46 protein-coding genes and 1 pseudogene (2 of these 47 only partly in view) are annotated in these 57,671 nt (G+C 36.5%); 37 read left to right on the plus strand and 10 right to left on the minus strand.

Translation table 11 applies throughout. The features are described 5' to 3' along the window. Positions 1-912: the 3' portion of a sodium/pantothenate symporter gene (panF, locus tag OE105_RS13475; protein ID WP_275420646.1), read on the plus strand. Its footprint begins 540 nt before the window's first position; 912 of the gene's 1,452 nt are visible here — the last part of the coding sequence; its start codon lies beyond the left edge, outside the window; its stop codon occupies positions 910-912. Positions 913-1,234: 322 nt separating this feature from the next. Here the strand turns inward: panF and murB are convergent, their stop codons facing one another. Further along, complete coding sequence (murB, locus tag OE105_RS13480) at positions 1,235-2,155, minus strand: UDP-N-acetylmuramate dehydrogenase (RefSeq protein ID WP_275420647.1); 921 nt, start codon at positions 2,153-2,155, stop codon at positions 1,235-1,237. Positions 2,156-2,539: 384 nt separating this feature from the next. Here murB and pgmB point away from each other — a divergent pair, with 384 nt between their 5' ends. After that, positions 2,540-3,208, plus strand: coding sequence for a beta-phosphoglucomutase (gene pgmB / locus OE105_RS13485; protein WP_275420648.1), 669 nt, complete (start codon positions 2,540-2,542; stop codon positions 3,206-3,208). A 278-nt stretch (positions 3,209-3,486) separates the two neighbouring features. Here the strand turns inward: pgmB and OE105_RS13490 are convergent, their stop codons facing one another. Together OE105_RS13490 and OE105_RS13495 are read right to left on the minus strand one after the other, a co-directional pair. Continuing rightward, positions 3,487-4,473, minus strand: a complete 987-nt coding sequence (locus OE105_RS13490) for a Gfo/Idh/MocA family protein (protein WP_275420649.1) — start codon at positions 4,471-4,473, stop codon at positions 3,487-3,489. A gap of 34 nt (positions 4,474-4,507) precedes the next feature. After that, entirely contained in the window at positions 4,508-5,173 is a 666-nt protein-coding gene (locus tag OE105_RS13495) for an HAD-IA family hydrolase (protein WP_275420650.1), read from the minus strand. Between the two features lie 302 nt (positions 5,174-5,475). On the opposite strand from OE105_RS13495, the gene OE105_RS13500 reads away from it, so the two are divergent. Beyond that, positions 5,476-7,218, plus strand: coding sequence for a phospho-sugar mutase (locus OE105_RS13500; protein WP_275420651.1), 1,743 nt, complete (start codon positions 5,476-5,478; stop codon positions 7,216-7,218). A gap of 309 nt (positions 7,219-7,527) precedes the next feature. Here the strand turns inward: OE105_RS13500 and OE105_RS13505 are convergent, their stop codons facing one another. The 3 genes from OE105_RS13505 to OE105_RS13515 all read right to left on the minus strand — a co-directional run bounded on the left by OE105_RS13505 (position 7,528) and on the right by OE105_RS13515 (position 10,536). Continuing rightward, a complete protein-coding gene (locus OE105_RS13505; protein WP_275420652.1) occupies positions 7,528-9,024 on the minus strand; it encodes an amidase in 1,497 nt (498 codons plus the stop codon). A gap of 244 nt (positions 9,025-9,268) precedes the next feature. Beyond that, on the minus strand, positions 9,269-9,580 hold the full coding sequence (locus OE105_RS13510; RefSeq protein ID WP_275420653.1) for a hypothetical protein: 312 nt from the start codon (positions 9,578-9,580) through the stop codon (positions 9,269-9,271). Then, positions 9,577-10,536, minus strand: coding sequence for an HD domain-containing phosphohydrolase (locus OE105_RS13515; RefSeq protein WP_275420654.1), 960 nt, complete (start codon positions 10,534-10,536; stop codon positions 9,577-9,579). Before OE105_RS13515 ends, OE105_RS13510 begins: the two co-directional genes overlap by 4 nt. A gap of 551 nt (positions 10,537-11,087) precedes the next feature. Between OE105_RS13515 and manA the strand changes: the two genes are divergently transcribed. From manA to OE105_RS13615, 20 genes are all read left to right on the plus strand, one after another. Further along, complete coding sequence (gene manA, locus OE105_RS13520; protein ID WP_275420655.1) at positions 11,088-12,035, plus strand: mannose-6-phosphate isomerase, class I; 948 nt, start codon at positions 11,088-11,090, stop codon at positions 12,033-12,035. An 80-nt stretch (positions 12,036-12,115) separates the two neighbouring features. Then, positions 12,116-13,000, plus strand: a complete 885-nt coding sequence (locus OE105_RS13525) for an ROK family protein (protein ID WP_420842547.1) — start codon at positions 12,116-12,118, stop codon at positions 12,998-13,000. Between the two features lie 307 nt (positions 13,001-13,307). Next, positions 13,308-14,003 carry an ABC transporter ATP-binding protein gene (locus OE105_RS13530; protein ID WP_275420656.1) on the plus strand — a complete coding sequence of 232 codons (696 nt, stop codon included), beginning with the start codon at positions 13,308-13,310 and terminating at the stop codon, positions 14,001-14,003. Next, positions 14,000-14,476: a hypothetical protein gene (locus OE105_RS13535; RefSeq protein WP_275420657.1), complete on the plus strand. Its 477-nt coding sequence runs from the start codon at positions 14,000-14,002 to the stop codon at positions 14,474-14,476. Before OE105_RS13530 ends, OE105_RS13535 begins: the two co-directional genes overlap by 4 nt. A 42-nt stretch (positions 14,477-14,518) precedes the next feature. Further along, positions 14,519-16,729, plus strand: coding sequence for an ABC transporter permease (locus OE105_RS13540; RefSeq protein WP_275420658.1), 2,211 nt, complete (start codon positions 14,519-14,521; stop codon positions 16,727-16,729). 286 nt (positions 16,730-17,015) lie between these two features. Further along, a complete protein-coding gene (locus tag OE105_RS13545; protein WP_275420659.1) occupies positions 17,016-17,675 on the plus strand; it encodes an ATP-binding cassette domain-containing protein in 660 nt (219 codons plus the stop codon). Then, complete coding sequence (locus tag OE105_RS13550; RefSeq protein ID WP_275420660.1) at positions 17,662-18,612, plus strand: ABC-2 transporter permease; 951 nt, start codon at positions 17,662-17,664, stop codon at positions 18,610-18,612. Before OE105_RS13545 ends, OE105_RS13550 begins: the two co-directional genes overlap by 14 nt. 63 nt (positions 18,613-18,675) lie before the next feature. Continuing rightward, entirely contained in the window at positions 18,676-18,870 is a 195-nt protein-coding gene (locus OE105_RS13555; RefSeq protein WP_275420661.1) for an ROK family protein, read from the plus strand. Between the two features lie 432 nt (positions 18,871-19,302). Next, a complete protein-coding gene (locus OE105_RS13560; RefSeq protein WP_275420662.1) occupies positions 19,303-20,298 on the plus strand; it encodes a sugar-binding protein in 996 nt (331 codons plus the stop codon). Beyond that, positions 20,279-21,724 (plus strand): sensor histidine kinase, encoded by a 1,446-nt coding sequence (locus OE105_RS13565; RefSeq protein ID WP_275420663.1) that lies wholly within the window; start codon positions 20,279-20,281, stop codon positions 21,722-21,724. The genes OE105_RS13560 and OE105_RS13565 overlap by 20 nt, the downstream gene beginning before the upstream one ends. A 42-nt stretch (positions 21,725-21,766) precedes the next feature. Further along, positions 21,767-23,200, plus strand: a complete 1,434-nt coding sequence (locus OE105_RS13570) for a response regulator (RefSeq protein WP_275420664.1) — start codon at positions 21,767-21,769, stop codon at positions 23,198-23,200. A gap of 101 nt (positions 23,201-23,301) precedes the next feature. Then, on the plus strand, positions 23,302-24,585 hold the full coding sequence (locus tag OE105_RS13575) for an ABC transporter substrate-binding protein (RefSeq protein WP_275420665.1): 1,284 nt from the start codon (positions 23,302-23,304) through the stop codon (positions 24,583-24,585). A 203-nt stretch (positions 24,586-24,788) separates the two neighbouring features. Beyond that, positions 24,789-25,760: a carbohydrate ABC transporter permease gene (locus tag OE105_RS13580; protein ID WP_275420666.1), complete on the plus strand. Its 972-nt coding sequence runs from the start codon at positions 24,789-24,791 to the stop codon at positions 25,758-25,760. Continuing rightward, complete coding sequence (locus tag OE105_RS13585) at positions 25,760-26,581, plus strand: carbohydrate ABC transporter permease (protein WP_275420667.1); 822 nt, start codon at positions 25,760-25,762, stop codon at positions 26,579-26,581. The genes OE105_RS13580 and OE105_RS13585 overlap by 1 nt, the downstream gene beginning before the upstream one ends. A gap of 238 nt (positions 26,582-26,819) precedes the next feature. Next, positions 26,820-28,007, plus strand: coding sequence for a galactokinase (locus OE105_RS13590; RefSeq protein ID WP_275420668.1), 1,188 nt, complete (start codon positions 26,820-26,822; stop codon positions 28,005-28,007). A 78-nt stretch (positions 28,008-28,085) separates the two neighbouring features. Further along, a complete protein-coding gene (gene galE / locus OE105_RS13595; protein ID WP_275420669.1) occupies positions 28,086-29,075 on the plus strand; it encodes a UDP-glucose 4-epimerase GalE in 990 nt (329 codons plus the stop codon). Between the two features lie 9 nt (positions 29,076-29,084). Next, the gene (gene galT, locus OE105_RS13600) at positions 29,085-30,608 is read left to right on the plus strand and encodes a UDP-glucose--hexose-1-phosphate uridylyltransferase (protein ID WP_275420670.1); all 1,524 of its coding nucleotides are present in this window, start codon (positions 29,085-29,087) and stop codon (positions 30,606-30,608) included. 263 nt (positions 30,609-30,871) lie between these two features. Next, the gene (locus OE105_RS13605) at positions 30,872-31,918 is read left to right on the plus strand and encodes an aldose epimerase family protein (protein ID WP_275420671.1); all 1,047 of its coding nucleotides are present in this window, start codon (positions 30,872-30,874) and stop codon (positions 31,916-31,918) included. Positions 31,919-32,001: 83 nt separating this feature from the next. Next, positions 32,002-32,997, plus strand: a complete 996-nt coding sequence (locus OE105_RS13610) for a LacI family DNA-binding transcriptional regulator (RefSeq protein ID WP_275420672.1) — start codon at positions 32,002-32,004, stop codon at positions 32,995-32,997. Between the two features lie 165 nt (positions 32,998-33,162). Further along, on the plus strand, positions 33,163-34,188 hold the full coding sequence (locus tag OE105_RS13615; protein WP_275422209.1) for a DUF1646 family protein: 1,026 nt from the start codon (positions 33,163-33,165) through the stop codon (positions 34,186-34,188). 407 nt (positions 34,189-34,595) lie between these two features. Here OE105_RS13615 and OE105_RS13975 read toward each other — a convergent pair. Continuing rightward, positions 34,596-35,789: pseudogene (locus OE105_RS13975) on the minus strand (ISL3 family transposase). A gap of 262 nt (positions 35,790-36,051) precedes the next feature. Here OE105_RS13975 and OE105_RS13630 point away from each other — a divergent pair. The 10 genes from OE105_RS13630 (at position 36,052) to OE105_RS13675 (ending at position 48,050) form a co-directional block, all read left to right on the plus strand. After that, positions 36,052-37,020 (plus strand): LacI family DNA-binding transcriptional regulator, encoded by a 969-nt coding sequence (locus tag OE105_RS13630; RefSeq protein ID WP_275420674.1) that lies wholly within the window; start codon positions 36,052-36,054, stop codon positions 37,018-37,020. Between the two features lie 30 nt (positions 37,021-37,050). Then, a complete protein-coding gene (gene rbsK / locus OE105_RS13635) occupies positions 37,051-37,929 on the plus strand; it encodes a ribokinase (protein ID WP_275420675.1) in 879 nt (292 codons plus the stop codon). A 26-nt stretch (positions 37,930-37,955) separates the two neighbouring features. After that, complete coding sequence (gene rbsD / locus OE105_RS13640) at positions 37,956-38,345, plus strand: D-ribose pyranase (protein ID WP_275420676.1); 390 nt, start codon at positions 37,956-37,958, stop codon at positions 38,343-38,345. 101 nt (positions 38,346-38,446) lie between these two features. Continuing rightward, entirely contained in the window at positions 38,447-39,949 is a 1,503-nt protein-coding gene (locus OE105_RS13645) for a sugar ABC transporter ATP-binding protein (protein WP_275420677.1), read from the plus strand. A gap of 4 nt (positions 39,950-39,953) precedes the next feature. After that, positions 39,954-40,886: an ABC transporter permease gene (locus tag OE105_RS13650; protein ID WP_275420678.1), complete on the plus strand. Its 933-nt coding sequence runs from the start codon at positions 39,954-39,956 to the stop codon at positions 40,884-40,886. 32 nt (positions 40,887-40,918) lie between these two features. Next, the gene (gene rbsB / locus OE105_RS13655; RefSeq protein ID WP_275420679.1) at positions 40,919-41,863 is read left to right on the plus strand and encodes a ribose ABC transporter substrate-binding protein RbsB; all 945 of its coding nucleotides are present in this window, start codon (positions 40,919-40,921) and stop codon (positions 41,861-41,863) included. A 749-nt stretch (positions 41,864-42,612) separates the two neighbouring features. Next, positions 42,613-45,210 carry an FtsX-like permease family protein gene (locus OE105_RS13660; RefSeq protein WP_275420680.1) on the plus strand — a complete coding sequence of 866 codons (2,598 nt, stop codon included), beginning with the start codon at positions 42,613-42,615 and terminating at the stop codon, positions 45,208-45,210. A 7-nt stretch (positions 45,211-45,217) separates the two neighbouring features. After that, positions 45,218-45,910, plus strand: coding sequence for an ABC transporter ATP-binding protein (locus OE105_RS13665; protein WP_275420681.1), 693 nt, complete (start codon positions 45,218-45,220; stop codon positions 45,908-45,910). Between the two features lie 326 nt (positions 45,911-46,236). After that, positions 46,237-46,890 carry a 5-bromo-4-chloroindolyl phosphate hydrolysis family protein gene (locus OE105_RS13670; RefSeq protein ID WP_275420682.1) on the plus strand — a complete coding sequence of 218 codons (654 nt, stop codon included), beginning with the start codon at positions 46,237-46,239 and terminating at the stop codon, positions 46,888-46,890. After that, a complete protein-coding gene (locus tag OE105_RS13675) occupies positions 46,887-48,050 on the plus strand; it encodes a toxic anion resistance protein (protein ID WP_275420683.1) in 1,164 nt (387 codons plus the stop codon). Before OE105_RS13670 ends, OE105_RS13675 begins: the two co-directional genes overlap by 4 nt. A gap of 451 nt (positions 48,051-48,501) precedes the next feature. Here OE105_RS13675 and OE105_RS13680 read toward each other — a convergent pair whose 3' ends face one another. The 3 genes from OE105_RS13680 to mgtE form a co-directional block, all read right to left on the minus strand. Next, on the minus strand, positions 48,502-49,683 hold the full coding sequence (locus OE105_RS13680) for an FtsW/RodA/SpoVE family cell cycle protein (protein WP_275420684.1): 1,182 nt from the start codon (positions 49,681-49,683) through the stop codon (positions 48,502-48,504). A gap of 192 nt (positions 49,684-49,875) precedes the next feature. After that, positions 49,876-51,228: a hemolysin family protein gene (locus OE105_RS13685; RefSeq protein WP_275420685.1), complete on the minus strand. Its 1,353-nt coding sequence runs from the start codon at positions 51,226-51,228 to the stop codon at positions 49,876-49,878. A gap of 428 nt (positions 51,229-51,656) precedes the next feature. Then, on the minus strand, positions 51,657-53,018 hold the full coding sequence (gene mgtE / locus OE105_RS13690) for a magnesium transporter (protein ID WP_275420686.1): 1,362 nt from the start codon (positions 53,016-53,018) through the stop codon (positions 51,657-51,659). Positions 53,019-53,443: 425 nt separating this feature from the next. Between mgtE and OE105_RS13695 the strand changes: the two genes are divergently transcribed. The 4 genes from OE105_RS13695 to OE105_RS13710 all read left to right on the plus strand — a co-directional run. Next, complete coding sequence (locus OE105_RS13695; RefSeq protein ID WP_275420687.1) at positions 53,444-54,214, plus strand: hypothetical protein; 771 nt, start codon at positions 53,444-53,446, stop codon at positions 54,212-54,214. Positions 54,215-54,422: 208 nt separating this feature from the next. Next, positions 54,423-55,502, plus strand: a complete 1,080-nt coding sequence (locus OE105_RS13700) for a D-alanine--D-alanine ligase (RefSeq protein WP_275420688.1) — start codon at positions 54,423-54,425, stop codon at positions 55,500-55,502. A 151-nt stretch (positions 55,503-55,653) separates the two neighbouring features. Beyond that, positions 55,654-57,042, plus strand: coding sequence for a UDP-N-acetylmuramoyl-tripeptide--D-alanyl-D-alanine ligase (locus OE105_RS13705; protein WP_275420689.1), 1,389 nt, complete (start codon positions 55,654-55,656; stop codon positions 57,040-57,042). 135 nt (positions 57,043-57,177) lie between these two features. After that, on the plus strand, positions 57,178-57,671 hold the 5' portion of the coding sequence (locus OE105_RS13710; RefSeq protein WP_275420690.1) for an alpha/beta hydrolase. 205 nt of this gene lie beyond the right edge of the window; the window shows 494 of its 699 coding nt (coding positions 1-494); it begins with the start codon at positions 57,178-57,180; the stop codon falls past the right edge of the window.

Here is a 57,671-nt window from a genome sequence, read left to right on the forward strand (position 1 = left end):
CGTGCCGTTGCAGTAACGGATGCGATTCAAGGAAGTATTATGTTTGTTGGTACGATACTTTTGCTAATTGCTACCATTATTGCCGGTGGTGGCATTGGTAATATTATGGCAGATTTAACTGCGGAAAACCCGAATTTAGTTAGTCCTTTCGGTGCAGAAGGAGACCTCACACCTCTTTACGTTTCTTCCTTCTGGATTTTAGTCGGAGTCGGTGTTGTCGGATTACCTCAAGTAACTGTTCGTGCCATGTCGTATAAAAATGCGAAGGCGATGCATCGGGCCATCATTTATAGTACGATCTTCGTCGGCTTTATTATGCTCGGTATGCATTTGATTGGTGCTTTTGCTCGATCAATTATTCCAGGAATTGAAGTCGGAGATACAGTTATGCCGACCATTGCTATGGAAGTATTGCCGCCAGTTTTAGCGGGACTTGTATTAACAGCACCGATGGCAGCGATTATGTCAACTGTGGATTCGTTGCTTATTTTGGTTAGTTCGGCAGTAGTGAAAGATGTATATATTAGTTTTATCAATCCCAATGCTTCAGAAAAGAAAATGAAGAATGTTAGTTTTTTCGTCACAGCAATTTTGGGAATCATCGTTTTCTTAATCAGTTTAAGTCCACCGAATTTTTTAATCTGGTTAAATTTATTTGCCTTTGGTGGATTGGAGTCAGCCTTTATTTGGCCGGTCATTTTCGGTCTGTATTGGAAGGGCGGAAACAAATATGGTGCGATCGCTTCTATGATCGTTGGGGTTGGATCGTATATTATGTTCCACACCTTTTATCCGAACGCTTTTGGCATGCATACCGTCGTTATACCGATTGTTTTGTCCCTCGTTTTCTATGTTTTCGTTAGCTTAATATCAGGTAAATACGAGAGTAAAGCCCGATTACATTTGGAGTGAATTTCTTTTTAGTTAATCGATAAAAAAGAGTTTACAAATATTTTTCAGTAAGTTTGAGGGAACGAGCTAAGCATATCTGGTAAGTATATTCATTATTAATTGGACGTTTCAAAAAGAATAATGTTTTTTTAGTGTGCTAACTGAATACGTAGAGTGAAAAGGGATAAGGTTTTCATAAGATAAAATGATCAATCCGTATATACTTACGTGCATATTCGGATTGATCATTTTTTGTTGAAAATATTTTGTGTAAATTTTTTCATTTTTTGGGGTGAATGAATTTCTCCGTGTACTGGGAAGTTGTCATATCAATACGGTCAGATTACTTTTCTGGATCTTCTCCGATAATTCGAACTTCCCTTTCCAATTGGACGTTGAACTTTTCTTTCACCGTTTTTTGGACGTGTTCAATTAGTGCGATATATTCGGATGCGGTAGCATGATCAATATTGACGATAAATCCTGCATGTTTTTTTGATACTTCTGCGCCACCGATACGGACTCCTTGGAGATTACTGTCTTGAATTAATTTTCCAGCAAAATAACCTGGAGGTCTTTTAAACACACTACCACAAGATGGATATTCCAATGGCTGTTTAGATTCTCTACGGTATGTTAAATCATCCATAACCGCTTTAATTTCCGAATAGTTTCCTTTTTTTAATTGAAAAGTAGCTTCCAATACGATATCTCCCCGTTCACCGATATTGCTATGGCGATAGCCTAAGTCCAATTCGGAAGCTTCTCTTTTTACAAGTTGGCCGTTTTTGTCAACGACGATACAATAATCAAGTACATCTTTTATTTCCCCACCATAGGCACCCGCATTCATGAAAAGGGCTCCACCGACTGTTCCGGGAATACCACAGGCGAATTCGAGACCGGTTAAGCTTGCATCCAATGCTTTTCTGGATGTGTCGATGATTGCTGCACCACTTTGTGCGGTAATCGATGTACGAGTTACGGTAATTTTGTTTAAATGTTTTAATGACAATACGACTCCACGAATTCCCCCGTCCCGAATAATTAAATTCGATCCGTTTCCTAATAAAGTTAGTGGTACTTTATTTTTTTTGCAATATGAGACTAAACGTTGAACTTCTTCATATTTCGTTGGTGTGACGAAAAAATCTGCTTTGCCACCAAGCCTTGTATACGTATGATTTTTTAAAATTTCATTTATGGCAATTTGGTCTTTATCGATTATTTCCAGTAAGTCTTCATATATCCGTTTGTTATCCATTCTTGTCATTCCTTTATTTAAAGTTGATGAAAGAACACTCACCATCTTTATATTAAAGTGAATCAGTACTATTGGCAACAGCATGGGCCCATTTCTTTATTATCATATTTTGTATTGAAAAAATGGTTCATAAGTGCTTTCCTATTTTCACAAAAATGTAATGCAACGTACGGTCAATCTTAAGCAAGGTTATCTAGACAAATCAAATAAAAATAAGTAATATGAGAAAAGAGTGAATTTTGCCCGCTCTATGATCCCACGATTATAAGAAGAAAAACGTTTGCACTTTTACATGCTTGTATTTCCATAGCAAAGAAAAATGATACCCAAATTCTTGTGAAAACTACCGAAAAGAATAATCCGATTTGGAAAAGGAGCAGAGGCATGAAAGAAATAAAAGCGATAATTTTCGATTTGGATGGCGTAATTACCGATACAGCTGAATACCATTATTTGGCATGGAAACAGTTGGGTGAAGAGTTAGGCATTCCCTTCGATCGGACATTTAATGAACAATTAAAAGGTGTTAGTCGGATGGAATCATTGGAAAGAATTTTAGCTTACGGAAACAAGTCGAACGTCTATACAATGGAAGAAAAGGAACAGTTTGCTGAAAAGAAGAATGAAATGTATAAACAACTGATTCAAAAAATTACACCGAAAGATTTGCTTCCTGGCATAGAAAATTTTATGCGAGAGATTAAAGAAAACGGAATCAAAATAGGGTTAGCTTCCGCAAGTAAAAACGCGTTTACGGTCATCGAAAGGCTTGGTGTTGGTCACTATTTTGACACGATTGTTGATGCGGCTACGGTAAAAAATAGTAAGCCGGATCCGGAAGTGTTTTTAAAAGCAGCGGATCAATTAAATGTTCCTTACGAAAACTGTGTCGGCGTTGAAGATGCTCAAGCAGGCGTTGAGGCAATTAAACGTGCAGGGATGTTTGCCGTCGGTGTTGGAAATGCAGAACAGTTAGCAAGGGCCGATCTCGTCGTCAGTTGCACGAGTGATTTGAAATTAGATGACATCAAACGTGCGTTCTCAGAGAATTGAGTTTAGAAAAGGCTGCATAGGAAGTAACATACTTCTTTAAGCAGCCTGTTTTAATTAAAAAGCGTTTAACAAAAGTTTACGAATTATCATTATGTACTTAACATGTACTCGACGAACGATTCCTTCCTACTAGGTGGAAAAGATTTTTACATCAAAAAAAATCCGATACGAAAAGGTGAACCTTGACACTCATTAAGTTAGGCCTGTAAAGGTTCACCTTCCTTATTAGGGGTGCTTATTAATTATATAAAGAAGATGGTTTCCAATAAATAAATAGCCTAATTTTCATCTGCTGGAAATTTGAGACCAATTTGCTTCCGTGCTTCTTCCATGATTTTGGCCGTTGTCAAAGACCGATGGAACGTATTTACGGAAGATTCCGTTTCTCCACGTTCAATGGTTTCGATAAATGCTTTTGCTTCATAATACATCGTATTTTCCACTTGGCTTTGACTAATATCTTCAATCGTACCATCGTTATAATGGATTTTCACATCACTTGGACTTGAGATTTTATCGATAATAATCGTTCCCTTTTCCCCTTGAATTTCGGAGGGAATAAAAGAATTTGTGATTTTAGAGAAATGAACAGCACCTTCCATATCATCGTAGCGGAATAAAATACTACCCGATCCATCCACTCCCGATTCCAACATATAGGCATTTGCTTTTATTTCTTTCGGTTCACAAAATAAAGTAACCATCGGATAAATACAGTAAACACCGATATCCATTAATGCACCGTTCGACAATTCCGGTTTAAAGGCATTGAGAATAATCCCCTCTTTATATTTGTCATAGCGAGAGGAATATTGGCAAAAATTACCAAAATACCGACGGGTTTTTCCTATTTTATGTAAATTGTTTTGAATACTGATAAAACTAGGAATAAATGTGGACTTCATCGCTTCCATTAACAAAACTTTATGATCTTTTGCTACTTGAATCATCCGTTCAACTTCCTTGGAGTTGGAAGCCAGTGGTTTTTCACAAATGACATGTTTTCCGTTTTGTAAAAATAAAATGGATTGTTCGGCATGGAAGGCATTTGGGCTAGCGATATACACCGCATCCACTTCATCAGACTGAGCCATTTTCTCTAAGTCCGTATAGATGTTTTGAACTCCGAATTTTTCTGCAAACTGTTTTGCTGTTTCTTCTGTACGGGAGTAAACAGTTGTTAATTTAAAACCATCAATTTTTGATGCAGCATCAATAAATTTTTCAGTAATCCAATTTGTTCCGATAATACCAAAACGTACCAAAATATATCACTCCAAAAGTTAGATTTTAAATAATTTATAGATATGTTAATAATTCCTTCATTTCATTTATAACTAAATTCGCTCCGTCTAGTTCGCCATCTTTTTTAAATGTTGCATAGTCACAGCCAACAACAAAGAGGTTATTTTGTTTTCCCGCTTCCACATCTGACGAACGATCACCGATCATCCATGCATGTTTCAATCCGTGGTTCTCAAGAATTAATTTGACTAGATCCACTTTAGAAGTTGTTTGGAACTCATCGGCTGAATAAACTTTTTCAAACAATCCTTCTAAACCACAATAATTAACGACGCCTTTCACATAATCTTCCAATCCGTTACTAGCAACAAACAGTCGATATCCCCTTTGATGAAGGGTTTGTAATGTTTCCCTAACCCCAGGATATAAGTTCCCATTTCCATTTTTTAATGCTTCCATTTCCAATTCTAACATTCGTTTACTGGCATAATCTCGAGCTTCCTGTGATGCTCCGGGAAGTAATTTATCCCAAATTTCATCTAAGATCATACCTAAACAGCGGTACATTTTTTCAATTGGAGGAATATCACCATGAAAATATCCCTTTTCTTTTAATGATTGAAAAGTTAAAAAATATACATCATTTAAAATCGATTCAGTCTGAAAAATCGTTCCATCGATGTCAAAGATAAGCGCATCCGGTTTGTTTGCTATAACCATTCGATCTCTCCTCCAATAATTTGTGATATTCATTTCACAATCTATTTTATTATAGCATTTTTAAAAGAAAATTATTGAGATGGTATGGTTTAATGTAAAATGAGTTTCGTTTGAACAAGGTTTACTAGATGACTAAATTTTTTATTCCCTTTTGTCATTGTTCATCAAAAAACTTAGAAAGTAGAAATTGTATAAGAACCAAATATGGATATTTCTTAAAATGGATGCCTGGTCAGTTGTTTCTTTGCTATAATAAAATATGTGTTTATTGCAATCATAGTATATTAATGGAGGGGTTGACAATGAGTTGGAAAGCAACCGCCGATAAGTGGCTTCAATTTCAAGATTTGGACGAAGATTTGAAACAACAACTAACGAAAATTAAAGATGATGAATCGAGTTTGGAAGAGCTGTTTTATAAAAATTTGGAATTCGGCACAGGTGGAATGCGGGGAGAAATCGGACCAGGTACGAACCGTATGAACGTGTATACTGTTCGGAAAGCCTCTGTTGGATTAGCCCGTTATTTGTTAAACAAAGGGGAGGACTTTGCGAAAAGGGGAATTGTCATCGCCTATGATTCAAGACATATGTCACCTGAGTTTGCATTAGAGACAGCAAAAACGGTCGGAAATTACGGAATTAAATCGTATTTGTTTAAAGAATTACGCCCGACACCGGAATTGTCCTTTGCGGTACGATATTTGAAGGCAGCTGCGGGGGTTGTGATTACAGCGAGCCACAACCCGCCGGAATATAACGGATATAAAGTATACGGGGATGATGGGGGACAATTACCTCCGAAACAGGCCGATCAATTAACGAATTTTGTCAACGAAGTGTCGGATGAATTAACGATTCCTGCGCTGACAAAGGAACAACTGTTAGAAAAGGGATTATTAGAATATATTGGAGAAGAGATTGACCGGGAATACTTGGAACATGTGAAATCGATCAGTATCAATCCGGAATTGATTAAAAAAGTAGGGAAGGATTTAAAGATTGTCTTTACTCCATTACACGGAACATCCAACCGCTTGATTCAACAAGGCTTAAAATTATTTGGCTTTGAAAATGTTACCGTTGTAAAAGAACAAGAAATGCCCGATCCGAATTTTTCGACGGTCAAATCGCCGAACCCTGAGGAACATGCAGCATTTGAATTGGCCATTCGTTATGGGAGAGAAATCGATGCGGATCTTTTAATTGGAACCGATCCGGATGCCGATCGATTAGGAGTAGCTGTTAAAAATAGCGAAGGTGAATATCAAGTACTAACCGGTAATCAAACGGGTGCAATCATGCTCCATTATTTATTATCCCAAAAAAAGGAAAAAGGAATGTTGCCAGAAAATGGTGTTGTTTTGAAAACGATTGTTACGTCAGAAATTGGTAGACAAATTGCAGAAAGTTACGGACTTCCGACTGTGGATACGTTGACGGGCTTTAAATTTATTGGTGAAAAAATCAAACAATATCATTCGACAGGCGAACACGTTTTTCAATTCGGATATGAAGAAAGTTATGGATATTTAATCGGTGATTTTGTTCGGGATAAAGATGCGATCCAAGCCGCTTTATTCGCATGTGAAGTAGCTGCCTTTTACAAGCTTCAAGGGAAAAATTTGTATGATGCGTTAATGGATGTTTATGAAAAGTACGGTTATTATAAAGAATCGATGCAATCTTTAACCTTAAAGGGTAAGGAAGGTTCCGAACAAATTGCCCGTATTTTAGACGAGTTTAGGAATCATCCACCGAAGGAAATTGTTGGAACTGAAATTATTGCTATGGAAGATTATAAGAAAAGTATACGAAAAGAATTTGCCGATGGAAAATTAAGTCCAATTAGTCTTCCAAAATCGAATGTATTGAAATTTTACCTAGCAGACGACTCTTGGTTTTGTGTCAGACCATCGGGAACGGAACCGAAGTGCAAATTTTATTTCGCTGTTAAGGGAAAAACGTTAAATGAAAGTGAAAGATTACTCGATCAGTTGCAATCTTCCGTCATGGAAAAAGTACGGGAGATAACAAAACAATAAACATTCCTTCATCTCAAAAAGAGGGTGTCCCAAAAGTAGCTGGGACACCCATTCTTCGTTTGAAAATAACAAGGATTTTCTAAAATAATGTCGTTTTTGGTTCATACACGTATAACAAAAGACAGACGCTTTTTCGTAGACACGGCCTAGCCTTTTCGATTCGAATGCTCGTCTGTGGGCCTTCGATTCGTGCTGTTGCTGTCAATTGCGGCAACCTTCTCTTTCATCGACTTACGGGCTTATCGGATATCTCCTTTTTAAATAAGAAACAATATTTATATTTAAAATAGGCACGTATAAAAGATCCAATTAGTCTTTAAACATTGGATTTCCTTTCATGCCAATCCACAGGTCCGTTTGTTCAACTTGGGCGGCAAGTTGTAGTAGGCGGTGTTCTTCCCCTTTTTGTGTCATCACCTGTACACCTATTGGTAGGCCGTCAGCTGTCACATGAATCGGTACAGACATAGCAGGTTGTCCCGTTAAATTGGCCAATTGGGTAAAAGGGGTATATGTCAAACTTGGTAAAAACATGTCGTAAATGATCTGTTGTTGCTCTTCTTTGCTTGCATTTGCAATGTTTTTTTGTAATTCCAATTGGGCATCTTTAGAATGGGTTAGTTCACCGACTTTTGGTGCTGGAAATGCCGTCGCTGGTGTAATAAAAAAATCGAAGTGACGATGGAAATTGGCCATTTTTTCCGCTGCAAGATCCCATGAAGCCAAACTTTCAGCGTATTCAGCTGCAGAAAGCGATTTTCCTGCGACGTGAAGAACCCAGGATTCAATTTCCATATCATTTTCTGTCAAAACCCTACCAAAAGCCTTTTCCAAACTGCGAGCGGTGGCATTCATTTCTCCACTGTTCATTATGTAATAATCTTTCATTAATTGAATTCCATCGATTGGTAATTCTCGTTCTTCAATTATATGTCCTTGGCGATCGAGCCATTTAACTATTTTTTCTACCGCCTTCTTTGCTTCATCACTGACGGGGGTATCAACAGGTGATTTTGTTGAATAGGCAATCCGCAGTGTTTTTTTCAGTGGCTTGTTTAGCACGTTTACATAACCCTCGGTAAATAATGGGGTTTGAAAAGCTGCTTCTGGCTGAACGGTTTGCAATAGCTCAAGTAATGCAGCACTATCCCTTACACTACGACTTAATACAAAATTGATTGCGGCCCCTTGCCAAGCCCTTCCATATCCTGGTCCAACGGGTGTTCTGCCACGTGTCGGTTTTAATCCGAATAAACCAGTAAAGGATGCAGGAATACGAATGGAGCCACCACCATCACTAGCTCCCGCGACGGGTACGATGCCTGCTGCAACACTGGCTGCTGAACCTCCGCTAGACCCACCGGGAGAATAATTAGTATTCCATGGATTTCTCGTCGGTCCATAAATTTCTGGTTCGGTAATATTTTTTAACCCGAATTCTGGTGTATTCGTATGCCCCAAAATAGAAAAACCAGCATCGCGAAGGGTTTTTACAAAATGGGCATCGTGGTCGGCAATATGATTTTTTAATAATCGAGAACCTGAAGTAATTGGTTCTCCCTTTACATTTTGGGATATATTTTTTAATAATAAGGGTACACCGTAAAAAGGAGTTTTCGCGTCGAGGGAATCTAATTCTTGCAAAGCTCGCTCAATTCGTTCATGGACGACAGCATTGATGGTTGGATTCACTTCCTCCAATCGCTCAATCGCAGCCATTACAATTTCCTTTGCATGAACTTCTTTCCTTTTAATTAACGTAGAAATTTCTACAGCGTCTAATTGTATGTATTCATTTTTTTTCATCACAACTCACCTCATCCACTATGTTATTTTTTTATTGTACTGGAGTTTTCTTATGAATTTCAAAAGTGATATTTTTTAAATGCTACTGTGAAATTTGAAAATGTTCAATGGACGTACTGTATAATGAAAATAATTATAGTGGATATGACAACTTAAGTTTAACAATGATTTTTAAACATAACTTTAATACACCCTTGAATTTTGTTATGAAATAAAAAAAGAAGGGAATTATATCCCTTCAAAATTAATCGTTATCCCCGACAAAATACAGAGGAGGATCAATCGCAAGTACCGGTTTCCCATTTACCACGATCCAAATATAACTATATTCCAAATCGATATCGTGATGTTCCCGTAAATACGCATGGAGCGCTTCTTGAATATCAAATAAATAATACGCAAGTTCTTCCGTTAAAAACGGGATGTCAAAAGGTAAAGTAAATTCGAGATAAATATCGTTTTCCGGATTGTACGCTGCCATTGCCGTATCCTTTTCCGCTGGCAAGGCAAGTACAAGAGTAGTAGTTAATAATAAGGCAATAAGTAATTTTTTCATCTTCTACTCGCTCCTTTAAATAATTTATTTTCAGCGGATTCCCCGCCAATTACCGATAGAAAGGCTTGTACAACTTTCGGATGATACAATGTTCCACTATTCCGAACGATTTCTTCCATGGCTTCTTCCTTCGATAAAGCTTTCCGATAAATACGGTCCGTCGTCATTGCATCGAAGGAATCGACAACGGCTACGATGGCAGCACCGATATGAATTTCGTCTCCTTTCAAACCATAAGGGTAGCCACTTCCATCATAACGTTCGTGATGCTGTTCGACGATAACAGCCGCCTCTTTTAAAATTGGGATTCCGGAATCAATTAAAATATCTTTGCCGTATATCGGATGTTTTTTAATAATTTCCCACTCTTCATCAGTTAATTTACCAGGTTTTTTTAAGATATGATCAGGAATGCGAACTTTTCCTATGTCGTGTAAATACGAACCTATATTTAAAGTATGTAAATCTTTTAGTTTTAATTGTAGTTTCTCTCCAATCATCATAGAATAGCGCATAATTCGCGAACAATGATTTTTCGTATAACCGTCCTTTTCTTCGACAATTATACTTAAATTCTTAATTTCTTTTACTATATTGCTATAGTGATGAAAAATAGGTTGAGATGAGATGTATAAAAACTCTAATTGATTTACTGATTGAATTATGCAATTATCTTTAATTGATAATGCACTAATATTATCACCCTGATGGAGTTCTATTTCTTGGTTATTGATGATTAACTTTGCTTCACCATTTAAGATATAAATAAATTCTAGTCCGTTCCAACCTTCAACAGGGCCTATTCCCCATCGTGTATTTTTCGATAAAGTATGTTTTATAACCTCTGTACCATCATAAGATGCTAATAATTCAATAGTCATGTCTCCTGTTTCTACCTTTTCGATTACCTGACCCTTTTCGTTAAAAATTACTCCGAAATCTTTAAATTGTTGCATACTTAAGCCTCCGAATCGGATGAATCTGTTTGAGTCTATTATATTGTACTTTTTCATTCTTTCATAGAAAAAATGTTCAATTTATTAAAAAAACCGGCCTTTTTTACTAATAATCAGGAAAAAAGTCCTAAAAAACCGTTGAAATTCGTCGAAAAATGGCCGATTTAAATGAATTGTGAAAAATCGAGTCATCGAATACTAAACCCTATCCTATTCTCTTCATTTGTCTAAAACTGTCCAATTTTTGTTTCAATCTGGAATAGTATTGTTTAAATTTGTGAAAAAAATTGTTTAAATGCAATGAAAAAATGTTTAAAATCCGAAACATTTATTTCAGTTCTGTAAGTGTCTTTGCTTCCGATCAATGTTGTTTGGAGAAATTTTTTTAATAAAAAAGGAATAGGAATCCAAAAAAGTTTAATTTACATTTTATAAAAAGACCGCACGATCCGTTTTCATCCTGTGGATTTTTATGTATTTTTCCTTTATAGTAAAAATAGCATTTATGAGCAAAAAATATGAAAGTCCAACGATTATAATGGAGGGTAAAAATGAAAGAACCATTATTTTTACAACCGGTATTTCAAGAACGAATTTGGGGAGGAACGGCTTTACGGGATGTTTATGGCTATGAGATACCTTCTGATCGGACAGGAGAATGCTGGGCTATATCCGGACATCCAAATGGGCAAAGTATTGTGAAAAACGGAGCATTCGCTGGAAAAACATTAGGTGAACTGTGGGGATCAAATCGGGAACTTTTTGGCAATCTTGAAGGGGATGTTTTTCCGTTACTCACAAAAATTTTGGATGCTAATGCAGACCTTTCTGTTCAAGTTCATCCAGATGATGCCTATGCCAAGGAACATGAAAACGGTGAACTTGGAAAAACGGAATGTTGGTATATTATCGATTGTAAAGAAGGAGCGGAACTTGTTTTCGGTCATACAGCGAAAACGAAGGAAGAATTCGTTCACCAAATTGAAGCAGGGAATTGGGATCAATTGTTACGTCGAGTCCCAATTAAAAAAGGAGAATTCTTCTACGTACCGAGTGGTTCCATCCACGCACTTTGTGAAGGGACACTCGTCCTTGAAACTCAACAAAGTTCGGATACGACTTATCGTGTTTATGATTATGATCGGACGGATGCGAACGGAAATAAGCGGGAATTACATTTAGATAAGGCGATCGATGTTACTACCATCCCCCATCAAGATCCTCAACTTAATATAACTACGGAAAAAAGGGAAGGAGCGGAAATTACGACCTTTGTCCAAGCTCAATATTTTTCCGTATATAAATGGGATATAGACGGAGATCTCCATTACACTCAAACGCATCCGTTTCTATTAATGAGCGCTTTGTCAGGGGACGGCTCTTTAGAGATCGATGGAAAAACTTATCGTGTGAAAAAGGGTGACCATTTCATCATTCCTGCAACCGTTCATCAATTTACAATGAAAGGTGAATTGGAACTGATTGTCGCCCATCCGTAATGTTCCTGGCATGTTTTGTGTGATATTGAACATAAAATGAATATCTAATAAATCATTTCCAACCGAATACAATAGGAGCGATGATTGTGAAACTAGGATCCATTGAAGCAGGTGGAACGAAATTTGTTTGCGCTGTTGGAACAGAATCAGGGGAGATTATCGATTGGATTACGATTCCAACGAAAACACCGGATGAAACGATTCCAGAAGTGCTCGCTTTTTTCCAAAAACATGAAATCGAAGCGATGGGAATTGGTTCCTTTGGGCCGATCGATGTGAAAAAATCGAGCCCGACGTACGGAAATATTTTAAATACACCGAAATTACCTTGGAAAAACTACCCGTTTTTAGAAAAAATTCAAGAACAATTGCAAGTACCCACAGGTTTTACGACGGATGTCAATGCTGCGGCTTTAGGGGAATACGCTTATGGAGCAGCGAAACATACGGATAGTTGCCTGTACATTACAGTTGGAACGGGAATCGGTGCAGGAGCGGTCATTAACGGAGAATTACTGGAAGGTTTTTCCCACCCGGAAATGGGTCACATTATTATTCGTCGTCATCCGGATGACCGTTTCGAAGGGGTTTGTCCTTACCATAAAGACTGCCTCGAAGGGATGGCATCCGGTCCTGCGATCGAAAAACGTTGGGGGAAAAAGGGGATTGAGTTGTCGGAGAGAAAAGAAGTTTGGGAGCTTGAGGCGTATTATATCGCCCAGGCACTCGTTCAATACATTATGATCCTTTGCCCAGAAAAAATCATTATCGGCGGTGGTGTTTCCCAACAAGAGACGATCTTCCCCCTTGTTCGTGAAAAGGTAAAAGAACTATTAGGAGGATATTTCACCCAACCGGAAGTAACTGAACAAATTGATGATTATATCGTTCCACCGGGACTGGAAAATAATGCTGGAATCGTCGGCGGTCTCGTTTTAGCAAAAATGGCATTGGAATCAAAATAAGAAAAGAAAAGCTTTATGATGACGGTTTTGGTGACCGATTATCATAAAGCTTTTTTAATGAGTCCTCATGTATTTAATTAGCTATACTCGTTTCTCAATAAATTAAGAAGCTGGATTTTCAGTCTTCTAATGGGAGACAGATCAATAAATGCATAATCTGAGGGAGGATATTCTATAGAACCTTACACAAAATTCTTGACGGTACCGACGTTTTAGTTTTATGTATATTCAAATAATTGACAATTCAAAAAAAACAATTATTATTTTATTTAACAGATTCTATCATTAATAAATTAGGGATGATGCTATGGTTACAGAAATTCAACTTATTGGAGTAAATAAAGAATATAAGGGAGACGGTACTGTAACAGATGCTCTAAAAGATATCCATTTAAATTTTCATCAGCAGGAATTTACGGCCATTGTTGGTCCCTCCGGTTCTGGAAAATCCACTTTATTAAATTTAATCGGAACGCTTGACAAGCCCTCATCCGGTAAGATTTTATATAACAAAGAAGAAATCATGAACAAAGGAGCAAATAAAATTGCTGACTTTCGTTTTTCCAACATCGGCTTTATTTTTCAACAATTTCATCTCCTTCCGACTTTAACAGCATTGGAAAATGTTCTTTCCCCTTTATTTTCCCGAAGAGTTTCTTTCAATAAAAAGGAGCGGGCACAAGAGGTACTGAAACGAGTTGGGTTGGCGAATAAAATGGATGCCCTTCCTTCCCAACTATCGGGTGGTGAACAGCAAAGAGTAGCGATTGCAAGGGCGATCGTTCATAAACCGAGCTGGTTATTGGCCGATGAACCAACTGGAAATTTGGATACAGAAACAGGAAAACGTATTTATGAATTATTAAAGGAATTAAATGAACAAGACGGATGTAGCGTTTTATTTGTAACACACGATCCCAATTTAGCAGCAAACGCTAATCGCATCATTACAATAAAAGATGGTACGGTCATATCGGATGAATGCCAAGGTGGTGGAACATGATTCGGTTCATCTGGAAAAACTGGTGGCGGAAAAAAGGAAATTTTATTTTTTTAATTGTCGGTGTTCTTCTGATCGCTGCTGGACTTTTTTATTTAGTTGGCTTATCCCATGCAACGCAAACGACCATCGTCGATGAGCTACAAAAACGTTGGCAGGCATCCTATGATATCGTTGTGCGCCCTGCTGGAACCCGCAGTATTACTGAAAAAGACAACTTACTGGATCCGAATTTTTTGAGTGGACTTTCAGGTGGGATTAGCATTGAGCAATATGAACAAATAAAAGAGATCGACGGCGTTGATGTAGCCGCACCGATTGCGATAATCGGGTATTTACTTTTTTCAATCGACTTACAAGATCTCGAACTAGAGGGTAATGGCATTTATAGACTTGTGACCGAAGAGATAAATCATATCGGTATAAAAGAAAAGAAAAATGTTACCACAACATATTTTTCACGGGGTAATGATTAGGTTATACAGGAAAAATTTATCGAAACAAATGGACACTATTTTTTGGGGTTCCCCTTTGAAACATACTTTACAACTTGGAATCTATTACTTGCAGGAATTGATCCTGAACAAGAAGCGAAATTAGTTGGACTCGATCAGGCGATGCTATCCATAGGTACGAGTCGATATTTAACCGATGATGATATAAGTGAAAATATTTTACTTAATGTTGAGGCTTCTGAAACTGGGGAACCAGAAATTTACAGTTCCTCCATACCCGTTATCGTAAGCTCTCAGACTTATACAAATTATTTAGCGAATTATAAAATTGAGAAATTGGATTTGCCCTTTGACGATATCGAAACAGCAAGGGAAACTTTGGCAATGGTCGAAGAAAAGGGCGGAGAAAAATATTTAAATAATGTGAAAGGGAAAATCGTTCAAACATTTTCTTATCGTGACAAAGAAATTTACGCTCGTTTAGTGAATAGTCTTTCAGGATATGATATAGAAACGGGAGAACCGTATACGGAAAACCACTTAGGATATATCGATATTCCTCTTTTACATAAACCGAGTGGATTAAGTTATAAAGCGGTTACGAGCCCTTTTCCTGAAAATTGGCCCTATGCTTATGAACTGGAGAAAGTAGTTTATAATCAAGAACGAAATATTGAAGGATTTCGTGAACAAATTGATTATGATCGGCAAGATGATGGACAACCGATTAAGATTCAACCAAATTGGATTGGAATCTACGATCCTAGTAAATTAAATATATCGAAAGATCCCCTTAGTGAATTACCGATGGAAACTTACCGACCCGCAACTGCTGAATTAGTAATTGATGAAAATCTTAAGCCTATAAATCCGCCTGAGGTAATGAATCCAGAAATTAATCCGAGTAGTTTTTTAGGCAATCCTCCTACCATGTTGACGACGTTGGATGCTGCAGCATTAATCGCCGGGGAAAAACCGATTTCGGCCATTCGGGTTAAAGTGGCAGGTGTAGAGGAATTAAATGAGGAAAGTCAGGAAAAAATAGAAAAAGTTGCAACAGAAATTGAAGAAAAAACGGGATTGGAAACAGATATTACACTCGGATCTTCTCCCCATCTTACATTAGTTCATGTTCCATCCATAAATAATAACAATGCTTTAGGGTGGATTCAACAACCGTGGATTAAATTGGGCTCTTCAATCACAATATTTAAAGAAGCGAAAGTGGGATATTCGATTCTGATCTTTTGTGTCATAGCAGTTGCGATTGTATACGTCTGGGCAATGAGCCTCGTTTCGTTACTGACAAGACGAAAGGCGTTTGCTGTTTTGTTAGCAGTAGGCTGGAGACCTAGGCAATTAAGTAAACTCATGTTTGTAGAAGCTGGCATTTTAGGTAGCCTGGCGACCATAATTTCTTGGATGATGCTCGGTTTTGTCTATTTAACAGAAGAAGTTTCCGTTTCGGTAACACGGTTCCTTCTTATCGGATTCCTGAGTCTAATCATTTATTTAATCGGTGCAATTATTCCAGCACTCCTCGTTCGGAATATTTCACCGATGGAAGCGATCCGAAGTGGAGAAATTATTGTCACAAGTAAAAAGTTCTTAAAAACGAGCGGGATTTTCTCCATGGCTATGAACCACTTTTTTGGAAAATGGAAACGAAATGTTTTATCGATTGTTGCGATTGCGATGCCAGCGAGTTTACTTGCTTTATTCCTATACATTACCATTTCCCTTCGTGGAACGATGTACACGACATTACTTGGACAATATGTGGCTATGGAAGTGGGACCTGTCCATTATACTGCTGTAACCGTATCTTTACTGATTGCTATTTTAACTACGATCGAAATTATGTGGCAAAACATATCGGAACGAACAGAAGAAATCGCTCTGCTAAAGGCGATCGGCTGGAAAAATCGAAGCATCCGTATGCTTATTTGGACAGAAGGTATTCTGATTGGATTTGGTGCAAGCTTACTTGCAATTGTTGGAACTATAAGTATTCTAATGAGGCAATATAGCCAGCTTGAAACTGAAATTTTAGTCAGTATTTTATTTACAGGCTTGATTCCTATTACCGTTGCACTAATTGCATCGGTCATCCCTGCAGAAAAAGCAGCTTCCATCTCACCCATTGAGGGATTAAGAGGACAATATACAAATCAAAAAATCACAGAAAATCGAATAAAACGTTTCATCATGCTTTCCTTCTTTTTGATGATCGGGATCGTCATCTTCCTATTATTTCTGCTTTTTATAAAGTAAAATATCCTGTAACTTACGGACAAAAGAGGTAGTGTTTAATAGTAAGAGAATGGAAATAACAGATTCATCCGTCTTCACAAATTTTGAATATATTTATAGACACAAAATGTTTATTGGAGCGGGTGAACTAACAAAATGGGCGACATGAGAGTATATGAACAGGTATTTGTTATATACATTATGATAGCGGAAAAAACAGGATAGATAAGGATTAACCCTTTTTAATGGACAAACTTCTTCAAAAGGAATCCTTTATCCACTTATTTCACTAGAAATTTAGGTGATCATGTTGATTCGTATTCGTAATTTAACGAAATCATTTAAAAAAAGAGTTATTTTTGACAATGTAAATGTAGATTTCCACTCAAATCGAATTAATTATTTGATTGGAGCGAATGGCTCCGGCAAAACGACATTAATAAAGTGTTTAATTCAATTAGAATTATATAAGGGGGATATTTTGTTCGACTCCAAATCTTTGAATAACATTCGGGACCGGATTGGAGTAGTATTTGATCATCCCCCTTTTTATACGAAGTTATCGGGTTTCGCTAATTTGAAATTGTTGTCTAATCAAAAAAAGATTGATAAGGAATTGGTAACAAAATTAGCAGAGAAACTAATGATTCAAGATGTTTTATATAATAAAGTTCAATTTTATTCTTATGGTGAAAAGAAAAAACTTTCCCTATTGTTGGCATTATTGTCCAATCCATCTTATTTAATTTTAGATGAGATATCGAATGGGTTGGATTATGATTCGATGATTTTATTGAAAAAACTTTTACCAGAATGGGCGAAGACAAAAACGATCATTGTTACGGGACATCATTATGAATTTTATCAATCGATATACGATCACATATTTATTATAAATGATAAGAAAATATATGAGACTGATCATCTTGATGAAAGGATTAAGAGGATTTACAATGGTGAATCATAAATTCATTCATTTAACAAAGGTAGAATTATCCTATCAATTGCAATCCAAACTATTATTGTTAATAACGATTCTTTTCCTTATACTTTCGATAATTAATTATCATTCTTTATATCAGTATGCAGTAAATAATTATCAACTATTTCAAAAAACTGAGCAGGAAATGAGGGATCAAGGAGTTGATATTGAAGAAGAACTACAAAAGACACCGCGCATTTCCAATGATGGTAATGTCGAAACAATAGAGAATGTACTTGCCTATGATTTTAAAAATGTTCAAACTTCCATTAAAGCTTTCCATGCCAATCAAGTCTTAAATAATACATTCGGATGGTTGTCTCTCGTTTTTTTTCCATTCATTTTCTCGATTTATGGTATTGTTGTCGCAACATATGATTATCAATACAAAACGCTTAAACAAAAATTAGTTCATTCTACATTCAAGTCAATCTTTATGAGTAAAATTTTTTCCACATTGTTATTTTCCATCGTGAATATGTTCATTCTAACCATTGCATCTTTCATCATTCATCGTATTTTCTTCGATAAATTAAAGAAAAATATACCAATTAACGAATTTGTCGTTGAGAATGTAGGGGAAGATTCCAATCAATTGAAAATCATCTTGTTTGCATTTTTTGTTACGTTTTTATTTTCAATGTTAGGATTAAGTATTGGATTTATCGTAAAAAGTGCTTTACTACCATCAGTGATTATCATTTCAATTAATTTTCTCCTTCCCATTCAAGGAAAATACGATTTACGAAATCTGCTGGCTAATTTTGGTCATGAACTATTTACATTTAATCCAAATTTTGTTTTATTTCAGCCGGTCTCCGTTCCTTTATTTCAAGCGGGTGCTATAATTATAACTTTCATCATCGGACTCGTGATAATAAGCTATGTGATTGCTAGTAAACAAAGTAAATACGGATCTTAAAGAGATTTTTTTAAACATAAATCGGTGTAGAAGCGGTGATATAAATCTTTTTCCCACCCGGAAATGGGTCACATTATCATTCGTCGCCATCCGGATGACCATTTCGAAGAGGTTTGTCCTTACCATCAAGACTGCCTCGAAGGGATGGTATCCGGTCCTGCGATCGAAAAACGTTGGGGAAAAAAGGGTGTTGAATTGACGGACCGAAAAGAAGTTTGGGAGCTAGAGGCGTATTATATCGCCCAGGCACCCGTCTAATGCATTGTGATCCTTTGCCCTGGAAAAATCATAATTGGCAGTGTCGCTTCCCAACAAGAGATGGTCTTCCCCCTTGTTCGTAAAAAGGCAAAGAAACTATTAGTCGGATTTTTCACCCAATCGGAAGTGAATGAACAAATTGATGATTATATTGTTCCACCGGGCTTAGAGAACAATGTTGAAATCGTCGGGGTCTCGCATGAAAATATGGCATGGGAATTAAATGAAAAAACTAGAAGCTTTATGATAACCGGGATTTAGTGAGAGGTTGTCGTAAGGCTTTTTTTATTAGGGATTTTAACTCTTTTATTTATAATGGATATATAGATAGCGTTTTATTATTATAAAAAATTGCTAATGTAACATATCATATGGAAACAGGTGTTCCAAATTTGGTGCACCATTTTTTTAACGAAATAAGGTGAGGTAAATATGAAAAATCGGATATATTTGATGATCATCCTACTCTTTTTTGTCAGTTTATTTTTTGTAGTCTACTATGGAAAGGAAACTTTTTTGGTAAATAAAACGGTGAATAAAGAACAGAAGGAATATACTTACCATTTTGTCTTAATTCCTGAAGAGGAAGATAATGAATATTGGAGAACGGTTGAAAAGGGAGCCCGAGATGCGGCAAAAAAATATAGGGTTTATTTGGAATACATTGGACCGAGTCGAGCCAATATGGAAGAACATGTCCAAGTTCTGGATAAAGTAATTGCTGGAAAAGTTGACGGGATTATGGTCCAAGGTATAGCAGATGTGCAGTTTACACCTTTGATTAATAAGGCTATTAATAAAGGTATATCGGTAGTCACGGTTGATACCGACCTACCGGAGAGCGAAAGAGAAGCGTATATTGGTACAGACAATTATCTAGCAGGGTATATTGCAGGAAAAGCACTTATTGAAGATACAATAGGACCACAACAAGTTGGAGTTGTTATTGGACGAAAAGATGCCGAACATCAACAACTGCGGGTGGATGGTTTTAAAGATGCCATTGAGGAGGAAGAACGTATTGAAATTGTCGGTATAAAAGAATCAAAAATATCAAAAACAGGTGCAGTACAGGCAACGTATGATCTGCTAAAGGAAAATCCAGATATTACCGCTTTTTATGGAACGAGTGCCTTGGATGGAATTGGAATTTCACAAGTTATTCGAACGTTAAAACCAAATTTAGACCCTTACATTATCGCCTTTGATACGTTACCAGAAACATTGAAGTTATTAAAAAAAGGAGAAATTGATGCCTTAGTTGTTCAGCATCCATATGAAATGGGATATCGATCGGTGGAAACATTGATCCATATAAAAGAAGGGAATCATCCTGAAAAGTTGCAATATACAGAAACAGGGATTTGGCGTATAGAAGACCTTATTCAACAAAAGGGGACCTATTCTAATGAAGACGATCCGGAGTAAACTCATTACGTATTTTTTTGTATTCGTATTCATTTTTAATATCGTTTCCATTGCCATTTTTTTTAGTAGTAATCAATTAATGAAAGAATATAATTCCAGCTTTGAACGGTTTCTTTTGTTAAATTCCATCTCTCAACGAACGGTTGAAATAACTGATAAAGTTACCAGGTTTGTAGTAGAACGGGATTCGGTTTACGTTGTAGATTTTCACAAAATACGAAAAAAGTTGGAAAACGAGGCTTCTTCTTTAGAAAAAAGTATGCCTGAGATTGACAAATTTCAGATTCAAAAATACGAAAATATGATTGAAACATTGATTGAGCAGGGTGAATTGGCCATCGGTTTCGCCATAAGGGATGATATCGACCAATATCATTTTTATTTAGAAGAAGTTCAAAATACGGCCAGTTATTTGAAAGAAACGACATTAGATTTAATTGATTTGGAATTAACGGAGTATCAATTTTTTTACCAACAATTAAACGAGAGGAATCAATCCTTTCAAAAATTTATAATATCCTTATTCTCTACATCCGTTTTATTGGCAATCTTTTTTTCCCTTTGGTTTTCAAAGGAGTTGAACGAGCCGATTCAAGCATTGACCTCGATGGCTCAGGAGGTTTCAAAGGGGAATTTTAATGGAGAACCTGTCCGAATCCAATCGAATGACGAAATGAAAATTTTAGCAGAAACGTTTAATCGAATGCGAACGAATATCCGTGAATTGATTGAGGAAATAAAGGAAAAATCTGAGCAAGAAAAATTATTGAAGGAATTAGAATTGAAACATTTGCAAAATCAAATTAATCCACATTTTTTATTTAATACGTTGAACACAATTTCGAGGATGGCATTTTTAGAAAATGCTAATCAAACGACAAAATTAATTGGCTCTGTTTCATCTTTATTACGTTATAGTTTAGGAGATTTAAATCAATCGGTCACTTTGAAAGAAGAAGTACATTCGGTTGAGAACTATTTTTATATTCAAAGTACACGTTTTTTTGATCGGATTGCTTTTAAAACAGATATTGAAGAAAAATGCCTTGATTTGCCCATACCGCGTTTAATTTTGCAACCATTGGTTGAAAATGCATTTATTCACGGGGTTGAAGGCAAAGAAGATGGTGGAGAAATTCAATTGTCCGTATATGAGTTTGAGGAGTTGATCATAGTTGAAGTGAAGGATAATGGAATTGGTATGGATGAAGAGAAAGTCCAAAAATATTTAAACATGGATTTTGAAGGAAATGAAAATCATGCTGGGCATACGACAGGGTTAGGGCTAGAAAATGTAATAAAGCGATTAAAGCTTTTTTATGATCGGAAGGATATCGTGGATATTATATCGAAACCTCATCAAGGCACAACCGTTCGATTGTTGTTACCTAAAAAATATGAAAAAAAATTCGTAGCATTCATATGAGAAAACTGAAATACTCCGGTCAGTTTTGAGAGGTGATAACATATGGATTTGAAAATATTATTGGTCGATGATGAAATGATTGAACGGAAGGCAATGAAAAAAATAATTGAAAGTCATTTTGGAAAAGGAATCGTATGTGGAGAAGCAGCAAATGGAAGGCAAGCGATCCAAATGGCAGAAGAATTACATCCTAATGTCATATTGATGGACGTAAAAATGCCGGGAATCAATGGTCTCGAAGCAATTGAAATAATCAGGAAAAAGTACCCAGAAATGAAATTTATTATGGTATCTGCTTATGACTCATTCGATTATGCGAAAAGGGCAATGAAGGAAGGGGTAAAGGAATATATTTTAAAGCCTGCCTCAAAGGAAGAGACGATTGAAGCATTATTGAAAGTGTACCAAGAAATCGTACAAGAGGAAAAGCAATTAGAAAAGGAAAGGGAGTCTAAAATTATTGCTGAAAAACATTTCCTGCATAAGTTGATGGATTTCGATTTTAGCGAAGAATTAGAAAAAATAAAATTAGAACTATTTCCGGATATGCAAGCAGCCTTTTTTATGGTTATTGAATTCGAAAATGATGAGGATCAAATGACAATATCTAAAAAAATAAATGAATGGTCTGAAGGCTCCTTTATTCAAGATGAAAAAAATGATCAACAAATTTATTTTATAACGAATAAAAACGAGGTGGAAAAGGCAGAATTGTTAACCTTTGCACGAAAACTCTTCCTATTAGGAAAAGGTAGGAAATGGATTGGTGTCGGTTATCCATATTTTCGTTTGGAAGAAATGCCGAAATCTTTTAAAGAAGCTCGGATTGCCCTTTCACAAATGAAGGAAAATCCCATAGGCAGTTACGGTTTTCCAAATTTGACATCAAAACATTCTAAGGTGAATTTTGAGAAAATCATCGATGCACTTTTGCAAAACGAGACGTATATGGTTATGGATTTCATTCAACAGATTTTTAAAATAGAAGAGAAAAATGAAATACTTCAAGAATTATATTTTTCGATTCGGAATCAATTGAGGGAAAAAGGAATTGAACTTGAACAAATTCAAATAAAAAATATATTGTCACTTGATGATTGGCAAGAATTTATTAATTTATGCTCTCTGCAAGCTCGACAATTTTTTTCCTTACAAGGGTATGTGGATAAAGCAAAAAAATATATCCAAAATCGATTCAATGACTCAATCAGCCTTGAAGAAGTGGCAGAACATGTCAAGTTAAGTACTCCTTATTTTGCTAAATTATTTAAAGAAGAGACGGGAAAAACCTATACGGACTATTTAACCGAACTAAGAATGAGGCGAGCAAAAGAATTACTTTTAAACACGGATTTGACTTTTAAGGAAATTAGTTTTCAAGTTGGCTATCGGGATCCAAATTATTTTAGTCGTGTATTTAAAAAATATTTCAATCTTTCACCGAGGGAATATCAAAGCCAAATGTTAAAAAAATGAAGAAGATATGAAAATAGTACAGAAAATAAAAAGGTTTTGTTAGTTAAGAAAAGAGTACAATCAACTTGAAAGCGTTATCAAAGATAAAGGGGGAAAAGCGAGTGAAGAAATTTCGTTTGTTGTTTGCAGTTTTATTTGTCTTTTCCGTTTTTTTGACCGCTTGTAATAGCAATAATGAAAGTTCTGGTACGGGTGATAACGGGAAAGAGACTAGCTCAAAACTTGAAATTTTTAGTTGGTGGACAGGTGCTGGAGAAGAAGACGGTCTTTTGGCATTGATTGACTTATTTGAAAAAAAATATCCTGAGATTGAAGTGGAAAATGCGGCTGTTGCGGGTGGAGCTGGAACAAATGCGAAAGCGGTATTAGCTAGCCGGATGCAAGGGGATGATCCGCCTTCTACTTTCCAAGTTCACGGTGGAGAAGAATTAAATGCCAGCTGGGTAGCCGCAGGAAAAATGGAACCGCTCAACGATTTATATGAAAAAGAAGGCTGGAATGACAAGTTTCCCCAAGATTTAATCGATATGGTTAGTGTTGATGGAAACATTTATTCCGTTCCGGTAAATATTCATCGAAGTAATGTACTTTGGTATAACAAGAAAATTTTTGAAGAAAATGGTTTGTCCGTACCGACGACGTTCGATGAATTTTTTGATGTTGCTGAACAGTTGAAAGAAAAAGGAATTACACCTCTAGCATTAGGAGATAAAGAACCATGGACGGCAACCCATGTATTTGAAAATATATTGCTTGCAAAATTAGGTCCAGAAAATTACGGAAAATTGTGGACAGGTGAACTATCATTTACCGATAACCGAGTTGTTGAGGCTGCGGAAATATTTAAAGAAATGTTAAATTACATTAATGATGACCATAGTTCTAGAAACTGGCAAGATGCATCCCAACTCGTAGCGAATGGAGAAGCGGCGATGAATATCATGGGTGACTGGGCAAAGGGTTATTTTGTTAACGATCTTCAACTAAAGGTGAACGAAGATTTTGGCTACGTTCCTTCTCCGGAAACGGATGGGTATTTTATGGTTGTTACCGATACTTTTGGACTGCCGAAAGGGGTTAAAAATCCGGACGATGTGAAAAAGTTTCTTTCCGTACTAGGATCTGTTGAAGGGCAAGATGTGTTTAATCCGTTGAAAGGATCGATACCTGCTCGAATCGATGCGGACAAATCGAAATATGACGAGTACGGTCAAGATGCGATGGCTGATTTTTCATCGAGTACTTTAGCTCCAAGTTTAGCTCATGGTTCCGCAGCACCGGAAGGGTTTTTGACAAGGGTAAACCAAGCAATTAACATCTTTGTCACTCAAAAGGATGTAGATCAATTTATCGATGCTCTTGAAACAGCAGCACAAGATTTATAAGAATAGTGAACTTTGAAAATTTTCAAGAAATGTAAATTTATTTCCGTGAATTTGTTGAATTTCTAGGTTCTAAATATATGATTTAAGAAAACAATAGATTAAAAGTAAAATTTAGTGGGGGAGCAATTCCCCCTTTTCTTAGATTTAAATAAAAAACATAATATTCTAAAATTTTACCGATGGTTTGATGAGGAGGGGTGATGATGGAACCCGGAAAAAGTTTGAACATCGGAAATAAAACACGAGTTGAAGTGAAAAAAAGGAGAAAAATAACGAAAGATCAGTGGATGGCCATCTTATTTTTATCGCCTTCTATTATCATTTTAACCATTTTCGTATATGGCTTTATCGGTTGGACGGGTTATGTATCTTTAAGTAATTGGAATACGATTATCCCTGATTTTACTTTTGCTGGATTAAAAAATTATCTCTTTTTGTTTAGTGATTTCCGTTTTCAAGCCGATTTACGTAATACGATTGCATTTACGGTATTATTTATTGGATTAGTTATTATACTTGGACTCGGTTTAGGTATTTTATTAGACCAAAAAATGGTTCGAGGTGAGTCCATTTTTCGAAATATTTTTTTCTTTCCAATGGCTCTTTCCTTTGTTGTAACTGGAGTTGTTTGGCAATGGCTGCTTAATCCATCAACGGGAATCAATTTGTTTTTAAAAAAATTCGGTGTGGAGCCAAAATGGTATACCGATACGACGATTTTAGCTGGATTTCAATGGGGGAAAATCGAATTTGGTTTGCCCGTTGCTATTCTTGCCGTAGTTATTGCAGCCGTTTGGCAAATGACCGGTTTTAGCCTCGCAATGTATTTAGCAGGCTTAAGGGGAATTCCTGATGAAATTCGGGAAGCTGCCAAAATGGACGGTTGTAATGAATTTCAACTTTATTGGAAAGTAATTATTCCTCTTTTAAAACCTATTACAATGAGTGTCGTCATTATGATGGCCCATATTTCATTGAAAATTTTTGACTTAGTTTATGCAATGACAGGTCCTGGTGCGAATTTCGTAACAGATGTTCCTGGTGTGTACATGTTTGAAACGACTTTCAGAGGTAATTATTATGCCAATGGAGCCGCGATTGCCATCATTATGCTTTTGTCTGTCGCAATTTTTATCGTTCCGTATTTATGGAGTAATCGAAGGGGGAATTCATAATGGAGATAAGAAAATTACAAAAACCCCTTGTTTATTTGATTTTAATGTTGTTAAGTATATTTTTTCTTATTCCGGTATACGTGATGGTCATTACTAGTATAAAACCATTGGATGAAGTTTCGCTTACAGAAATGTGGTCGTTGCCTTCTACAATCGATTTGAGTAGTTACTCGGAAGCTTTTGGAAAATTAGCACCTAATTTTATGAATTCAATTTATTTAGTCGTTCCTGCCACCCTTTTTTCCGCACTATTGGGTGCTATGAATGGATACGTGTTGTCAAAGTGGAAATTTAAAGGCTCGGAATTTTTGTTTACATTTATTTTATTTGGAATGTTTATTCCCTATCAAAGTATTTTAATTCCATTAATTCAATTTTTACGAGAAATCGGTTTGTATAATTCAATTGCCGGACTCATCTTTGTCCATGTCGTATACGGTTTGCCAATTACCACCCTCATGTTTCGTAATTTTTATGCAAATATTCCCGATGAGATGATTGAATCAGCAAAAATTGATGGTGCAAACTTTTTAGGCATTTTTCGTCATATTATTTTGCCTTTATCTATTTCAGGATTTGTCGTCGTCGGAATATGGCAGTTTACAAATATTTGGAATGAGTTTTTATTTGCGGTGACCATTACCCAATCGGATAAACAACCGATTATGGTTGCCCTTCAAAATCTTTCAGGTAGCCAAATTGTTCAATGGAATGTGCAAATGGCAGGAGCCTTGATGGCAGCGATGCCCACCTTATTTGTTTATATATTATTAGGTAAATATTTCGTCCGGGGTTTACTAGCTGGTTCTGTAAAAGGATAGGTAGTGAAAAATATATTTATTTTGTTAGCCTTTATACCCAATGCATGCGGTATAAAGGCTTTTTTATTTGTTAATATGAACGGTTATCTCTCTAGTTCATAAATAGTGATATGAAATTATATTATTCAAAAAAATGAAGATCAGTTTTGTTTTAGTTAAAATTTTAGTAAAAAATATTGAAAAATACTTAATGTTGTTTTAGTCTATAAATAGAGAATAAACCTGGAGGAATTTTACTATGGATGTAAAAAAGTTAATTCCATTATTTCATAAAATTTTTTCCATCAGTGACAATCCTCGATTCTTTTTTGCACCTGGACGAATTAATTTAATTGGTGAACATACGGACTATAACGGAGGATACGTGTTTCCATGTGCCATTACGTTCGGTACATATGCGTTGGCAAGAAAAAGGGAAGACCGAACGATTCGAATGTACTCTGAAAATTTTCCTGGAGAAGAGGTAATCACTTTCTCTTTGGATGATTTAGAATATAATAATGAACATCGTTGGGCTAATTATCCGAAAGGGATGATTCGTTTTCTAAAAAATGCAGGATATTCCATTGAATTCGGCATGGATGTGTTTTTTTACGGGAACATTCCAAATGGTGCCGGATTATCTTCATCTGCATCAATTGAAATGGTAACGGGTGTGATGTTAGAGAAATTATTTGGTCTTAGCATCGATCGGGTAGAATTGGTGAAAATAGGACAAAGAGTTGAAAACGAATTCATCGGTGTCAATAGTGGCATTATGGACCAATTTGCTGTCGGGATGGGGAAAAGAGACCACGGAATTTTATTAGATTGTGATACCCTCGTCTATGAATATGTTCCCATTACATTAGAAAACTATGAAATATTAATTATGAATACGAATAAACGGAGAGAATTAGCAGATTCAAAATATAATGAAAGAAGAAACGAATGCGAACGGGCGTTAAAGGAACTTCAAAAATATGTAGAAATTCAATCTCTAGGTGAGTTGAAGAACGAAGAATTTGAAAAATTACAAATTTATTTAAGTGATGATAAGATTCGAAAACGAGCTAGGCATGCAATCTCGGAAAATGAGCGAACGATTCGAGCAAAGGAAGCATTAAATAACAACGATTTGAAAAGTTTCGGCCAATTGATGAACGAATCCCATCGTTCACTAAGGGATGATTATGAAGTAACAGGAAAAGAATTAGATACGATTGTTGAGGCGGCTTGGCAGCAAGAAGGTGTCCTTGGAGCAAGAATGACGGGAGCAGGATTTGGCGGTTGTGCTATTGCACTAGTAGAGAAGAGTAAAATCGAAAAAATTATAGAAAATATCGGAAAAATTTACAGAAAGAAAATTGGTTATGATGCAACGTTCTATTCTGTAGCAATCGGTGATGGTGCTAAAGAAATAGTAGAAGATGACATAAAATGTTAACTTCTGAGCGTTTAATAATCGTAGATGCATATCACGATATTAGCAAAAATATTAGGATGAATAAGGAAGGGTGATTCGATGAACATTTTAGTACTTGGGGGAGCAGGGTATATCGGTTCGCACGCCGTATATCAATTAATTGATCAGGGATACGAAGTTTGTGTGGTTGATAATTTACAAACAGGGCATAGGGATGCAATCCATTCCAAAGCGAAATTTTACGAAGGGGATATACGCGATCGGAATTTTATGAAACATGTTTTTTCTAATGAAAAGATCGATGGAGTGATGCATTTTGCTGCCAATTCTCTAGTCGGCGAGTCGATGGAAAAACCGTTAAAATATTACGATAACAACGTTTATGGGACGCAAGTATTGCTTGAGATGATGTTGGAGTTTGGTGTTCAAAATATCGTCTTTTCTTCCACTGCCGCAACTTATGGTGAACCTGAACAGGTACCGATTACGGAAGATATGCCAACGAATCCGACCAATACTTACGGGGAAACGAAATTAGCAATGGAAAAAATGATGAAATGGTGTGCCCAAGCCTCTGATTTACATTATGTAAGCCTTCGTTATTTTAATGTGGCAGGTGCAAGAACTTCCGGAGAAATTGGAGAGGATCACAACCCGGAAACCCATTTAATCCCAATTGTATTACAAACGGCTCTCGGTAAGCGTGATTCTATTACGGTGTTTGGAGAAGATTATCCAACAAAGGACGGTACGTGTATTCGAGATTATATCCATGTTGAAGATTTAATTGATGCTCATATTTTAGCATTGAACTATTTACAGCAAGGTGGCAAAAGTGATGTGTTTAATTTAGGGAGTAGTCAAGGTTTTTCTGTGAAAGAAATTATTGACACTGCTAGAAAGGTAACGAAAAGAGAGATCCCTTCAAAAATTGGGAATCGACGCCCCGGAGACCCAAGCATACTTATTGCATCTTCTGAGAAAGCAAAACGGGTATTGGGTTGGAGTCCACAAAAAACAAACATCGAACGAATTATAAAAGATGCTTGGAATTGGCACTTATCGAGACCTGATGGATATGAAAGATGAGGTGTAACAATGACTATAAATCAACTTATTCAGCAACTGATCGATGAAGGAAACCGCCTGAGGATGATTAAACAGGAGGATGAAATTTATATTAGGAATCGAATTCTTTCCTTATTAAAATTAGACACTTTTTCTATTGAAGAAAAAACAGAACCATTTTCAACATTGAACGGTAGTAAAGTAGATGAGGATTTGATAATTGTTGAATTGGTCGAAAGCATCGTAGAATATGCCACTAGGGAAAAATTGATTGATGATTATTTCGATGAAAAAGAAATATTTTCCGCAAAATTGATTGACTGTTTCCTTTCAAGGCCTTCTGAAGTGAATGAGAAATTTTGGCAAGATTATCGACAATCCCCTAAAAAGGCGACTGACGAATTTTATCATTTTAGTAAATTAAGTAATTATATCCAAATGAAACGAATTAAACGAAATATTTTTTTTCAAGTACCGACAGAGTACGGAGCTCTAGATATCACGATTAACCTTTCAAAACCTGAAAAAGATCCTAGGCAAATTGCTTTGGAACGATCTGTCCCAAAGGAAAAGGAATATCCGCGATGTCTTCTTTGCATTGAAAATGAGGGATATGCAGGGCGAATTGGTCACCCGGCAAGGTCGAATCATCGGACGATTCGAATTCCGATGGGGGAAGAAACTTGGTATTTTCAATATTCTCCATATGTTTATTATAATGAACACTGTATATTACTTTCTGAAGAACATCGAAAAATGAAAATTTCCCGGGAAACGTTTGAAAGATTGTTGAGATTTGTCGAGCAATTCCCCCATTATTTTATGGGGTCAAATGCTGATCTCCCAATCGTTGGAGGCTCTATTTTATCTCATGACCATTATCAAGGAGGACGCTATGAATTTCCGATGGCAAGTGCCAAATCGGATTACAACTTTAAATTGAAACAATTCCCTAATATTTCAGCATCAACTGTAAAATGGCCCATGTCCGTTATTCGCTTACAATCCCAGGACAAGGATGAGCTTGTTGAAGCTTCAGATTTTATTTTGAATAGGTGGAAGGAATATAGTGACCCTGAAATAGGAATTATGGCTTATTCAAATAATACACCTCACAATACAATTACACCGATTGCCCGAAGAAAAGGTAGGGATTTTGAAGTTGATCTCGTCTTACGAAATAATCGTACGGACGAAAAACATCCACTCGGTATTTTCCATCCTCATGAAGATGTTCATCATATAAAAAAGGAAAATATTGGTTTAATTGAAGTGATGGGTCTTGCAGTTCTACCTGCTCGTTTAAAGGATGAGGTGCAGGAAGTGGAAAAATATTTACGAAACGAACCAAATGAAATTGCAGATTATCATCTACCCTGGGCTATGGAAATCAAAAATAAATATGGAACCTTTCATAAAAATGAAATTCATAAAATCATTCAAAATGAAATTGGAATGAAATTTTTAAAGGTATTATCTGATGCAGGAGTGTTTAAAAGGAACGAAAAGGGTCAGAAAGCCTTTCAAAAATTTATCTCCTTTTTGAATAAGTAACTTTTATAGGTAGGAACGGATAGATTTCTAATAACCAAATAAATTTATTTGCCCTCTTTTTTTTGACACCTGCTATATCTTTTTTTTCAAAAAAGGATTTCAATGATTGAACATTTTGCTTTGATGGATGGAGGGCTTAACGAATTGAATTGAATATTTTACACATAAAATTTTAGTAAATGACACAGTTTACCTATATTGTTCAATTCAAAGGTAGAAAAATGAAATTAATGGAAAAGTTACCATGTTAAAAAGGAAAAGGTATGAAAACAACGAGAGATAAATTTGGAACGTTTAACGGAGAGACGATCTATAAGTATTCCCTAGAAAATGATAATGGGATGAAACTGTCTTGTTTAAACCTCGGTTGCATCGTAACAGATATTCTCGTACCAGATCGAGAGGGGAAGTTTGAAAACGTTGTCCTTTCCTTTAATAATGTAGACGACTATATTCGATATCAAACGTATTTTGGTGCCATCATCGGAAGGGTAGCAGGCAGAATTAAAAATTCCGAATTCGAGTTGAATAAGAAAAAATATTTATTATCTGCTAATGAAGGGAAACATCATTTGCACGGAGGTACGGATGGGTTTCATGAAAAAATTTGGAACGCTAGCACTTTTCAAACGGATCAGGAGGTTGGCGTAGAGTTTACGTATACAAGTAAAGATGGTGAGGGTGGATATCCTGGTAATGTTCATATTCAAGTGACGTACACTTTGACGAACGACAACAGATGGAAAGTGCGAATTAATGGTACGACAGACGAAACAACATTATTAAATATGACGAATCATACGTATTTTAATTTATCAGGGAATGGAAAAACGGATATTTTAAACCACCAGCTAACGATGAAAAGTGATCGATTCCTTGAATTAGATGAGGATCTTTTACCGACTGGGAAAATAATGGATGTAGAGGGAACGGTTTTTGATTTTCGTCATGGTCGAAAAATTCGTGACGGTATCTTATCACCCCATCCTCAAAATACAATCGTTGGAAACGGATATGACCATCCCTTTATTTTATCAGAAAAGAAAGAAGCCATTATATTGAAAGAGGGGACAAATGGAAGAAAATTGGTGATTGAAACAAATCAACCATCAGTCATTTTGTATTCAGGTAATTCTTTGAAGGAAGATTATGCGATTAAAGAGGGGGTACCTGTTAGAAAATATTTAGGTCTCTGTCTAGAAACTCAAGGTTTTCCTGATGCAATTCATCACCCACATTTCCCTTCGATCATTTTAGAGCCCAATCAACGTTACATGGCTGAGACAACATACACTTTCGGTGTTGAATAGGTATGTTGAAAAATTTTTGTATTCATTCGTTGCAATTTGCCTAAATGTGATTGATAGGCTTAATTAGAAAAGGGGGAGGTTATTTGGCCACCATTAAGGACATTGCAAAACGAGCTGGGGTATCAATTGCAACTGTATCTCGAGTGTTAAACTATGATCCAACCCTTTCTGTGACAGATGAAACGAGAAAAAAAGTATTGGAAGCTGCAGAACAACTCTCTTATAAAAAACGTTCAAATCGAAATAGTGGAACAGTGTCAAAAATCGCGGTGATTAGTTGGTATACGGAAAAAGAAGAACTAGAAGATTTATATTATTTATCTATTCGTTATGGAATAGAAAATCGTTGTGAAACATTGGGGGTGAAATTGCAAAAATATGTGTACGATGAAATTGAAAATGTAAACATTCCGGGTGATATCCAAGGGATTATTGCGGTAGGAAAATTTAGTACATATCAAGTCCGTCAATTGGAGATGATCACGGAAAATATCGTATTCGTTGATTTCAGTCCGGATGATCAAAGGTACGATTCGGTCGTGGTCGATTTCGAGAGGGCAACGATACAAATTATCAATTATTTAATTGAGCAAGGTCATCAAAAAATAGGCTATATCGGTGGTAGAGAAACATTTAGGGATGGAACATCTGCCATAACAGATTTAAGGGAAACAACTTTTCGTCGATATTTAAAGGAAAAGGGGTTATTTAAAGAGTCTTATGTATATATGGGGAATTTTTCGGTAAATGATGGTTATCGGTTAATGAAAAAAGCCATTGAAGACCATGGGGATGATCTCCCAACAGCATTTTTTGCAGGGAGTGACTTAATTGCCATCGGGTGTTTACGAGCATTATTGGAAGCGGGTATTTCTGTCCCAGACCGGGTCAATATTATTGGAATCAATGATATTAGTGTATCAAAATATGTGTTTCCCCCCTTGACGACGCTAAAGGTGCATACCGAGTTGATGGGAGAAACGGCAGTGGATTTAATAATGGAAAGAATAACAGGAAGAAAAATTGCAAAAAAAACATTGATTGCGACAGAATTTGTAAAAAGGAAAAGCAGTTTTTAATGATAGATTGTAAAATGTTTGAATGGGGAAAGGGAGTTTGCAAGGGAGCAGCTCTCTTTTTCTAATTTTTAAGATTGGGATATTTTAAAGATAGAAGCATATAAATGTAAAGCATGGATTGGACAAACGTTAGGTAATGTTAAACAAATATAAGGAAGGATTACGATTATGACTGGATTAATAATACTATTATTGCTTGTTTTTTTTCTACCGTTTACGGTAAAAACAGTCGAAAGAAATTTAGAGATATTTATTTTTATTATGGGAGTCACTGCGACTTTAATTAGCGGAACATTTAGTCGCCCGTTATTACTTCAAGCGTTAAAGGATCCAATTAAAATTACTATAGCTGTGGTGATTGCAGGACTGTTTTTTAAAGTATTTAAGGATCAAATTGAAGCGGCAATCCATATGATGCTAAACAAACTTTCTTTTTCAATATTTATTGCTGTAACAATTGTTTTATTAGGATTACTATCTAGTATCATTACAGCGATCATTGCCGCCTTGATTCTCGTTTTAATTATCGATTCATTACCTTTAGATCGAAAGGAAATGGTTCGTTTTGCTGTAATTGGTTGTTTTTCTATTGGATTAGGTGCAGCTTTAACCCCAATAGGTGAACCTCTATCTACTATTACAATCAGTAAGTTGCAAGGGGATTTTTTTCTCTTATTTCGATTAATTGCACTTTATGTGGTCCCTGGGATTATTTTTCTATCTATTTATGCAGCCATTATTATTAAACCTGCCAAAATCATCAAAGTGAGAAGGAATGAGGACAAAGAGAGGTTGGAAGATATATTAGGAAGGGCTATAAAAATCTACTTTTTTGTGATGGGATTGACATTTCTTGGTACAGGATTTGAACCACTAATCGAAGCCTATCTAATTCATCTTAGTCCGTATATTCTATATTGGATCAATATTATTTCTGCAGTGTTGGATAACGCGACTTTAGCCGCAGCAGAAATTAGTCCTTCAATGGAAATAGAATCGATTAAAGCGGTTCTTTTAGGTTTGCTTGTCAGTGGAGGCATGTTATTACCGGGGAATATACCTAATATTATTTCTGCTGGGAAATTATATATTACAAGTCGAGAATGGGCAAGGTTTGGAATTCCCCTTGGTTTTGGTATGTTAATCATTTATTTTTTCACGATTCTTGTGGAGAATGTAATTTTAGGTTAATGAATTAGGTATGTCTTTTTAAATTTTTAAAAATATGGAATGGTATCCCTTATTTTATAAAGTCGCTCCTTAATAATAGATGGATAGGTGACTGGATATAGAACAAAAAGGAACTTGTATACCTTTGTTTTTTTCCTGAGAAGAATCATATTCTAATTTATTCGAATTTAATGATAATGATGGAAAATAAACTGGACATTATGAAATGTTCTTTTTTTTGTCTCTTCACCATATTCTGTGATGTTCACACAATTCCGGAAATAAGTTAGCGAGATTGATACTCAATCTAGAGTAGCTCCTTCGTCAGCTTGCAGACCACTAAGTGGGTAGAATGGAAGCGGTCAAGTGCTTTCCTTGACGGCTTCCATTCTACCGACTACAATGCGGAAAGCTGATGAAGGGCATGGTTAAGCAACCTGATTTTTATAAGTTTTACCTGTACATTCCAAAAACACACGTAGCCGAAATCTTTCAAGGTTTCTGAAGCCAAAAGCACGTCTTTTGACGTTCTTAATCTTATGGTTTGTACCTTCAATCCGGCCATTCGTAAAAGGTGTAAGAAAATATTGTAAAATTTGTGCCTTCCAATTTTCTATCGTCTTAGCAACTTGATGAAATGAAGGAAATGGGCTGCTCCATGCGAGTTGAATCCATTCTTCTAAGAGTGAATCAGCTGTATCATAGTCATTCACTTGGTATATTTCTCTAAAGAGTTCTTTTAGAAAATAGGCATATGACAATTCTGAATGCTCTTTGAGCATCTCGTCTAATTGTTGTTTTTCATTCGCCGTTAACTTTTCAGAACCTTTCAAGAGTTTAAACCGTCCCTTTTTTAGTCCAGGAGTTTTCTTTCTAACTTGGTCAAGTGCATGTGTCACCTTTTGCACCACATGGTATTTATCAATGACGATACAGGCTTCTGGGAATATCGATTTAACAGCTTTATGGAAGGGATCCCACATATCCATAACAACGGTATGAACACATTTATTAGACAGAATCTTCTTAGCAAGTAAGATCTGAGTTAAATGATAACTCCGTTGATGTTCCATACCAAGCACACTTCCCGATTGGGTATCCATAAGAACTGTTTCATATCGGTGACCCTTTCGGACAGCGATCTCATCAAGGCTAAGGATTCATTCATGGTTTTCTAAAACACTTTCAAGAGTTTCTAAATGCTCCTTCTCTTTTTGTTTAGCAACGGAATAAAATATTCTTTCAACGGTTGTATAAGGTATTTTTTCTTTTCTACTCACTTCTTGGATAGTAGAGCCAATACACATTTCGTACAGATATTCTCTGTACCGATTGGTCTGATGCTTATTAGGACTGATAGATTCAAATGTTTGTGAAAATACCTCATTACAGTTGTGACAACGGTATCTATACACTTTGACAAATAAGAAAAGGGGCTTACCTAATACGGACAAGTCACGAACCTTTCTTGTCCGCCAGTCATGAACATGACTAGTAAAAAAACCGCAGTATGAACAGCGTTCTTCTGTAGTATTTTTCTCGACATGTAACAAATTGCAATCTTCAAGAAACACTTGTTTAACAACTTCAAATTCTGGCAAATCTAGTGATACGGAAAACACTTTCGAACCTCCTCTTATGTTAAGTCACGCTAACATTATTGCCAGGAATTCGTGAGTGTTTTCCTTATTTTTTAGGTTAAATCACAAAATGTGGTGATGAATCTTTTTTTTTGATTAAAAATGATTGACAATAAAAAGAAGATGTTTTAATATGAATGTGTAAACGGTTACACATTACTCATCCAATTTATCATCCAATTTTGTTTTCTATATCGGATATGTAACCGGTTACACAAAATAAAAAGAAATGGTTGGGGAATTTATGGCAACAATTCGTGATGTGGCAAAATTAGCAGGGGTTTCTGTCGCTACGGTTTCCCGTGTGTTAAACAATCAAGGATATGTCCATGAAGATACCCGAAAAAAGGTTGAACAAGCTATCCGCCAATTAAATTATAAACCGAATGCGGTGGCAAGAAGCTTATATAAAAAGACATCGAAATCCATTGGTTTGATTATACCAGATATTACGAACCCTTTTTTTCCTCAGTTGGTTCGAGCAGTGGAAGAGACGATGTATGAAGCAGGGTATACGGTTTTGCTATTTAATAGTGATGAAGTATTAAAACGGGAACAACATATTATCGATTTAATGGTTACGAAATATGTGGATGGCATTATTATCGTATCAAATACGATTAAATATGAACATTTAAAAGACCTATCCATTCCAATCGTCGCCCTTGACCGGGTGATTAGCCAAGAAATTCCATCTGTATCCGTCGATAACTACGAAGGGGCTCGAAAGGCTGTTCGTCTATTAATCGGGAAAGGATGCAAGAAAATCGCCCATCTACGTGGTCCGAAAAATGTATTTACTGCTGAGGAGCGGCTTCGTGGTTATATGGATGAAATGAATAGTCAAGGGATGGAGACTTTCGTTTATGCTGGAAATTATGAACTAAACACATCGATGGTTGAAACGATGAAATTACTGACAGAAAATCGTGAAATCGACGGTATTTTTGCAGGGAATGATGTAATGGCTGTAGGTGCGATCAAAGCAATAACGAAATTAGGGATTCATATACCGGATCAATTGAAAATCATTGGATTTGATGGAATTGAATTAGGAACGGTGATTACTCCTGAATTGTCAACATTGAAACAGCCGATCGTTCAACTTGGGAAAAAAAGTAGTGAATTATTGCTCAATTATATAAACGGAAATGAAAAAGTTCTTCGCCATTACGTATATCAAGCGGAACTGATTGAAAGGGATTCAACATAAAATTTTATACCAATATAGGGAGGGACGTCCATGATTACTGTTATTGGAAGTTTGAACATGGATTTAGTTACCACTGTAGACCGCTTTCCTAAACTCGGAGAAACATTGTTAGGGAATACTTTTCAAACAAAATATGGAGGAAAAGGGGCGAATCAAGCAATCGCAGCATCGAGGCTTGGTGGAGAGGTCCAAATGATTGGCTGTGTCGGTGAAGATGCTTTCGGCAGAGATTACCTGTCCCACTTAAAAAGGGAGGGAATTATTGTCGAATATGTGGAACCGGTTACAGATTCTCCGACAGGGACAGCATCGATTTTTATCGTTGAAGGTGATAATTCGATTGTAATCGTCCCGGGAGCAAATTTTCAATTGACCCCACAAAAATTGGAATCGATTGAAGAAACCATTGCATCAAGTGACATGTTGTTATTGCAATTGGAAATACCGATGGAAACGGTGGATCAAGCACTTCAAATCGCCGCCAAACATCACATTCCAACCATTTTGAATCCTGCTCCTTTTCAACCGATTCCGAAAAAATGGTGGGAATGGATCACTTATATAACACCAAATGAGCATGAAGCGGCGGCAATGATGGCCGATGATCATTTCCAAGAGCAATATAAAGAAAAGATGATTATTACAAATGGGAAAAACGGACTTCTTTATTACGAAGAAGGGAATGAAATTCATATACCCGCACCTACTGTGAAAGTGGTCGATACGACAGGTGCAGGGGATACATTTAATGGAGCCCTTGCCTACTTTTTGACGGAAGGGTATAGCAAAAAGGAAGCTTGTCAATTAGCGGTTTACGCTGCAAGTTTATCGGTAACAAAATTGGGAGCCCAAGGTGGGATGCCGACACAAGAACAACTACGTAGTTTTATTGAAAGCGATACCAAATGATATGCATACCTAAGGAGGTTAAACCATTGAAAAAATCCGGTGTATTGAATAGTGAAATCTCGAAAGTTTTAGCGGATTTAGGCCATACAGACACGATTATAATTGCTGACTGTGGACTTCCAATTCCACAAGGTGTAAAAAAAATTGATCTTTCCCTTGAATTGGGAAAACCGTCTTTTATGGAAGTATTAAATATTGTTCGGAAGGATATGGTGATCGAAAAAGTGACCCTCGCTTCAGAAATCACTGAACAAAACAAACCGTTACTGAAAGAATTAACTGAACAATTTTCCGAAATTGAGTTCATTACCCATGAAGTTTTGAAAGAGCAATCGAAAAAAGCCGCAGCCATTATTCGAACTGGAGAGGCTACACCATACGCAAACATCATTTTACATGCAGGCGTCATATTTTAACAAATGTTCACCTTTAAAAGAAATCGAGTATAGTCGGAATATGTTTTTTCGTGTTCCGGCAACCATCTACAAAATTCATTTAGATTGGGGGGATTTTCGGAATGACCAGTTCCTCTATAACACCGATTGTTGAAATGAACAATATCCATAAATCTTTTTTCCACGTCCATGTGTTAAAAGGAGTATCCTTTAACTTATATCCCGGTGAAGTTCATGCCTTAATGGGCGAAAATGGGGCAGGGAAATCAACCTTAATAAAAATTTTGACCGGTATATATCGAAAAGATGAGGGAAGCGTTATTTATAAAGGCAAGGAAGTAGAATTCAAAAATCCGAAGGAAGCCGAACGGGCAGGGATTTCAATTATCCATCAGGAGTTAAATAATATTCCGTATTTATCAATCGCAGAAAACTTTTTCCTTGGGAAAGAAGAAACGATTAAACGGACGCCTCTTATCAAATCTAAGCAGATGATTGAAAAAACGGAAGAAGCGTTAAAAAACTTAGGGATTCATCTCGATCCGAAAAGATTGATGATGGATTGTTCCGTCGGTGAACAGCAAATGGTAGAAATCGCCAGAGCCGTCACACAGAAAAGCGAGGTCATCATTATGGATGAACCGACAGCTGCCCTTACCGATCGGGAAATTGAGTCATTATTTTCCGTGATTGAAGATTTGAAACGAAGGGGAGTAGCCATTGTCTACATCTCCCATCGGATGGAGGAAATATTCCGCATTTGTGATCGAATTACCGTATTGAGGGATGGTCAATCGATCGATACAAAAAACATACAAGAAACAAATTTTGAAGAAATTGTCAAGTTAATGGTCGGTAGGGAGTTAGGAGAAAGATTTCCGAAACGTACGACAACACCAGGTGAAATTCGTTTAAAAGTCCAAAATCTCGATGTAGGCGATCATATTAAAGGTATTCAATTTGATGTCCGAAAAGGAGAAATATTAGGTGTTGCAGGTTTAATGGGAGCGGGACGTACGGAAATTATGGAAGGTTTATTCGGAGCGAAAAAAGGTGCTAAGGGTGTTTTGTATCTCGACGGAAAACAAATTCCAATAAAAAATCCGGAAACGTCTATCAAACATGGGATTGCTTTTGTGACAGAGGATCGGAAAGGAGAAGGCCTCGTATTAGATTTGTCTGTAAGAGAAAACCTAACTTTACCGAACTTTAAAAAGGTGTCTTCCATTGGCTTTATGAAGAAAAAGAAGGAAGAAAAGTTTACTGATGAGATGATTGAAAAACTTCGAATAAAAACTTCGGGTCGAGAACAGGTTGTGAAGAGTTTAAGTGGAGGAAATCAACAGAAAGTCGTTGTAGGGAAATGGCTCGGAATTGAACCGAAAGTATTAATTTTAGATGAACCGACAAGGGGTGTCGATGTCGGGGCGAAAAAGGAAATATACGATATTATGAATGAACTGACGGAACAAGGTGTCTCGATTATTATGATTTCATCAGAACTTCCGGAAATTCTCGGCATGTCTGATCGGATTATGGTTATTCATGAAGGGAAAATTACTGCAATTTTGAATCGGAAAGAAGCGACTCAAGAAAATATAATGGTCGCTGCCACTGGAGGTTGATTTCATGAAAGCAAAAGATTTAATTCAAAAAATGGGTCCTTTATTAGGACTGCTAGTTATTGTTTTCACTTTAACCATTTTAACGCCGAATTTTCTTACCGTAAACAATTTATTAAATGTGTTTCGACAAGTTTCGATTAATGCATTGATTGCTTTCGGGATGACCTTTGTCATTTTGACAGGGGGAATCGATTTGTCCGTTGGATCCATATTAGCACTTTCTTCTGCATTAACAGCAAGTTTTATGGTCGGAGGAATGGATCCAATATTGGCTGTTCTTATCGGTGTTTTATTAGGTGCTTTGATGGGTGGACTGAATGGTTTTGTTATTACGAAAGGAAAGGTTGCACCATTTATCGCAACGCTGGCCACAATGACGATCTTTCGTGGTTTAACCCTCGTTTTAACAGAAGGAAGGCCGATTACTGGATTAAGTGAAGCCTTTTCTTTCCAAATGATTGGAAAAGGATATTTCCTTGGAATTCCATTTCCAGTAATTATCATGACCGTTGTTTTTGTAATTCTCTACATCGTCTTAAAACAAACGACTTTCGGGAGAGGCATTTATGCGATTGGTGGAAATGAAGAAGCTTCCAGATTATCCGGCTTAAAAGTAGATCAAATTAAAAGTGGGGCGTATGTAATTTCCGGAGCAATGGCAGCGCTTGCGGGAATCATATTAACTTCCCGTTTAAATTCTGCTCAACCAACAGCAGGGGCATCCTATGAGTTAGATGCAATCGCAGCTGTCGTTCTTGGTGGTACAAGCTTATCAGGAGGCCGAGGGAAAATCGTCGGAACGCTGATCGGTGCTCTAATCATCGGAGTACTAAATAACGGATTGAATTTATTGAACGTTTCATCTTTTTATCAACAAGTGGTAAAAGGCGGAGTTATTTTATTAGCGGTATTATTAGACCGCAAAAAATCCGCTTAATATATATTATTCAATTAAAGGAGGAATTTACGGTGAAAAAAAAGAATCTAATCAAATTGTTGGCAGGTTTGTTAGTAGTTTTATTGCTTAGTGCATGTTCATTGAATTCTCCGAAAGATGGGGACAATGCGAACGATGAAGGAAATGACTCAGGGGATGCAACGAAAAAAATCGGTTTATCCATTTCCACGTTGAACAATCCGTTTTTCGTCACACTACGTGATGGTGCAGAAGCGAAGGCAAAGGAATTAGATTTGGATATTACAACGGTTGATGCTCAAGATGATTCGGCAAAACAAGTGAGCGATATTGAAGATTTAATTCAACAAGGTGTGGATATTTTACTTATTAACCCGACAGATTCGGCAGCAGTTGTGGCAGCCATTGAGTCAGCGAATAGTGCAGGAATCCCAGTTGTTACAATCGATAGGAGTGCAGACGGAGGAGAAGTTGTAGCTCATATAGCATCTGACAACGCAGCTGGTGGAAAAATGGCCGGTGAGTTGATCGTTGAACAGTTAGGCGGAACTGGGAAAGTTGTAGAATTGGAAGGTATTGCCGGTTCTTCGGCAGCGAGAGAGCGGGGTGCTGGTTTTAACGAGGCGATAAAAGCAGCAGATGGTGTTGAAGTAGTAGCAAGGCAAACAGCGAATTTCAATCGGGCGGAAGGATTAACGGTTATGGAAAATATCATTCAAAGCACACCAGATTTCCAAGCCGTATTTGCCCATAATGACGAAATGGCTTTAGGTGCTTTAGAAGCGATTAACGCGGCAGGTTTGTCTGATGTGATTGTCGTCGGTTTTGATGCTACGGATGATGCGGTAGCCAAGGTTGAAGCAGGAGAAATGTTTGCAACCGTCGCACAAAAACCGTATGTAATTGGTGAAAAGGGTGTAGAAACCGTTCAAAAAATATTGGACGGTGAATCCGTAGATAAATTTATCCCGGTTGATCTTGAATTGGTGACGAAATAATCGAATGCTATTTTATTTTTCATTAGTAAAGAGAACATAAATTGAACAAGCAACAAATTTTTCATAAAGCTGTTTATATTTAAACTAAATGCGTATGGAATCAAGTTTCTGCAAATTTGATTTCATGCGCATTTTTATTCGCTTTTTTACACATGTCTTTTGTCTTTTCTTATATTTATTTCATTTATCCATTTGTATGTGGGTTATGAAAGGTACAATTTTTTAAAAAATGACACAGCAGGAAAATTGAAGTTAGCTATATTTAAATTATCATTCAGTTAAAATTATAAAATTAATTATTAAAAATTTTTGTAATATTACATCAAAACGTATTGAATGTAAAAAAAAAAATGTTACTATAAAGTTACATCTTATTCGTTTCTTAACAGAAATAATCTTAAATTTAATGAAAGAGGCAGATTAGAGATAAAGAGATCGGAGCTTCAATAATATGCACGATTCTAACTTTTGTAATCATCGGAAACTTCAGTAGTTATACCGGACAACAATCTCAAGTCGTCAATGCAGAAACGAAAATTCAACAAAGTTGTGCGAATTGGGAAACTGATCGTGTTGAGAGAAAATGTATTCAAGGGAACATGACCGTTATAACCTACTACCAAATTCGATACTGCCCTAGTAAAGGATTTGAATACCGTACAATTCAAGGAACAATTAATTATTAATTAGTTGTTAGTAATTTTGGGAGTAATATTTTGCTCCCCGTTTCCGTTCATTGAGGTGGTACGATGTATCGTTTAATATTTAAAAATTTTTTATATTATTGGAGATCGACGCTATCCATTCTCCTAATCTTAATCCTTGTTGGATTAACACTGGTATATAGTTTTCAAACAATCGAAAAGATGCGAATCAAATCGACGACTGATTTAACGGACGAATGGCGAACAGGGTATGATTTATTAGTTTCTCCTGCCACACTCGATGATGCGCAATACGTCGAGCCGATTCAGCATGGACTCGAAGCGTCTAAAGTACTTGATAATCATTTCGTTCGACGGAGCGATATGTCCCATTATGGAGGAGGCATATCGATCGAACAATATGAACAGATTCAATCAATAGAAGGGGTTCAAGTAGCCGCACCGTTATCATTTATCGGATATATTGAAAATGAAGGGTTATCCCTAGATTTTAACATAGATGAGTATGGCTTTTATATGCGACAAACATCGGTTCAAGTGTTCGATGGAATTCGTTATCGCGATATTACCTATGAACATAATAAAGATGGATTCATTTATCAATATATCGATGAGAAAACAATGAATAACATCGTAGACATACTTCCCCAAATTGTCGAAGAAGGGGGATGGATTCCTACTTCAGTGGGAATTAATCCGGTACTACGAACCGATGGTAGTGCGTGGTCCTTTGCTGCGATTGATCCCGAACAAGAAGCACAATTACTCAATATGGATAAAGCCATCGTTCAAGGGGAATATTTTTCCTTAGATGAAAATTTAGAAACAAAAAATGGCGTTCCAGTTATTCCACTCATTTTACTCAATCAACCGTATGATGTCATTTTTCACACGACCGTTTATAAAATTGATGTGCCTGAAAATGCAGATTATGAACAGATTATGGATCTTGGAGGCGCTGAATATCTCCGAACGTTACCAAAAGAAAAAAAGGTTGAACTTACCTTTAATCCATACGGTGCAGATTATTTATATGAATTTGGTCATATCCGTTATGAAGATGGACAATTAATCGAATCCGAATCACGCTTTTCATACCAAGATGAATGGGGAATGATTGAATATAGTCCCCTCCAATTTAAATCTGTATCCACTACCCTATCCGATAACATTCCTGTTGTGGAAGCATTGCCTCAAGGGACGCGAGGAGAACAAATCAATTACCGTAATGCAAGAAGTGCCTCATTGAATAAAACATTTGGCTTGGAAGTTATCGGACAATTTGATGCCAAATTATTAACGTATCAATTTACAACGAGTGAATCACCATTGATGCCTGACTTTTATAAACCTGAAAATGTATATATTACCCATGATGTCGAACAACAACCGTATGACGAACCATTTATTTATCAAAACTCACCTTACAAAAATAATTATTATACAGGTGGCATTGATGCGATTACCACACTTCAAGCGGCTGAATACATATTAGGTGAAGAACCGATTTCAATTGTTCGAGTCATCGTCGAAGGTGCAGGCAAGCGGAGCCCTGAAAGTATGGCAAAAGTTGAGAAAGTAGCTGAAGAGATTCGAGAAAAAACAGGTTTACAAGTCGATATTATGTTAGGAGCGGCTGATCGAAAAGTACATGTTTTATTAAATGATTTCGAATCGATTCCTGGATACGGTTATTTGTTAGAAGGTTGGAGTCAAGAAGGTATGTCTTTTGTCATTGAAGAACGAGTGAACACGACGAATATCATTTTATCCTCCTTTATTATCTTAATGGGATTCATTGGTCTATCTTTAGTTTATAAAAATTACACGAACAATCGAAAACGTGATATGCAAATTCAGCACATTTTTGGTTGGACGAAGAAGAAGATCGTGCTACTAATTGTCTTCGAATCTTTAGCACTTTTAATTTTGTTATGTATAAGTTTTATTATAATCGTTTCACTTGGAACGATCGATATGAATTCAGTTTGGTTCATCGTAAGTATTTGGATTGTCGGTTCGATTGCTGTCATCACTTTCCTTTATATTTTGCCAATTATTCGATCATTGAATACCCATTCCTCTCGAATGGAAATCGGCCGTTCGAAACACTTATTTTTGTCTCAAAGGCCAGCAAAAACCCTTTTATCGATTTCCATTCGTCAAATGATGCGTCATCCAACAAGAACGACGACAAAAATGCTCATCGTGATTTGTACATTACTATACGTTACATTCTTTATAACAACGATGGAACATTCATCATCCATTCTTATTTTAACTTTTCTAGGTGAAAGAATTGATACGAGTTTATCTCCGTTTCAATGGATCTTATTCACAGCTGGAATCGTCCTTGCATTATTCAGTTATTTTGCAATCCTACTCAATCAAATGGAAAGTCGTCAAAAAGACATTCAAATTTATCAAGCTTGGGGATGGGAAAGAAAAAAATGGACGATATGGTATCTCTTTGAAGAAGTTCTCATTGTCATTGGAGGAATCATAATTGGAACGTTATTTAGCTACATTTTATTAAAATTGAGTGTGGCAAACGTTACTTGGAATGTGACGCTTGTAAGTATCGTTAATTTATCCATTTTAATCATCACGGTTATTATGAGTCTCATCACGTTAACGATTCGTTCAAGAAACATATCATTACGGGAATTTCATTTAACTTGAAGGAGTGATGATTATTTTACGATTAGAAAATGTAACGAAACTATATCGAACAACTAGTGAACAAATTATCGCTTTAAATCAAATTAATTTGAACGTCAGAAAGGGACAATTCGTTGGAATCCTTGGCCCGTCGGGATCTGGTAAAACAACATTATTACAAATTATGGGGATGTTAGAACAACCGACGGAAGGGAAATTATGGATCGACGGAAAAGATACGTCACAACTTTCTGTTAAGGAAAAAACAACATTACGTCATGAAAAAATAAGTTTTGTTTTTCAACAATATCAGCTTCTTCCTGCGCTAACAGTAATGGAAAATGTATTATTACCCGTTATGACTTTTAAAAAAGACAAAACCCTCATCGAACGGGCTGAATATTTTATCGATCGCGTCGGTTTGTCTCACCGTCGCAATCATCCGCCTGCGAAACTTTCTGGAGGGGAACAACAACGATTAGCGATCGCTCGAGCGTTGATGAATGATCCAGAAATCATTCTAGCCGACGAACCGACAGGTAACCTAGATCAAGAAACGACAACGAAGATTATGGATTATTTTAAAGAAATCCATGAAACGGAAAAGAAAACGATTATAATGGTCACACATAACTTGGAATTAACGGACTATATGGAACAAACTTATTGGATGCGAAGCGGTGCCATTGTAAACGATTTAAAATTAAAAATACCCGAATAAATATCTTAAAGGAAAAGAACTTCCATTAATTGGAAGTTCTTTTAAATATGGGGACAGGAGTTTGAATTTCAGAAAAAGAAGTGGAAATCCTATTGGCATTTGTCCCCTTTCTTTTATACAATTAATATAAAGGCAGTTTATTTAGAGAAAACGTTTATGTTATGCATAAGGTCTTTTGAAACCTTTTTTTTTACCATTCGTAAAATTATAGACGAAAGAGTCTAGTTTCACTTTATGTATTTTCGTCTTCATTTCTTTTTAAAAATAAACGAAATGGTTGAACGAAACATTTCCATTTCATTTCACAAACACTAGGAGTGATACAAATGAATGCTTTTCTCTCCTTTTTGATACGATTCGTGGCAGCTGGATTTACTACCTTTCTAACATGGATTTTTAGCTTTTTCATTTTTGACCGATCTTTTTTTGAATCGTTTTTTTATTCACTGATCGGCGGGACAGCTGTTTTTTTCGGATTGAAATATTATATACGGCACCGTTTTATTAAAATGACTGGATTGACGAGAAGTGAGTATAAATTGGTACAAAGGAATTTAAAGGATGCAAAACAGAAAATTCAGCGGTTGCAAAAGGCGTTATTTAATATTTCTAATATTCGTGATTTTATTAACGCAAAACATAACATTGAAACGATTCGAGTTGTGAAAAAAATTTATTCCGTTACGAAAAAAGAACCTGTTCGTTTTTTCAAAGCGGAGGAATTTTATTATAAACATTTGGATTCAATGGTAGAAATAGCAGAGAAATATTCTTTTTTATCATCCCAACCGGTTAAGACGAAAGAATTAAATCAATCATTACAGGAAACGAGACAAACGTTAACCCAATTGTCAAATGTGATAAAAGAGGATTTGTACAATATGTTGGAGGGAGATTTAGATTCACTGCAGTTTGAACTGGACGTTGCGAGACAGTCTATAAACCAGAAAAAAATAGATGACGGGAGGTTTCAAAAATGAGTGAAACGAACGAAAGATTTTCTACTGATATAGATGATTTGTTAGAAAATCCTTTTGATGATGAAGAATTCCAATTAGCAGAAGTGAAAGATACGAATATTGAACAACGACCAAAAAAATTGATCGATACATTGCCAGAAGCGAGTAAAGAACGTGCCTTTAAAATTGCTGAACAGCTTGATCCAAAAAATCATGAGATTATCACCCTGTTTGGAACGAAGGCCCAATCAAAATTGACGAATTTCTCCCATTCGATGCTCGATCATGTCAAAAATAAAAACATCGGTGATATCGGACATATTTTAAACGAATTAATGAGTAAATTAGAGCAAGTGAATCCAGATGAATTGCAACCGGAAAAACGGGGATTTTTTTCAAAGGTATTTGGTAAAGTCTCCCGCTCAGTGAATGAAATATTAACGAAATATCAAAAGACCGGTGCACAAATTGACCGAATTACGGTTAAACTTGAACATTGTAAAAATACATTGATGTCTGATAATACGTTATTGGATCAACTTTATGAAAAAAATAAGGATTATTTCCGTGCACTCAATATTTATATTGCGGCTGGAGAATTGAAGATTGAGGAGTTACGAACGAAAACAATCCCGCAAATGAAAAAAAAGGCGGAGGAATCCGGGGATCAAATGGCTTACCAAGAAGTAAATGATATGGTTCAATTTACGGAACGATTGGAAAGACGTGTCCATGATTTAAAATTAAGTAGACAAATTACAATTCAAAGTGCTCCACAGATTCGGCTCATTCAAAATACAAACCAACAGCTTATTGAAAAAATTCAATCGTCCATCATGACAGCGATCCCTCTTTGGAAAAACCAAATTGCCATTGCTTTGACACTAATTCGTCAACGAAAAGCCGTTGAAGCCCAAAAACAAGTTTCGCAAACGACGAACGATTTGTTGTTGAAAAATGCAGAGATGTTAAAAGCGAACTCTGTTGAAACGGCGAAGGAAAATGAACGGGGACTTGTCGATATTGAAACGCTGAAGAAAACGCAGGAATATTTAATTTCCACATTGGAGGAAACATTAAAAATTCAAGCGGAAGGAAGGGCAAAACGATATCAAGCTGAACAGGAACTGATGTCGATGGAAAATCAGTTAAAACAAAAATTGCTCGATTTGAAAAATTAATGTGTATATTGATCGAATAACAATAGACTGCATAAAATATACAAAAATGGGACTTCTTAACAACAGGAAGTCTCATTTTTAAGTTCTTTGTCAAAAAGTGTTGGTGAATAATTTCGTGACTTTTTTCAGTAAAATGTAATCGGATCAGGCTTTCCATTCATCCAAAATCGGTTTGAAGTGGTTCATTCCATTGGCGGAGGCGCATTCAGTGGCACGGCTCGGGCCTCCTCGTCACAACGTTTCCGCGGGGTCTCGAGGCGCGTGCTTTTCCTGCAGGAGTCTCCACCAATGGAACTTCAATAATGATGAGACATGTAACATTACTCCTTTAAAAGGGGTTTGACGATTACATTTTACTAGGGGAGTGTTACTTGTCTCTATTTTTTGATCAAAAAAAGGTGCTAGGTTTAGTCACCTGCACCAAAAATGATAGCGCACATTTTTAAAATAGTTATTCATCCTCTTCGGAAGAGAACATATATTTTTTATGATAAAATTTTATACTAAATACAATTCCAATTGCTAACATATTTCCCATCAACGAACTACCGCCATAGCTTAAAAAGGGCAACGGAATACCAGTAATTGGTAATAACTGAATGGTCATACCGATATTCTCGAACACGTGAAAGGTGGTCATGCTAATAATCCCTGCAATGATGTACGCGTTAAAGGGTGATTTCGTTTCCAAGGCGATTTTAATTAAATGATATATTAACAGGAAATATAAACTGATGACGATACTTGCTCCGATAAAACCGTATTCTTCCGCAATAACAGTAAAAATAAAATCCGTATGCCGTTCAGGAATAAACACTTCCTTACCCATATATCCTTTTCCAAAGATTTCACCGGATCCAATCGCTTGAAGAGAGCTGATTAAATGATACCCTTCATCGGAAGGATAACTGTATGGGTCAAGCCACGAGTATATTCTTTCAAAGGCGTGCTTACCGACGTGCTGACCGATAAAATCTTGAAGCAAATGGGGTAGATAGAGCATGATGAATATCAGGACGCCCCCAATGATCGCCGCTATCGAAAAGGTGGGCAGTATGATTTTCCAAGAAATCCCCGAAACGAGAATCATTCCGAGCATAATTGCAATATAGACGAGCCCAGTTCCTAAATCCGGTTGAAGGGCGATGAAAATAAGAGGTACAAGAAAGGTTACCCCGATTTTAACGAGTAGAAATAAATCGCTCTTTAACGTCTTTCGAATATACTTCTGATGATGGTCAACGATTAAACGGCTAACTGCAAGGATCAGAAAGGTTTTCATAAACTCCGATGGCTGAAGACTGCCAACAGGAGTGTTGAACCATGATTTCGCACCATTCCGCGGTCTTGCAATCGACTCCGGAGCAAAGTATAAAAAAATCAACATTAACAGACCGAACCCGTATAAATACCAAGATAGCTTTTTATATTGATCAGGGTCGAACAATAAGGCACCTGCGATAATGAATGCGCCAATTCCGTACCAAAAAATTTGTTGTGCGAAAAAATTTGTATCGTATCGGGAATCGGTTTGCCCACTGGAGATGGCTATACAACTAATGATAAAAAATAAAAGTAAAATAAACGCCAAAGTCCAGTCGAACCGTTCCATCTTCGTTTTATTGTTTTCCATGATGCTCACCTTCATCAATATTCGAGCAGATAAAAAATTACATTATATGTGTACCTTCAAATAATGCTAACAGAAAAAGGGGATCGTTACAATAAGAAGTATACCATTTCTAATCATTTAAACAAAAATGGAAAAGAAAAATAAAAACCACCCAAAAAGGATGGTAACCTTTAATAGGTGATTTTTCGCCCATTAAATGATTTCCGTCTTAGCGGGAACGGGAATCGGTTGCGGTGTTTGACCCGTTTCACGTTTCGGTGTCACTTCAATAAATTTAATATGATGGTCTTCCATTTCTAAAATTTTAAATTCATAATTTTTATATGTGAGTGAATCCCCTTCTTTGATTTCGAAGTTTTCTGTCAAAATCCACCCGCCGATTGTGTCCACATCTTCGTCATCAATATCTAAATGCAATCGCTCGTTCACTTCACTAACGAGTACTTTCGCATCAAAAATATAATGATCCTCTTCCAATTGGCGAATAAGGGGAATTTCATCCATATCAAACTCATCACGAATTTCACCAACGATTTCTTCGACGATATCTTCAACGGTTACCAAACCGCTCGTTCCCCCATATTCATCCATTAAGATGGCCATATGGATTCGTTCTTTTTGCATCCTTACTAACAATTCATGGATGGGAATTGTGTCAATGACTCGGATAATTGGTCGAATATACGATTCGATGGTTTCCTTTGAAAGTTTTTTCCCTGAAATAAGGCCTGTTAACAATTCTTTTATATTAATTAACCCGATAATATGGTCTTTATCCCCATCGGTAATTGGATAACGGGTGAATTTTACAGTACGTACGATTTCTAAAACGGTTTCATAGGAGTCGTTTATATCAATGCTGACGATTTCCGTTCGTGGAACCATTATTTCCTTCGCAACACGATTATCAAATTCGAAAACATTGTTCACATATCGAAATTCGGAAAAATTAATTTCTCCACTTTGAAAGCTTTCCGATAAAATCATTCGAAGTTCTTCTTCCGTATGGGCACTTTCACCTTTTTCAATTTGTTTAACACCGAATAGTTTTGAAAATCCTCTTGCCGATCCGTTTAAAAACCAAAGAATTGGTGACATAATCCGGTAAAACCAAACGAGTAGGAAAGAAAAACGAAGTGTTAGTTGTTCAGCCTTTTGAATGGCAATGATTTTCGGAGTTAATTCCCCGAAAACAATATGCAAATAGGTGATTAAGGCAAAGGCTAGGACAAATGAAATAACGTTCAAGCTTCCATCTGAAAGAGATATATCGTTAAATAAGGATTGCAGCAATTCTTTGATGGTTGTGACTCCTAACCAACCGAGCGCAAGTGATGTAATCGTGATGCCCAGTTGACAAGCTGACAAAAAATCATCCAAATTCGATACAATCTTTTTGGCAGATTTAGCTCCCCGCCTTCCTTCCTCTAGAAATTGCTCGATTTTTGATTTTCTAACATTCACAATGGCAAATTCTGAGATAACAAAAAAGGCAGTTAACGTAATCAAAATCAAAATATACAATAAGTCAACTATGTCGTCCAACCAATTTCCCCATCTCGCCAGTCGAGTGGGGGAGTCACCTCCTAAAATGAACAATTTAATTACGCAAGGCTATTTTTACGCCTAAACAGGAAAAGTTTTAGGTAGCCATACCTCCCTATCATTCATTTTACAATATTTTCAGTCACTTGGCATGAAAAAATATTTGACAATTAGTTTCCATAATTTTACTTACACATCGTAAAATTTTCATAAAGAAAAAGATGCGTATTTAAATAATATTATAAAATCGCTATAACTTGCAGTCAATGATTGAATGGATTCATACATCTATTTTCCTAAAGCAACGGGGAAAACGAAATACATGTAGTTAGTTAAACTATATTTTACTAGTTAGATGTATATGCAATTTGATAACGATTTCTTGAAGGGAATCGGGGAAGGAAAAAGGCGACTACAGAGGGCGCCTTTCATAACAATTTATTTAAAAAAGCAGTAGCGATGGAAAAATACATAAGTAGAGAAAAGATATCATTAAGGGTCGTAATCAATGGTCCTGATGCAATCGCGGGATCAATTTTGAAACGGTATAAAATTAATGGAATAACCGTGCCGGATAATGTTCCAATAATAATTGCTGAAAATAAAGAAAGTCCGACAACTAGTCCTAGGTACATATTTCCTTGCCAAATAAAAGCAATCAGTGTAATAATAATCCCTAGCACAACTCCGATAATCAAGCTTACGAAAAACTCCCGGATAATTAATTTCACTATTGCTTTTCGATCTGGTTCTTGTCCTGCCAATCCCCGAACAACTAGGGCCAATGATTGAGTGCCTGTATTTCCTGTCATAGCTGTAATCATCGGCATGAAAAAGGCGAGGGCAACGACAACATTTAACGTATCTTCAAAATAACTAATTATCCCACCGGAAAAAATCCCGATAATCAATAGAAGAACAAGCCATGGAAGTCTTCTTCGAGCAGCGACGGAAGCTTTTGTATCGAAATCGATCGACTTTCCGGATGCAGACAATTTTTCAATATCTTCATCCGCCTCTTTAATAATGACGTCTAACATATCGTCAAAGGTGACAATTCCTAATAACACATTATTTTCATCTACGACAGGTAGCGCCAAAAAATCGTAACGTTCAAGAATTCTTGCTGCTTCTTCCTGATCCGTAAAAGCTAAAACGGAAATCACCCGTTCATACATAACGTCTTTAATTTTTTGATTACTCTCGGCTAAAAGAAGGTCCCGATAAGAAACGACCCCAACTAGTCTCCGATTTTCATCGACTACATACAAATAATTGATCGTTTCCGCATACTCAGCGAAATTTTTTAACTTCTCCACAGCCTCTGAAACGGTATAATAATTACGAATCCATACAAAACGGTTCGTCATCAATCGCCCAGCGGTCTCTTCAGGATATTTCATGATGTGTTGAACGATCGTGGATTCTTCATGCTTCATTTCTTTCAAAAGGGCATGGGCTTTTTCAGCAGGCAAATCGTGTAAAAGGGAAGCAAGGTCGTCATTATCCATCAAGTTTAAAACTTCCCCTTTTTTATCGATCGTTAATTTGTTTAAAATTTCATATTGTAAATCGACATCTTCCATACCTTGAATAACATCAGCGAGCGTATGATTATTTAAATGGAATAAAAAACGGGTTTTAAATTTTTGTGGTAAGTTTGTATAAATCTTGGAAATATCATACGGTTGAAGCTCATCAAGTAAATGTTCCAATTCTAATTTTTTATTTTCCTTTAATAGCTTCACAACCGTTAGTAACAATTGTTCGTCGGATAATAAATGATGCATTTGAATCTCCCCCTTTTTGAAAAATAAACGTTAAATGTTAAAAAAACTGTATGCCTTGAAAAAAGGCGGGAGTGAATAATCGTAATTTCCTTTTTGCCTAACGTGATCGGTTAAATATATACGTTTTAAATCCCTATTTCACATTGTGCATAATCTAACTAGCCCAATTTTCACACAGAATCATAAGAAACACAAGGGGGCAAGATGAGGAAAATGTAGTCATATATGTGAAAAGATGAAGGGATTGAAAAAAAAGAGTAATGGGAATGTAAAGAAAAAAGATGGGGAAGTTTGATAAAATATATATGTTGAGCTCGTCTATCACCGGCCTATTATAATGTTAATCGTAATAATGGCTGCCGGGGATTTTAAATGAAATAACGATGAAGGTAGTTTATAAGGAAATTATAATTGGAGGAATGACGGTGGCCAAATCCGATTCAAATTCAACCATCATTTATTTGCTCGTCAATAGACATGAGCGTTATGTTGTATCACACGGTATTTCATTTCAAGATTTTATTTGGAATTTAAATACTCCTCCTCTGCATATACTTTTATTAAGCAATCGTTTCAATGAAAGTGAATACCATCTTCATACCCAACTCGATTATGTGTCAAGTGAACAGTTACCGAATTTGTTAAAAAAAGAGATTAGTGCATTAGGTGATTTTTGTTGGGTCGATTTTGAGGATGTGTTCGATTTAGATGAACTGGATGGTCAAGAATTGGCAGAACTTTTATATTTAGGGCATATGAAGCGGCATTTAGTCCCTCCATTTTATCAAAAATTGAACAATCGGTTTGCCTATTTAACGAACAATGACGGATGGATGAACAAAATCTATTTTCGGAATTGGAACGATTTCTACAATTGTCTCGGGCGTTTCATTCCATATAAAATGAAAGATGTAAAATGGGATGGATTGTTCAGCCCCTTTCGAAAAAAGAAAGAATATCCTGTAGTGGAAAAGGTGATTTTGCAGCAATTGAATACGTTAATGACGGAAGGTTTCGTCATTTCCTTCCAATCGGTTTCCCAATCACGTAATCAGTTGGCGCTTCCCTTTTTCACTGTAGGAGACTTTTACGATATGGAAGAAATGCTTGAAAGTTATCGTTCCCAATCGAAACCAAAAGGGTATTTTTTATATGATAAAAAGGCAAAGATGTGGTCCATTTCTTTCGTAGATTAAATTGATTTTCGGACAAAAAAGCCCCTGTTGGGTTTTGATGAAAGAAAGGATAGGTTCAGTGTACTCATTTCATCTGGAAAAAAGTATTGATGATGGAATGAGCTAAGATAATTTTATTGAAACGTCCAAACCTTACTCATTTCGTGATAAAATAAATGTCATTAGAACATGAGAAACGAAAAAAGAAACCCTGTTTGGAGGATTTACAGTGAAAAAACGAATTTATTTGTTATACGGCGGAAAATCTGCGGAGCATGAAGTATCGATTCGAACAGCCTTTTCCGTTATTTGTGCATTAGATTTTACCAAGTATGAAGTGACTCCCGTTTATATTACGAAAGATGGAAACTGGATGAAAAGGGATGTTTTGAAAGAACCGCCAAAGACTATGGATGAATTGGAACGCCAGCTGAATAGGGATGTGAATGGACTTATCGAAATCATGAGAGACATTGCTCAAGCAAAGGAAAACGGCGAACAACTCCCGATCCTTTTCCCACTATTACATGGAACGAACGGGGAAGATGGTACGGTTCAAGGGCTATTCGAAATATTAAACATTCCCTTTGTTGGTAATGGGGTTCTTGCTTCTGCTGCAGGTATGGATAAGGTCATTATGAAAAACTTGTTTGCCCAAGCCGGGTTGCCTCAAGTGAAGTATGTTTCTTTTAATCGTTTTGAATGGGAGAAAAATGAGGACGGAGCGTATGATGAGGTAGAAAAGAAAATAGGTTACCCGTGTTTTGTTAAGCCAGCAAACTTAGGTTCAAGTGTTGGGATTAGTAAATGCCAATCGCGGGAACAATTACAAAAAGCTTTTCGGGAAGCTTTCCAATTTGACCGTAAAATTATTATTGAACAAGGGGTAGAAGCAAGGGAGATAGAGATTGGTCTTTTAGGAAATGAATCCCCAGAATGTTCGGTTGCAGGAGAGATTATACCGAAGGCGGAGTTTTATGATTATAAAGCGAAATACGAAGATGGAAATACCGCATTAGTAATTCCTGCCGATATCCCGAATGAAACGTACGAGCGTGTGAAAGAGATCGCTTTGAAAGCATTTAAAGTATTGGATTGTTCAGGATTAGTACGGGCGGACTTTTTCTTGACGAAAAACGGGGAAGTACTAATTAATGAAATTAATACGATGCCTGGTTTTACTCCGGTTAGTATGTATCCTCTTCTTTGGAAACATACCGGAATCGATTATCCCGAATTGATTGATAAACTGATTGAATTTGGCTGTGAACAATATAGAGAGAAGGAAAAGATTCGGTATACGTTTTAACGAGATCTTTTCCCCTTCATATTAAAAGGGTAATTGAGTTCGAGATGGCTGTAAAAACGGATGGCAATCGAAATATGGAAAAAACAATATATCACTTCTTGAGGGTTGGCAAAAACCAACCCTTAATGTTTTTACATAAGGAGGTACATGTATGATTCGAAAAAAGATAAAAGAATTAAAAACAATGATTCCTATTTTAAACGATATTTCCCAAATTGGAGATTTAGAAGTGAACGGAGTGTCTATCAATACGAAAGAGCTCGAAAGGGGAAATTTGTTCGTACCCCTCAAGGGACAAAAAAGGGATGGACATGAGTTTGTCGAAGAAGCTTTTAAACGAGGGGCCTCCGCTTCTCTCTGGCAAAAAAACGTTCCGAATCCGCCTAAACACCTCCCATTAATCTTCGTTGATGATCCATTGGATACGTTACAACAATTGGCACGGGCATACAGAAAAGAACTCTCTTCATTGAAAGTGGTCGCTGTAACAGGCAGTAACGGGAAGACGACGACAAAGGATATGGTCGCCGCTCTTTTATCACGAAAATATAAAGTACAAAAAACGATTGGAAACTTTAACAATCATATCGGTTTACCGCTTACCATATTACATTTGAAAAAGGAAACGGAAATTGCCGTTTTAGAAATGGGAATGAACCATTTTGGGGAAATTGATTTTCTTTCAAAAATGGCCGAACCGGATGCTGCCATTATTACGAACATCGGGGATGCCCATTTGCAGGAACTCGGCTCTCGGGAAGGGATTCTAAAGGCAAAATTAGAGATATTAAACGGTTTAAAACAGTGTGGGTTATTTATTTATCCTGGTGATGAACCGCTCTTTTTAAATCATAAAAAATTGGTCGGTTCCCAGTGGAAAAAGAAAACCTTTGGAAAATCAAAAGCGAATGATTTGTATGTGAAGTCCGTGAAAACAGGAAAAGATGGGACAGAGTTTTCGGTAAACATTTCAGACGAAATATTCCAACTGCCGATTATTGGGGAATATAACGTTTCTAATGCCATGGCCGCAATGCTGATCGCAAAGGAATGGGGTATAACGTTTCAAGAAATGAATCGAGGCTTTTCCCAATTAAAACTTTCTAAGATGAGAATGGAGATGATGCGTGGTATCAACGGATCAACCATCATCAATGATGCCTACAACGCCAGTCCTACATCGATGAAAGCGGCAATTGATACGATTGGGAAGCTATCAGGGTTTAAGAAAAAAATCGTCCTCTTGGGTGACATGTTCGAACTCGGAGAAAGGGAAAGGGAATTTCATCGGTCAGTCGGAGAAAGCATCGATCAAAATCGTATTCATTTCGTCTTTACTTATGGCAAACTGGCAAAATATATTGCAGAAGGAGCGAGGAAAAATTTTAGTGCACAGCACGTTTCCTTTTTCAAGGATCAAAAAGAACTCCTCCAAAGATTAAAATCGATGCTCGACGAAGGAACGTTACTTTTTCTTAAAGCATCAAGGGGGATGAGACTAGAAAAAATAATGGAAGAGTTATTAGAAAAGAATGCGTGACTAAAATTCAATGGATAGGTGCATTTAAACCCAATTATTACCAGTCTTACCAATATATTATATCGTCGATGATGATTATGGCCGTCTAAAGGGGTTATATTAAATAGTAGTCCGTTTATGAAAAGGGTGGCAATCATGATCGGCGTTTTATGTATTCACGGTTTTACCGGTTCTCCCAGGGAAATTGATCCGCTCGTCCAATATTTGAAGAAAAATACAAACTGGATCGTCAAAGCCCCCACATTACCTGGACACGGTGAACCGTTGAAACTGAAGGGAATCGGCTATGAACATTGGCTCCATTTTGCAGAGGAAGAATTGAAACAATTATTGGACCGTTGTGAAAAAATATATGTTTGCGGCTATTCGATGGGTGGAATGATTAGTAGTTGGCTCACTGCCCGTTATCCAATAGACCGCCTTGTCCTTTTAAGTGCCTCTGCATTTTATATTAATCCAAAATTATTTTATAAAAATTTGTTCTCTTTCGTTGTAAATGGCTGGAAACCGTCATGTAAAGAGCGGCAGATCCTTTTGGCTTATAAACGGAAAATTAGAGCGACTCCATTATCTGCTTACATGCAATTTCGGAAATTGGTGAAACAAATTCGTCCAGCCGTAAAAGAAGT

This window comes from Fervidibacillus halotolerans (assembly GCF_026547205.1).
GTDB classification, from domain to species: domain Bacteria; phylum Bacillota; class Bacilli; order Bacillales; family Caldibacillaceae; genus Fervidibacillus; species Fervidibacillus halotolerans.

Bases quoted from the DNA above. Each gene is read 5' to 3' on its own strand.
- murB (WP_275420647.1), bottom strand. From the start codon at position 2,155: ATGGATAACAAACGGATATATGAAGACTTACTGGAAATAATCGATAAA.
- pgmB (WP_275420648.1), top strand. From the start codon at position 2,540: ATGAAAGAAATAAAAGCGATAATTTTCGATTTGGATGGCGTAATTACC.
- OE105_RS13495 (WP_275420650.1), bottom strand. From the start codon at position 5,173: ATGGTTATAGCAAACAAACCGGATGCGCTTATCTTTGACATCGATGGA.
- OE105_RS13500 (WP_275420651.1), top strand. From the start codon at position 5,476: ATGAGTTGGAAAGCAACCGCCGATAAGTGGCTTCAATTTCAAGATTTG.
- OE105_RS13505 (WP_275420652.1), bottom strand. From the start codon at position 9,024: ATGAAAAAAAATGAATACATACAATTAGACGCTGTAGAAATTTCTACG.
- OE105_RS13510 (WP_275420653.1), bottom strand. From the start codon at position 9,580: ATGAAAAAATTACTTATTGCCTTATTATTAACTACTACTCTTGTACTT.
- OE105_RS13515 (WP_275420654.1), bottom strand. From the start codon at position 10,536: ATGCAACAATTTAAAGATTTCGGAGTAATTTTTAACGAAAAGGGTCAG.
- manA (WP_275420655.1), top strand. From the start codon at position 11,088: ATGAAAGAACCATTATTTTTACAACCGGTATTTCAAGAACGAATTTGG.
- OE105_RS13525 (WP_420842547.1), top strand. From the start codon at position 12,116: ATGATTGTGAAACTAGGATCCATTGAAGCAGGTGGAACGAAATTTGTT.
- OE105_RS13530 (WP_275420656.1), top strand. From the start codon at position 13,308: ATGGTTACAGAAATTCAACTTATTGGAGTAAATAAAGAATATAAGGGA.
- OE105_RS13535 (WP_275420657.1), top strand. From the start codon at position 14,000: ATGATTCGGTTCATCTGGAAAAACTGGTGGCGGAAAAAAGGAAATTTT.
- OE105_RS13545 (WP_275420659.1), top strand. From the start codon at position 17,016: ATGTTGATTCGTATTCGTAATTTAACGAAATCATTTAAAAAAAGAGTT.
- OE105_RS13550 (WP_275420660.1), top strand. From the start codon at position 17,662: ATGGTGAATCATAAATTCATTCATTTAACAAAGGTAGAATTATCCTAT.
- OE105_RS13555 (WP_275420661.1), top strand. From the start codon at position 18,676: ATGGGTCACATTATCATTCGTCGCCATCCGGATGACCATTTCGAAGAG.
- OE105_RS13560 (WP_275420662.1), top strand. From the start codon at position 19,303: ATGAAAAATCGGATATATTTGATGATCATCCTACTCTTTTTTGTCAGT.
- OE105_RS13565 (WP_275420663.1), top strand. From the start codon at position 20,279: ATGAAGACGATCCGGAGTAAACTCATTACGTATTTTTTTGTATTCGTA.
- OE105_RS13570 (WP_275420664.1), top strand. From the start codon at position 21,767: ATGGATTTGAAAATATTATTGGTCGATGATGAAATGATTGAACGGAAG.
- OE105_RS13580 (WP_275420666.1), top strand. From the start codon at position 24,789: ATGGAACCCGGAAAAAGTTTGAACATCGGAAATAAAACACGAGTTGAA.
- OE105_RS13585 (WP_275420667.1), top strand. From the start codon at position 25,760: ATGGAGATAAGAAAATTACAAAAACCCCTTGTTTATTTGATTTTAATG.
- OE105_RS13590 (WP_275420668.1), top strand. From the start codon at position 26,820: ATGGATGTAAAAAAGTTAATTCCATTATTTCATAAAATTTTTTCCATC.
- galE (WP_275420669.1), top strand. From the start codon at position 28,086: ATGAACATTTTAGTACTTGGGGGAGCAGGGTATATCGGTTCGCACGCC.
- galT (WP_275420670.1), top strand. From the start codon at position 29,085: ATGACTATAAATCAACTTATTCAGCAACTGATCGATGAAGGAAACCGC.
- OE105_RS13605 (WP_275420671.1), top strand. From the start codon at position 30,872: ATGAAAACAACGAGAGATAAATTTGGAACGTTTAACGGAGAGACGATC.
- OE105_RS13630 (WP_275420674.1), top strand. From the start codon at position 36,052: ATGGCAACAATTCGTGATGTGGCAAAATTAGCAGGGGTTTCTGTCGCT.
- rbsK (WP_275420675.1), top strand. From the start codon at position 37,051: ATGATTACTGTTATTGGAAGTTTGAACATGGATTTAGTTACCACTGTA.
- OE105_RS13645 (WP_275420677.1), top strand. From the start codon at position 38,447: ATGACCAGTTCCTCTATAACACCGATTGTTGAAATGAACAATATCCAT.
- OE105_RS13650 (WP_275420678.1), top strand. From the start codon at position 39,954: ATGAAAGCAAAAGATTTAATTCAAAAAATGGGTCCTTTATTAGGACTG.
- OE105_RS13660 (WP_275420680.1), top strand. From the start codon at position 42,613: ATGTATCGTTTAATATTTAAAAATTTTTTATATTATTGGAGATCGACG.
- OE105_RS13665 (WP_275420681.1), top strand. From the start codon at position 45,218: ATGATTATTTTACGATTAGAAAATGTAACGAAACTATATCGAACAACT.
- OE105_RS13670 (WP_275420682.1), top strand. From the start codon at position 46,237: ATGAATGCTTTTCTCTCCTTTTTGATACGATTCGTGGCAGCTGGATTT.
- OE105_RS13675 (WP_275420683.1), top strand. From the start codon at position 46,887: ATGAGTGAAACGAACGAAAGATTTTCTACTGATATAGATGATTTGTTA.
- OE105_RS13680 (WP_275420684.1), bottom strand. From the start codon at position 49,683: ATGGAAAACAATAAAACGAAGATGGAACGGTTCGACTGGACTTTGGCG.
- mgtE (WP_275420686.1), bottom strand. From the start codon at position 53,018: ATGCATCATTTATTATCCGACGAACAATTGTTACTAACGGTTGTGAAG.
- OE105_RS13705 (WP_275420689.1), top strand. From the start codon at position 55,654: ATGATTCGAAAAAAGATAAAAGAATTAAAAACAATGATTCCTATTTTA.